We start from the raw sequence: 57671 nt of genomic DNA, 5'->3' as shown, positions 1-57671 counted from the left end.
AAAATTAAGGGTTTTGGTATGTGTTTTTGTTATAAACTGAGACCTTTTAGGTCATGATAAATTAACAGAAAAATAATGAAAAATTAATTTTTAACCTTTAAAAAAACGTTTCAATGCGTTGTATAAAAAATAGAGATGTCGTAATTTTTGAAATAAAAATTTAAAATTTAGTTTAAAATCACGCTGTTTTTTTAAAATAACATAAAATTGATTATCAATTTGATAATTTTGTCTATGTCAACTCTAATTTTTGCTTATATTATTGAAAGCATGTAATACTGCTTTTAAAACTAACTCAAAAAATAAAGTTTATGCAAGAATATGGAGAACTAGCGTTGGCTTTAGCTTTGGAAAATAATTTACATGTAAATGAAGATGTTTTTGCAAAAACTAAAGAAACAAGTTTAAGTAGCTTGAAAACTTCAAACAATGAAGATATAATAATTTGGAAGCGACTTATAAAAGGCGATAAGTTGGCCCTTGGCGAACTCTACGATTTGTATATTGATGTATTGTTTAACTACGGGATGTATCATTCTAAAGATCGTGGCTATGTTATGGATTGTATTCATGATTTGTTTTTAGATTTATATAAATACAGAAAAAATTTATCGATTACCAGCAACGTTAAATATTATTTACTGCAGTCTTTAAGGCGTAAAATCAATAAAAAATATAAGGTAAAAGATAAACCTATAGAAACTGCCGAATTCCAGAGCAAATTAGATAGAACTCCTAAAAATCATGCCGATTCTTGCGAAAAGAAAATAATAAGCGAAGAGCAAACTGCACATAGAAATAGTTCGCTTTCTAAAGCATTAAAAACCTTAACAGAAAAACAACGAAGAGTATTGTATTTAAGGTTTAATGAAGATAAATCTTATGAGGAAATTTCAGAAATTTTAAATATTTCTGTTGAAACCGCTCGTACTTCAATTTATAGAGCAGTAAAAGCACTGCGTAAACTTAATTTTTATTATTAATTTAAAAATTACGAAGAATTTTTGTCTATAAAAATACCCAAACCTACTTATTAAATATGTTATCAAATAATTTAACTAACTGAAAATTAGTTAATTTTTTTAAATTAAAAATGAAAGAAAGAGAATCATCTAAAATAAAAATACTACCTATTACAGAGCTTGAAAAAGTGGTGTTGAGAAATAAAATATTAACCGCTGTTGATAATTTACCTAAACAGAAACGTAAAAAACGAATTAGGTTTGGAGTTTTAGCATTTTGTGTTGTATTAATAAGTTCAAGTTTATACGTTTTGAGTTCTAAATCGGAAACTTCAATAAAAACCGTTGTAAGTGAAGCTAATAATATCGATGTTAATAACTCAAGCGATGTTGTTTTAGTTTTATCCAATGGCGAAACTGTTAATTTAAATGAAGAGTCTTCAGAAATAAATTATTCTAATTCTGGTGAAAAAGTATCTCTAGGTAGTAAAAAAGAGGTAGAACAACAAACCAAAAAAAATAGTAAAACATTATACAATACACTTTTAATTCCTTACGGAAAGCGAAGTAAAATAAAACTGTCCGACGGTAGTGTTGTATGGTTAAACTCTGGATCGAAAATGGTTTATCCCGCAGTGTTTAATGGTAGCCAACGCGAGGTGTATTTAGAAGGTGAAGCCATTTTTGATGTAGCACATAATAAAGATAAGCCTTTTATAGTATTATCAGATAATCAAGAGGTTAAAGTACTCGGGACTGTTTTTTGTGTAACTAGTTATAAAGACGAGAAAATTACCAACACCGTATTAAAAAGCGGTAGTGTAAAAATTAGTTATAAAGCCAACCTTAATGCTACAGACTTTACCGAGAAAATGAAAATTACACCGGGTACAAAAGCAAGCTTTAATAAAAGTACCAAAAGCATTGTATCCGAAAAGGTAAATGTAGACCATTACTTTTCATGGAGAGACGGTATCTTAATATTCAAAAATAATAGTCTAAACTATATTACAAAAAGACTATCAAGATATTATAATATAAATGTTGAGATTTTAAGTAACGACTTAGCAAACGAAACCTTTTCGGGGTATTTAGATTTAAATGAGAATATAGAAAGTGTGCTCCAAAATATAGCTGCGAGTACAGATATGGAATATACTATCAATAACAATAAAATAATCATTAATCAAAAATAAGTAGTAAATGAAGAAAACTAAATTCTAAAAATTAAAAAAGCTAGAAAATGCGGCAACATTTTCCAGCTATTTAAAATTTAACATTGCTACTTACGTAGCAACATTAATTAACTCAATTCAAAAGTATGAAAAAAAAATCAAGTGTAGATATTCTAGCTATTATGAGAATATTTTTATTATTTCTTAGTATAGGGCTTACATCGGTTTATGCTAACACAATTTCAGGCCAGTCGAAAATTGATATAGATGTAAAAAGTATATCAATAGAAGAACTATTCAACAAAATTCAAAATAATAGTGAGTATATCTTTTTTTATAAAGATGATGTTGTAAAAACTAATAAAAAAGTGTCTTTAAAATTTATGAAGGCACCTATAACACGAGTTTTAGATCAAGCGTTTATAAATACAGGACTTACTTATAATATTGATGGCAAACAAGTTGTTGTTAAAAAGAGTAAGGTTGAAAATAACGACGAAGCTAAAGTTAATGCAGTTCAAGAAATTTTAATAACAGGAACTGTAACAGATGAATACGGTATGCCATTGCCTGGTGTAAATATTATTGTAAAAGGTACAAAAACAGGTGTCCAATCTGATTTTGATGGAAAATATAATATTTCTGTACCAAATACAGAGAGTGTTTTAGAATTTACCTATGTAGGTATGGGAACGCAAAGTGTGGTTGTTGGTGCACAAAAAGAAATTAATGTGATCATGAAAGAAAGCGCTGCCGCATTAAGCGAAGTAGTAATTGTTGGTTACGGTAGTCAAACAAAAGAGTCTTTAACAGGTGCTGTTTCTGTAGTGAAAAGTGAAGAGTTACAACAAATGCCAACCTCTACATTCGAACAATCGCTTAGAGGAAGTGTAGCGGGTTTACAGGCATCAGCCGTTGATGGTGCTCCAGGAGCAAATACGCAAATTAGAATTAGGGGTACGGGATCTATCAACGCATCAAGTGAGCCATTATACGTTATTGACGGTATTCCGATTGCAGCTGGTAGCCAATCTACACTTGATAACGACGGTGCAAGTTCTAATGTTATGGCATCAATAAACCCAAATGATATTGAAAACATAAGTATATTAAAAGATGCTGCGTCTACTGCAATTTATGGGTCAAGAGGAGCAAATGGTGTTATATTAATTACTACAAAACAGGGAAAATCTGGTAAGGCAGTTATTGAGTTAAAAACACTAACAGGTTTTAATTCTCAAGCCTCAAATAATATTTTAAAACCACTAAATGCAGCACAATATAAAGAGTTGTTTATTGAGGGTTATGTAAATCAAGGAGATACAGTAGAAGAGGCACAAGCAAGATTAGATGCCAGATTTATTCAACAAACAGATCCTTTAACAGGAGAGCCAACAGATACAAATTGGTTAGACGCCATAACGCAAACAGGAATAACACAAAGTTATGATTTGAGTGTAAGAGGTGGTACAGATAAAGTTAAATACTTTATGTCTGCTGGTTATATGGATCAAGAAAGTTATATAATAGGCTACGGTTTTGATAGATTTAGTACGCGTGCTAATTTAGAATACAAAGTTAACGACTATATAACCTTATCAAATAACATCTCAATTGCAGAGACTAATTCAAGTACTGCCGAAGATGGTGGATCATGGAATAACCCTTTTAAAGTTAGTTTAGAATTATCTCCATTAATTCCTATATATGACGAAAACGGAGACTTTAATGCATTACATGCTGAGACTGGTTATTTTCCAATAGGACCTAATATTGTAGGTAGTTTAAGTGGAGACGATGAATGGGGAACTAACACAAATAGAATTATTGATAACTTTTCAGTATCAATAACGCCATTAGAGAATTTAACATTTAGAAGCCAATGGAATTTTGATATCCTTAATGTTAAAGATTCTCAGTATTATAACAGACGTTATGGTGCTGGATATAATGTTAATGGAAGGGCTTATCAAGGTAGTGTAACTAGTAAAACATGGGTAGGTACACAAACCTTGGATTATAATTTAACTTTAGATGGCGGCCATAATATTAATGTGTTAGCAGGTTATGAAGCGCAAAAAACTAAAGGAGAAACATTTTGGGCTTTAGGAACAGATTTTCCTAATGATGTTGTAACAACATTAAGTGCTGCGGCCTTAATTGATGCTAGTGGATCTACTTCAGAATACACATTTAGTTCTATGTTTTCTAGAGCTAACTACAATTATAATGGGAAATACTATCTATCAGGTAGTATAAGACGAGATGGTTCTTCAAGATTTGGAGCTGACAATAGATATGGAACTTTTTATTCTGTAGGAGCTAGTTGGAATATTAATAAAGAAGGGTTTCTAGAAGATATGTCTTTTATAAATTTACTTAAATTAAGAAGCTCATTTGGTGTAACAGGAAATGCAGGTATTGGTAATTATGCTGCTCAAGGGTATTATACTTATACTAATGATTATGATGGTTCTCCAGGAGGAACTCCTTCTCAAATAGGAAATCCTGACCTAGGATGGGAAACACAGGAGAATTTCAATATTGGTTTAGATTTTGGATTATTTAATAAAATTAATGGTACCGTTGAATATTTTAAAAGAGTATCAGACGATCTTATTCTAGATGTTCCTATTTCTCCAACTACAGGGTTTACAGAATTTACTCAAAATTTTGGTACCATGCAAAATTCCGGTATTGAGATTAGTTTAAATGCAGATGTAATCAATAAGAATGGTTTTATATGGAATCTTGGTTTTAATGCTACATTCCTAAAAAATGAAATAACAGAGCTAGTTGAAGACTATACAGATACTGGTCTTAATGCCTATTTTAGAAGACAAGTAGGGCAAGATTTTAATTCTTTTTACATGTATGGTTGGGCAGGTATAGACGCCGATACAGGTGCGCCTTTACTTTATACTGATGCAACTGAAACTACAACTACAAGCGATGTTAATGAAGCTGTAGAATATTTAACTGGTGACACTGCTACTCCAGATGTTTTTGGTGGTTTTAATACGTCTTTTTCTTATAAAAACTTTAGTTTAAGTGCTAATTTCATGTATTCTTATGGTAATTCAATTTTCGATTCTAGAGCTCGTGGTAGTTTAGGAGATGGAAGGTTAACGCCAAGAAGTACAGCGACTTATTTGTATGAAAACAGGTGGGTGCCAGGAAAAACAGACGCTTTATTTCCTAAATTTGTTTGGGGCGGATATCCAGGAATTAGTAATAATGCAGCTGTTTCAAGATGGATTTACGATGGTAGTTTTGTTCGCCTAAAAGATTTAACAATAGCCTACGATTTCCCAGAAAAAGTAGCGTCTATGTTATACGTTAATTCTATTAGAATGTATGCAAGAGGTACTAATATATTAACATTTACAAAAGAAAAAGATTTATATATAGATCCAGAACAGGCTGTAAATGGATTATACACAGCATTAACTCCAGCAATAAAAACTATTTCGTTCGGACTGGACATTCAATTGTAAATTTAAAATAAAAGACTTATGAAAAAATATAATAAAATAATAGTATTAATTATAATAGGAATTTGCTTTTCATGTTCAGAGTCATTCTTAGAAATTACTCCTGAATTCGCTGTCTCAGATGTTGATGCTATAACCAATGTAGAAGATATAGAAACTTCTATTACTGGTGTATATGATGTGTTGCAAGGAACCAATTTTTATGGTAGAGATGTGTTTTTAGTTGCCGATGCTCTAGCTGATGATTTAAAACAAAATGAACAAGCCAATAGGTATATTGATTTTGCAGCACATGTACAAACTGTTGCTGATGATAATGCAAATGCTATGTGGACTCGTATGTATTATACTAATAATGCATTAAATAATGTCATTAATTCTGATGTAACTGCTACTACTGCCAACCAAGATGAAAAAGATCATCTTATTGGTGAAGCTTATGCTTTAAGAGGGTTAGTGTATTTTAATTTGGTCAATTTTTTTGCACAACATTATAAATTTACTTCAGATGCTAGCCATTTAGGAGTTCCGTTAATTTTAACTTTCGATCCTACTTACGAGCCAGAAAGAAGTACTGTTGCCGAAGTGTACGAACAGATTATTTCTGATATGACTACGGCAATTAGTTTAATGGATACTACATCTAGAACTGGTAACTCTAGCACCTTATCGCCAACCGCAGTAAAAGCTTTATTATCAAGAGTGTATTTATACATGGAAGATTGGGAAAATGCAGAGGCTATGGCTACCGATGTTATTAATTCTTCTAGTTATGCTTTAGTTTCTAATGACAATTATTTAAACTTATGGACTGTTGATAATAGTTCTGAGTCTATTTTTGAAATTTCAAATACAGACGTAGATAATAGTGGACTTATAGCAGGTATTTATGTAATAGACGGTTTTGGTGATTATTTACCTTCGAACGATGTGGTTTCCTTATATGACACTAACGATGCAAGAATGCAGGTGTTTTTAGAAGACACTTTCTTGGTTGGTGACTATGCACCATTTAGAATTAATAAATATCCTGATGTACTAGGTACAGATAATACAAAAATAATTCGTCTAGCGGAAGTATATTTAAACAGAGCAGAAGCAAGAGCACAAATTGGTACAAATATTACTGGAGCACAAGACGATTTAGATATGGTGCGCCAAAGAGGTTTACCAACAGCACCAGATGTTACAGCAACTGGCACAGATTTAATTGACGAAATTTTACTCGAAAGAAGACTAGAATTAGCTTTTGAAGGTCAAAGACTTTGGGATTTAATGCGTTACAAACAAGATATAGTTAGAACGCAATGTACTGCAAGTATTTGTTATATACCTTATGGCGATGACACCAATATTTTACCAATTCCACAAGATGAAACCGATGTAAACCCTAACATCACTCAAAACCCAGGTTGGAATTAATATAAATTAAAAATAACACACATTAATAGTGGCTATTAATGTGTGTTTAATAAACTAAGCTTATTTTATAAATAGGCTAAGGTTTCTGCACCATTATTGCAAAAAAATAACTCTTATAACACCACATTATTTTGGAGAAAAATAGACGAAATTTAGTTAAAATTCTTTCTGCTGGAACCCTTTTTCCTGGACTTGCAGCTAATGCGCTCACTTCTATTTTAGAAACTGTAGACGTAAATTCGAAAGCACCAATAGTTTCAGAATTAACTAAAAATAAAATAGAAAAGCTTTATAAAAATGCAATAGTTAACGATGGTTTAATCATCGCTAGAAATTGGAGCGAAGATTCATTTAAAGCTTTAGCCGAATCTGGTTATACTGGTTTTAACGCTTCAGTCTCTTCTGGAGACTTAACAAAGTGCATCGAGAACCTAAACAATTGGAAAAACAGAATAAAAGAAAATTCTGGCAAACTTTTATTAGGCACAAGTGCCGAAGTTTATATTCAAGCAAAAAAAGAAGGGAAAACAGCGGTTATGCTTGGTTTTCAAAATGCTGCAATGATTGGGAAATCTTTAAAAAACCTAGATAAACTTTATGATGCAGGTTTACGTTGGATGCAATTAACCTATAATTCAAGAAACTTAATTGGCGATGGTAGTACAGAAAGAACTAACTGCGGATTATCAGATTTTGGAATTCAGGTTGTAAACCACATGAACGAGCGTGGTATTATTATAGATTTATCGCATTGTGGTGAGCAGACCACTTACGAAGGTATTGAGTTTAGTAGTGCGCCAGTTTCAATAAACCATTCTATGTGCGAAGCGTTGCATAAAAATCACCCAAGAGCTAAAACCGATGGGCAAATTAAAGCAATGGCAGATAAAGGAGGAATGATGGGAATTATTTCTTTAGGATACATGATCGGGCCTAAATTAGGCGTAGAAACTACTTTAGAAACTTATGTAGACCATATAGAACATGCCATAAATGTTGGAGGAATAGACCATGTAGGCGTATCTTCAGATTTTGCCATTCAAGGTTTACAAGCAACCGGCTCAACTTACGAAAACTGGTTTGTACCACGATTAACCCGATTTAAACCATCGTACAAAGTACAATGGCCACCATGGATTCCTGAACTTGATAAACCAGACAGATTTTTACAAGTAGCCAAAGTTTTAGATAAGCGTGGTTATAGTACTGGTGATATTGAAAAAATATTAGGATTAAATTGGTTACGTTTCTATAAAGAAACTTTAAAACCTTAAGTAAAAACAAGTAAATTTTATTTTTTCATTTTTTATGAAGTATATTTTATCATTAGCTTTTGTGTTTACATGTTTGTTTACGAGTTGTAAGAAGCGTTCTGATTCCGAAAATCAAACAGATACAAAATTATCATACGAAGTTGTTTTTAGAGAAAAAGCAGCTGGCGTTTACGAAAAATGGAGTACAGGCGAAGATAGTTTTGAATATTTTTACGAATACACAGATAGAGGTCGAGGTCCAAAGTTTTCTGAAAAAATAACCCTTCAAAATGGAGTAATAGCTTCTCAAACTATTTCTGGAGTTAATTATAGAAAAGTTAATATTGAAGAAAAATTTTCATCAAACCCTAGCACAGTTTCTTGGTCGAATGCCAAAGGAGATGGCGAGTCTGGTTACAATGCTTCTTCATTATATTTTCGTTTTGATGGTACACCAGCCATTTACGAAATATTAGCCCAAAACCTTCTAGCATCTAATAATCATAAGGTAAAACTTTATCCAGAAGGTGAAGCTTCACTTTTAAAAAAGTACAATTTAACTTTAAAAAACGGAGCGTCAGTAGAATTAATTGCGGTTAAAGGTTTAGATATGAATCCAAAATATATTTGGCTTCAATCTAACGAAATGATAGGGAAAATAGATGGAAACCTGCATGTTATTAGAAGCGATTTCAAATCGGAGCGTTTAAACATGAAAAAGCTTCAGGATAGTATAGAAATAGATTATTTAAAACAAGAAGCGAATAGGTTAACACATAAAATTAGTCAAACCTTAGTTATTCAAAATGTAAATGTATTTACAGAATCTGGAGGTTTACTATTTAATCAAGATGTTGTTGTTGAAAATAATGTTATCAAAAACATTTATCCTTTTAGTAAAAGCAAAACGTTAAATAAAGAAGCCCAAGTTATTGATGGTTCTGGTAAAACTTTATTACCAGGCATGTACGATATGCATACGCATAACAATAATTCCAGAGGGCTTTTACATATTGCTGGCGGAATTACCTCGGTAAGAGATTTAGCAAATAATAAACAACTTAAAAACCTAAGTAATCAATTTAATACTAATGAAATTATTGGCCCAAGAATAGTAACATTTGCGGGTATTATTGATGGTTCTGGGCCTTATGCAAATCAACGAAATGTTGTAAGTTCTTTAGAAGAAGGCTTAAAAGAAGTACAAGTTTATAAAGACCTAGGCTATCAACAAATAAAACTATACAGTTCTATAAAGCCAGAATGGGTAAAACCATTGGCCGATAAATCTCATGATTTAGGTATGCGCGTTAGTGGGCATATTCCTGCTTATATGACAGCTACACAAGCTATAAATCAAGGTTATAATGAGATTCAACATATAAACATGGTGTTTTTGAATTTTTTATCAGACACTATCGATACCAGAACACCATTGCGCCATATTATGCCTGCAGAACATGGAGCTCATTTAGATTTACAATCTAAAGAATACATTGATTTTGTTAATCTTTTAAAAGACAAAAATATAGTAATCGATCCTACAGTGGCACTTTTCGAAAACATGTATATTTCTAAAGTAGGAGAGGTTAGTCCAACTTATAAGCCAATCTATAGTCGTTTACCGGTTATGAATCAACGTGGTTTTTACAGTGGAGGTTTGCCAAAATCGGGATATCAAATAGAGCGATATGCCCAGAGTCTTGATAAAATGTTAGAGGTAATAAACGATTTTTATAAACAAGGCATACAAATAGTTCCGGGTACCGATGGTTTACCAGGATTTTTATATCACAGAGAATTAGAAATGTATGCTAAAGCAGGAATTTCTAATGCCGAGGTATTGCTATTAGCAACTATAAAATCGGCAGAATTAACAGAGACATCTAAAGATTACGGATCGATTAAAGTTGGTAAAAAAGCCGATTTAATTTTAATTGATGGCAATCCTTTAGAAGATATAAGTAACATACGTCGTGTAGAATTAACAATGAAAGATGGTAACCTTTTTTACGCGAAAGAACTTTACGAATCTTTAGGAATTAAACATTTTAAATAATAAAGACATTAAACAAATGAGAATATTAACACTTGTATGCTTTTCGATATTAGTAAGCAATTTGCATGCCCAATCATTAAAATTTTTTAATAGCGGTCGTTTAATTTTAGGAACCTACAAAGAGCGCACAGCCTCTATGGGAATAGGCGATATTGATGCCGATGGCGATATGGATATTTTAGTCGCAAATGGCAGACATTGGCCTGGACAAAACCGTATTTTTATCAACAATGGCCGAGGTGTTTTTACAGTGTCTCAAATTTTAGGAGACGAACAGGAAACCAGTTATTCTACAGAATTAGCAGATTTTGATAACGATGGCGATTTAGATATTGCTGTTGGTAACGATATGGCACCGAATTACATTTTTATAAACGATGGCACAGGGCATTACACAAAAGGAGCAAGCTTTGGTGAAACTTATGCGCCAACCAGAAATATTGTAGTTGCAGATATTGATAGCGATGGCGACTTAGATATTTTAATAACCAACAGAGGTAAAGAAAACGAAATTTGCTTAAACGATGGCACAGGCAAATTTGCTAAAAGCATAGGTTTTGGATCTAAAAAAGATTCTACAATTGATGTTGAAGTAGCCGATATGAATAACGACGGACATTTAGATTTGGTTCTTGCCAATCGCGACGACCAACCAAACTATGTGTATTTAAATGATGGAGAATTAAATTTCAGCAAAAAAATACCTTACGGAACAGGAAACGATATTACCCGATCTGTTGCAATTGTCGATTTAGATAAAGACGGTTACCTAGATATAATTACAGCAAACATTGGCGAGCCAAACGTTATTTATTTTGGTAGTAAAAAAGGAAATTATAAGCGCAGCGTTGTTTTCGATGATAGTAACGATAAATCATATTCATTATCTATAGGCGATTTAGATTTAGATGGAAATATCGATATTATAATAGGTAATGTTGCTGCACCTAATAATGTGTTTGTAAATACTAATAATGCACAAACTTGGAGTAAAGTTCAATTAAATAATGAAGCCTTTAGTACTTACGATATCTTAACTTCGGATTTAAATGCCGATGGTAAGCTAGATATTATTGAAAGTAATTCCGATGAGTTAAATCAATATTACTTCAACAGATTTACACCAAAATTTCCTTAAAGACACATCAAAATATCCAATAAAAAAATATGATAATTAAGTATTCAAAAAAAATAAAGCAATTAAGTAAACTTTCGGTTTTATTAATGTTAACCGGTTGTGCTTCAAAAACAAGTACAAAATGGGAAAATTATACAGACGAAGGTACTTTTCTTGTTTATAGAAGGCAATCTTTAATTGGAGAAGAAAGTTACACGCTTTCAGCAAACAAAGATACTATTACGCTTAGCTCTTTACAAGGTGAAAATGAAAGAGGTCGTATTTCAGGTGTGCAAACCAATTTGCTTTTAACCACTAATTTAACTCCCATATCTTACGAGAATAAACGCATTCGCGGAGAAGATACTATCAGTAATTTAACGGTTGATGTTAAAGCTGATAAAATTATAGTTAAAGAAAAATTTTTCGATACTGTAGAGCATGAAAAGTTAGATGATTTTTTCCCGTTACACAGTAATATTTCGGCAGGAGCAGAAATGATGCTGTATTACTACTGTCTTGAAAAAAACTTAAAAACCGTACCAACTTTACCAAGAAACGAGGTTACAATAACATTTAAAAAGAAGGATACCGCTGTTATAAAAGGCGAAAAAATTCCTTTAAATCGTTATGTTGTTACAGGTATAAATTGGGGAGGACGTACTATTTGGACAGACGAGTCAAATAAACTAATAGCCGTAGTAAAGGCCAATACTCAAATTAGAGAATTAATTAGAAAGGGTTACGAAGATGCTAAGCAATTATTTATTGATGGTAATGTAGAAGAAGAAATTGCGCAATTAAAACAATACACCAAAGAAGTAAATGGCGATTTATCGGCAGTAAAAGCTTTAGTAGGTGCCGATTTAGTTGATGCTGTTACCGATGTTACTCAAAAAAACATGACCGTTATTATTGAAAACGGCAAGATAAAAACCATAGGCAAAAAGGATGAAGTAGAAATTCCTGAGAATGCCAAAGTAATTGATGTTTCTGGTAAAACACTTATTCCTGGTTTATTCGATATGCATGCACACTCCAACCAAGTGCAATGGGGACCGGCTTATTTAGCAGGAGGCGTTACAACCATTAGAGATAACGGTAATGAGTTAGAATTTGCAACCGCATTTAGAGACGAAATTGCTGTTAACGGTGCTGCTGGTCCAGAAATTTTATTGGCAGGAATGACAGATGGTCCAGGAGTTAAGGGAAATGGTATTATAAGAGCCAGATCTGTAGAAGAAGCTAAAGAGGTTGTAGAGCTTTATCATTCAAATGGTTATAAACAAATAAAAATATACACTTCTGTAGCACCAGAAATTGTTGAGGTATTAGCAACCGAAGCTCATAAAAAAGGGATGACGGTAACTGGCCATGTTCCAATACAAGCACGACATGCTAAAAAAGCGGTAGAGTTGGGTATGGACATGCTTAGTCATCGCTCAAGAATATTAACGGTTTTATATTCCGATAAGGTTACTAAAAATTTAAAACGTGCCGTGTATCCAACGTTAAGTTTAAATAGCATTACAGACGAGCGTATTAATGATGCTATTGATTTTTATTTAGAGAATAAAACCGTTCTAGATCCTACGATAGCTTTAGATGTGGTTAGAAGCCTTGAAAGAGGAAATCCATTAGAAACTATTGAGCCAGATGCGTACAGAATTGCACCAGAATTATGGGAAGGAAAACGTTTTAGAGCAGGAGTATCTGCCAAGAAATCTGAAGAAGGTAGAGAAACCTTCTCGAAATCTATGGAAATTTTAGGAAAGTTCTATAAAGCAGGAATTCCTATTGTAGCAGGAACAGATAATGTTGTACCTGTATTCAGTTTGTATTTAGAAATAGAAACTTACCAGAAGTATGGCAATATGTCTCCTTTTGAAGCGATAAAAACAGCAACAATAAATCCAGCAACAGCTATGGGGCTTGGAGAACAAACCGGTAGTTTAGAAGTTGGAAAAGATGCAGATATAGCCATTTTAGATAAAAACCCTTTGGAGGATATTACGAATATTAGAACAGTTTCTGCGGTTGTTTCCGATGGAAGATATTATAATAGCAATCCATTATGGAAAGCAGCAGATTTTAAACCAAAAGAATAAATAATTAACGAGAAGATGCGAGTTTTAGTTAGATTTTATAGTTGTAAATTATATATAAACCATTGAATTTTAGTGTGTATTTCTTCATGAATTAGTCTCCATGGTAAAGTTTATATATATTGAATTAATTTTTTCTTAAGAATAAAAATAATGATTTCAAAACGTCTTATCGGGCAAATTTTAGGCCCATTATCTTTCTTTTCAATTCTTCTCTTTTTTCATCCAGAAGGTCTAAACCAACAAGCAAATGCTGTTTTAGCATCTGTAGCTTGGGTTGCTGTTTGGTGGATTACTGAAGCTGTTTCTATTTCTGTAACAGCACTATTACCTATTGTGCTTTTTCCTTTATCGGGTGGTTTAACTTTAGCACAAACAACGGCGACTTATGGGCATAAATATATTTTTCTATATGTAGGTGGTTTTATTTTAGCTATAGCTATTGAAAAATGGAATTTACATAAACGTATAGCACTTTCAATTATAAAAATAGTGGGTACTAATGTGGTAAATATCATTTTAGGATTTATGATAGCCACGGCATTTTTGTCTATGTGGATTTCTAATACTGCAGCTTCTGTAATGATTTTACCAATGGGTATGGCCATTGTTAGTCAGTTAAAAGACAATCCTAATACAATACAAAACGAAAACGAAATTTTTGGAAAGGCGCTTATGCTTGCTATTGCTTACAGTGCTTCCATTGGTGGTATTGGTACTTTAGTGGGTTCGCCTACTAATTTAGTTTTGGCTGGTGTTGTACAAACAACATTTAATGAAGAAATTTCATTTTCTCAATGGTTTATATTTGGTTTTCCAATTGCAGTAATTTTAATTTTCTTATGCTGGAAATATTTAACATCTATAGCTTTTAAATTTAAACAAAAAGAATTTCCGGGTGGAAGCGAAGAAATAAACAAACAATTAAAAGCTTTAGGTAAATTAACCTATGAAGAAAAAATGGTGTTAATTGTATTTGGTTGTACTGCTTTTGCTTGGATAACACGTTCATTTTTACTTCAAAAGCTTATTCCTGCAATCGATGATACTATAATAAGTGTATCATTCGCAATTATTCTGTTTTTAATACCATCAAGTAAAAAAGATGAAAAAATAATGCATTGGGAAGATGCAGTCAAATTACCTTGGGGTATTGTGTTGCTTTTTGGTGGAGGATTATCTTTAGCTTTAGGTTTCGAAGAAAGTGGTCTTGCCATTTGGCTTGGAGAAAAGCTAATCGCCTTACAAGCATTTCCATTTGTTATTTTGGTAGTTATAGTTATTGCTATGGTTAACTTTTTAACCGAAATCACTTCAAATATTGCAACAACTGCCATGTTGTTACCTGTTCTTATTTCTTTGGCTTCAACTTTAGGTGTGCATCCATATTATTTAATAATTGGTGCTACAATTTCTGCTTCATGTGCATTTATGTTACCAGTTGCTACACCGCCAAATGCTGTTGTATTTGGTTCAGGGTATTTAAATATAGGCGATATGGTTAAAAAAGGAGTTTGGTTAAATATAGTCTCCATTATTTTACTATCCGTTTTTGTGTACTTTTTACTTCCATTAGTATGGGATTTAAGTTAACTATTTTAAAAAAGTTAAACTGCCATTATTAATTATTTAATAGAGGTAGAAACAGAAAAAGCTAATTAAGGAGAGATAAGTTTTAAAAAAAATCCCGAAAAAGGTTTACAGTAAAAATGTCGTTAGTTCTAACACTTTATAATTTTTACTGTAAACACTAATCGAGATATTAGCTTTCTACTAAAAATAAGGTCTAAATTATTTCGTAGCTTTTAATGATACTTTTAATTCAATATCATCATTAATAAATTTATCACCTAAATTATCAAAAATAGATTTTGAACCATATTGTACATTCCATTTCGTTCTATCAATGGTAAATGTTTCACTTTCTAAAGTAACTGTATCTCCTTCATTTATTACCGAAATTGGGAAAGTTACATTGTTAGTAGCTTCCTTCAGTGTTAAGTTTCCAGAAAGAAGCGTTTTACCATCGTTTTCTGTAACACCAGTAATTTCAAAAGTTGCAGTGGGGAACTTTTCAACATCAAAAAAATCCGAATTCGATAAATGTCCAACTAATTTAGCATTGCTTTTTTCCTCGGCAGGAATATCATCAACAACAATCGATCCCATATCAATTATAAAATTACCGGCAGTAATTTTTCCATCTTTTAAATTAATCGAGCCGTTTTTTAAACTTATCGTTCCAAAGTGCTCGCCTGTAGGTTTAAACCCTTTCCATGCAATACTCGAGGCATCTGTATTTACGGTATATTCAATAGCTGCTGCTTCGACCATTGTAACTGCTTCAGCTTCAGAAGTCACCGCTTCTTTTGCTTTATCTTTACAAGAAAAAACACTTAGCGTTAAAATTGAAATACATAAAATGCTTAATAGATTTTTTTTCATCTTTAGTTTTATTTTTGTTAGATAGTAAATTTACCAAACAGTTTATTCATTAAGAAATCTTAAAAATAAAAGTTTTGTTAAAAAATATGATGACATTATGGCATTTTAATAATAATGGCAGTACTTTTGCCAACCTATTTTAGTATAAAAAATAAGTTTAGCAATGAGCAAAAAAGATATAAACGAAGATTTAGAAAATGAAGCTGTAAATACTGCTGAAACCGAAACTGTTGAAAGCGAAGAACAACAAGTTGAAGAATTAACAAACGAAGAAAAACTGCAAGAAGAATTGCAGGAAGAAAAAAATAAGTTTTTACGCTTGTTTGCAGAATTCGAAAATTATAAAAAACGAACATCAAAAGAACGAATCGAGTTGTTTTCTACAGCTAGTGAAGGGGTTATGAAAACCTTATTGCCAATTTTAGATGATTTCGAGCGTGCCTTAACACATATTGAAGAAGATAAAGAAGCTGAGGAGTTAAGAAAAGGGGTGTTATTAATTTATCAAAAAATGGTAAATACACTTGAGCAAAAAGGTTTAAAAGCTATTGCAGTAGAAAAAGGCGAAACTTTTAATGCTGATAATCATGAGGCTGTTACACAAATTCCTGCACCAACAGATGATTTAAAAGGTAAAATAATAGATGTTATTGAAAAGGGTTACAAATTAGGTGAAAAAGTAATTCGTTTCCCAAAAGTGGTCATAGGACAATAAACCAAAAACATGGCGAAGAGAGATTATTACGAAATATTAGGATTAAGTAAAGGTGCATCGGCAGCCGAAATTAAAAAGGCTTACCGTAAAAAAGCAATTGAATTTCATCCCGATAAAAATCCGGACAATAAAGAAGCAGAAGCTAAATTTAAAGAAGCGGCCGAAGCGTATGAAGTGTTAAGCGATGCCGATAAAAAAGCGCGCTACGACCAATTTGGACACCAAGCTTTCGAAGGCGGATTCGGCGGTGGAGGCGGCGGTGGCATGAATATGGATGACATATTCAGTCAATTTGGCGATATTTTTGGCGGCGGTGGTTTTGGCGGTTTTTCTGGTTTTGGCGGTGGCGGTGGTCAACGTCGTGTAAAAGGCAGTAATTTACGCATTCGTGTTAAGCTTACTTTAGAAGAAATAGCCAATGGTGTTGAGAAAAAAATTAAGGTAAAACGCAAAATCCAAGCACCAGGGGTAAGCTACAAAACATGTTCTACTTGTAATGGAACTGGACAGGTAACTAGAATTGCAAATACTATTTTAGGTAGAATGCAAACCGCATCTCCTTGTAATGTTTGTGGTGGTTCTGGACAAACTATAGATAAAAAACCAGCCGATGCAGATGCACAAGGCTTAAAAGTAGCCGAAGAAACAGTATCTATTAAAATACCTGCAGGTGTAGTAGATGGAATGCAGCTTAAAGTTTCAGGTAAAGGAAATGAAGCACCAGGAAATGGTATTTCTGGAGATTTAATTGTAGTAATTGAAGAAGAAACTCATGATAAGTTACAACGTGAAGGTGATAATTTACACTACGATTTATATATTAGTTTTCCAGAAGCTGTTTTAGGAACTTCAAAAGAAATAAATACCGTAACAGGTAAAGTACGTATACCAATTGATGCAGGTGTGCAATCGGGTAAGATTTTACGCTTACGCGGAAAAGGAATTCCAAGTATAAATGGTTACGGATCAGGTGATTTACTAGTACATGTAAATGTATGGACACCAAAAACACTTAATAAAAAACAAAAAGAGTTTTTTGAAGGTATGATGGCAGATGAGCATTTCGAACCAAAACCGGAAAGTTCAGACAAGTCTTTCTTTGAGAAAGTAAAAGATATGTTTTCTTAATTAAATAGGACATTTTTATTTAATAAAAACCGCAAAAATATTGCGGTTTTTTTATTCTCAATGTTAAAAGTTATATACAAATTTTAACTTTCGTACAAAAAAAATAGGTATATTTGACTATCACTAATTAATTTAGTGATAATTTTTCTTTTTCATAGCAATTTTTTTCCCATCCTTAATTTATTAAGGGTGGGTTTTGTTTTTTTATTACAAATAGCTAACATCTTTTATGTTTTACTTAGCTATGTGCTATTAACATTTAATATATTTACATTCTTTTAAGTAAATAAAATAACTAAATGACTAACTTATTAGAAGTTAATAATGTTTCAAAAAAGTTTGGAACGTTTACTGCATTAAATAATGTTTCGTTGGCGGTGCCTAATGGGAGTATTTTTGGCTTGTTAGGACCAAATGGTGCTGGAAAAACCACTTTAATTCGTGTAATTAATCAAATTACAATGCCTGATACTGGCGAGGTGTTTTTGGATGGTGAAACACTGCAAGAAAAGCACATAAGAGATATTGGCTATTTACCTGAAGAACGTGGTTTATACAAATCTATGAAAGTTGGAGAACAAGCATTATATTTAGCTCAATTAAAGGGATTAAGTAAGACTGAAGCAAGACAACGACTTAAATATTGGTTTGATAGACTAGAAATTGGAGATTGGTGGAACAAGAAAATACAGGAATTATCAAAAGGAATGGCGCAAAAGGTACAATTCGTGGTTACCGTTTTACATGAGCCAAAATTGTTGATTTTTGACGAACCCTTTTCTGGGTTCGATCCTATAAATGCCAATTTAATAAAAGATGAAATTTTACATCTTAGAGAAAAAGGAGCAACCGTTATTTTTTCTACCCATAGAATGGAATCAGTTGAAGAATTGTGCGATGATATTGCCTTAATTAACAAATCAAATAAAATTCTTGACGGCAAGCTCACAGAAGTAAAACGACAATATAAAAGTAATACGTTTGAGGTAGGTTTACGAACAGAAGATAATGTTAAATTGGAACAAGAATTAGCCGAAAAGTTTTCTATTTCAAAAGCTTATTTTAAAACTTTAGATAATGAGTTAAAACTAAATATTAAGCTTAAAGATATGGATAAACCTAATGATTTATTAAGCTATTTAACTACAAAATCTGAAGTATCTCATTTTGTAGAATTAATTCCTAGTGTAAACGATATTTTTATTCAAACTGTAAAGAATAATAACTAAAACATGAACCATTTACCGCTTATTATAAAACGCGAATATTTAAATAAAGTTCGAAATAAGGCTTTTATTATCATGACTGTGTTAAGCCCTGTAATTATGATAATATTAGTGTCTGTAGTGGCTTATTTATCGCAACTTAATAATGATAAAGTAAGAGTTATAACAGTGCTTGACGAATCTGGTTTTTTAGAAAACGCGTTTGAAAATTCAGATAAAACAAGTTATAATGTGTTGTCTGGCATGCATTTAACTGATGCCCAAACCTTAACCAAGGAGGCAAAATCATATGGTTTACTTCATATAGAATCTTTTAGTAATTTGGAAGAAGCTTCAAATCATGTGAAATTTTATTCTGAAGAGTCTCCATCACTTAGTTTGATTTCAGATATAGAAGAAAAATTAGAAAAGGCTTTTACCTCAAGAAATTTAAAAAATAAGGGTGTAAATGTCGACACAATAAATGCGGCTAGGGTAAAAATAAATATGGCTCAAGAAAGTTTTGAGGGAGAAAAAACATCAAAAATAGATAGCGTTGTAAAACTTATTTTTGGCGGTGCTGCAGGCTATTTGCTGTTTATGTTTATTATAATTTATGGTAACATGATAATGCGAAGTGTTATTGAAGAGAAAACAAGCCGTATTATAGAGGTTATTATATCATCAGTAAAACCTGTTCAGCTTATGTTGGGAAAGATAATTGGCACGTCATTAGCTGGTATAACCCAATTTGTAATTTGGCTTATTTTAGGAAGTATTTTGATAACAGTAGTATCGTTTGTGTTTGGTATTGAGGTACAAACACCGCAGCAACAAATGGTAGTGCAATCTGTGGCCTCTTCAGAGATCAATACCCAAGTGCAAAACGTAATGGAGGCCTTTTATAATTTACCTATTACAAATTTAATAGTTGCTTTTGTTTTATTTTTTGTGGGAGGTTATTTGCTATACAGTTCACTTTATGCAGCTATTGGTGCTGCCGTAGATAACGAAACCGATACGCAACAGTTTATGTTGCCAATTATTATGCCTTTAATATTGGCTGTATATATTGGTGTGTTTACAGTTATAGAGGACCCTCATGGTACCGTATCCACAATTTTTTCATATATTCCTTTAACATCTCCCGTAGTGATGCTTATGCGTATTCCTTTTGGTGTGCCTATTTGGCAGCAATTAATTTCTTTAGTAATATTATTGGCATCGTTTACGTTTACTGTTTGGTTTGCTGCAAAAATATATCGTGTAGGCATTTTAATGTATGGCAAAAAACCAAGTTATAAAGAACTTATAAAGTGGATTAAATATTAATATGATTCAAGATTTATATAAAATAGAAGAAACTATAACCGAAAGTAGTATTTGGGAAAAATTTGTAAGCTTTTTAGAGTTTAAAATTTTAGATTTTACCTATGGATCTGGTGAAGATGCGCATGCTATCGTCTTAAGGGTAAAATATGTTTTACTAGTTTCTTTAGTTCTTATTGCTACAACTTATTTTTTAAGAGTTTTTAAAAAGCTTGTAACTCGAAAAATGCCGAATGAAGATAAGGTAAAGTTTAATACGGTATTCTCGTTTGCACGCTGGATAATTTACATTATAGTATTATTGGTAGTTTTAGATTCTATAGGCTTTAATGTTACAGCAATTTTTGCAGCGTCAGCAGCCTTACTAATAGGTATTGGTTTGGCGTTGCAAACCTTATTTCAAGACATCATTTCGGGTATTTTTATATTAATTGATCAAAGTGTTCATGTAGGCGATATTATTGAAATTGATGGTAAAATTGGCCGTGTAGAAGAGATTAAATTACGAACAACGAGAGCGGTTACCATAGATAATAAGGTACTTATTATACCAAATCATTTATATTTAGAAAATAGCTTATTTAACTGGACTCAGAACGGATCAATTACTCGCGAGTTTGTTGCTGTTGGTGTTGCTTACGGTAGCGATGTGCAATTAGTAAAAAGATTATTGATACAAGCTGCAAGTACTCATCCTAGTGTGTTAAGTGAACCCGAACCAACGGTTGTTTTTACCGATTTTGGAGAGAGCTCCTTAGATTTTAAAATTGTTTTTACTATTAACGATAGTTTCAAGGCAAGTTTTCCGAAAAGTGATATTAGATTCGAAATAGATAGACTTTTTAGAGAACACAATATTAGTATACCATTTCCGCAAAGAGATATTTATATTAAAAAATTATAAAAACTTAAATTTATTCACTTAAAATAATTCATTTTATATGCTAAATAAATCAGTGATTGTTTTACTTTTCATATATTTAATAACAGCTTCAGCGAACGCCCAGTTAACAGATTTATTTAGACTAGAATATTCATTTATACCCAAATCTAAATCTCAAGATCAATACACTAGGTTGCGAGCGTTGTTTAATTACCCGATACAAATAAAGGACAGCGATTATTTGGTTTTTGGAGCAGAGTATAACCGTGTTATTTTAAACTTGGAAGAAACTTATCCGTTTGAAACGTCAGGATTAAATACTATACATATTATCGATTTTAATTTAGGTTATACATTTAAATGGAATAAAAAATGGCGTATTGGTTTTAAAGTTAATCCTAGAGTAGCTTCCACATTAACAAGAAGCATTACAAAAGATGATATTTTTATTAACGGTGGTGTATATTTTGTAACAGACAGAATGGACGATACAAGTTTAAAACATCCTTATCGTTTAGTTCTAGGCTTAACATATAATGCGACTACAGGCTTACCATTTCCGTTGCCATTTATAAGTTACACGAGGAAAATAAACGAACATTGGGAATATAATTTAGGAGTGCCTAAATCTAGTTTAAAATATAATATTAACGATAAACATGTTTTATTATCATTTATAGGTCTCGATGGTTATTTGGCACATTTGCAAAGGCCAACAGTAGTTAATGGGCAAGAGGTAGACCATATCTCACTATCCGTTGTGGTTGGAGGCGCTGGTTATCAGTACTTTTTTACTAAACATATTATGGGTTATATGTATTCAGGATATTCGTTTAGGTTAAATAATGTGTTAAGAAACGATAATAGAGATGAAATTTATAAATTAGATGATAGAAATGCATTCTATTTAAGAACAGGAATAAAATATAAGTTTTAAAATGCCAAAAATATTAGTAATTGAAGATGAAGCTGCAATACGTAGAGTATTGGTTAAAATTCTTTCTGAAGAAAACGACACGTATAAAGTAGAAGAAGCCGAAGATGGTCTTTTAGGTATCGATAAGATAAAAAATGACGATTTCGATTTGGTTTTATGCGATATAAAAATGCCAAAAATGGATGGTGTTGAGGTGCTCGAAGCTACAAAAAAAATAAAACCTGAAATTCCCTTTGTCATGATTTCGGGTCATGGCGATCTTGATACAGCTGTTAATACCATGCGCTTAGGAGCTTTCGATTATATTTCGAAACCACCAGATTTAAATCGTTTATTAAATACAGTTCGCAATGCTTTGGATAAAAAGGAATTGGTTTTAGAAAATAAAATCTTAAAGAAAAAAGTAAGTAAGAAGTACGAGATGATAGGAGAAAGTCCTGCTATTGTGCAAATTAAGGACATGATTGATAAAGTTGCGCCAACTGACGCTCGTGTTTTAGTAACAGGACCTAACGGAACTGGTAAAGAATTAGTAGCGCATTGGTTGCACGAAAAAAGTGAACGAGCCAAAGGAGCTATGATTGAGGTGAATTGTGCTGCAATTCCTTCGGAATTAATTGAAAGTGAGTTATTTGGGCATGTAAAAGGCGCATTTACAAGTGCCAATAAAGATCGTGCTGGTAAATTTGAAGCAGCCAATGGCGGTACGATTTTTTTAGATGAAATTGGCGATATGAGTCTGTCGGCTCAAGCTAAAGTATTAAGGGCTTTACAAGAAAGCCGTATTCAACGTGTTGGTAGTGATAAAGATATAAAAGTTAATGTTCGTGTGGTTGCTGCCACCAACAAAAATCTTAAAAAGGAAATAGAAGAAGGTAAATTTCGTGAAGATTTATACCACCGTTTAGCAGTTATTTTAATAAAAGTTCCAGCCTTAAACGATAGACGTGAAGATATTCCTTTATTGGTAAATCATTTTTCTGCTAAAATAGCTTTAGAACAAGGAACTGCTAAAAAAACTTTTTCCGACAAGGCTATTAAATTACTTCAAGATTACGATTGGACAGGAAATATACGCGAATTACGAAATGTTGTAGAACGATTAATAATTTTAGGTGGTACGGAAGTAAGTGAGCAAGATGTAAAGGCTTTTGCTAGTAAATAATAAAAATTTTTAAAAATGGAACAGAATGATTATAAGGTTACTAAAAGTATAAACTTAAAGGAGCTTACATCAAAAGTTGTTATTCCAGATGCGAAGAAAGAACTGAAAAAGGTACGTAAAGATCTTGGCGATTGGCAAAATACCATGTATGCTCATAATAAATATGCGGTTTTAGTATGTTTACAAGGTATGGATACGGCTGGAAAAGATAGTTTAATTCGTGAAGTTTTTAAAGATTTTAATGTACGTGGTGTAGAGGTTCAAAGTTTTAAAGTACCAACCGATTTAGAACGCGACCACGATTACTTGTGGAGGCATTATATTGCATTACCACCGCGCGGTAAGTTTGGTGTATTTAACCGCACACATTACGAAAATGTATTAGTAACACGAGTGCATCGAGAATATATTTTAGGCGAGAATTTACCCGATGTAAATTCGGTAGACGATGTTAACGATGCTTTTTGGGACAAGCGATTCGAGCAAATAAATAATTTCGAAAAGCATATTACTCAAAACGGTACCATCATCTTTAAATTCTTTTTAAACTTATCAAAAGGAGAGCAAAAAAACCGACTTATACGTCGCTTAGAAAAGCAGGAAAAAAACTGGAAATTTTCACCAAGCGATTTAAAAGAGCGCAAACTTTGGAATGCTTATCAAGATTGTTATCAAGATGCTATAAACAAAACCTCGAAACCTCACGCGCCGTGGTATGTTGTTCCAGCAGACGATAAACCTTCTGCCCGTTACATAGTGGCAAAAACCATTTACGACGAGCTCATGAAATATACCGATATTGTTGAGCCAGAACTAGACGACGATATAAAAGAAAACCTGGAAGCTTACAAAAACCAACTTAGTAGCGAGTAGTTTTTTGGCGCTTAAACACGCTTTCCGCTATATCTTTAGGTAAAACTTAGGTTCTAAATGTAAAAATCGGTTATCAGAAGCAGAACGTTTTGGTTTAATTTATGGTTCGTTATATTGCAGTTTTACATAAAGGATGCCGCTGCAATCGTTAGCGCAAGTTCGCGTTACAGAAATAAACTGTTAACACAATTTTATGTGTAGAGCGGTTTTTAAAATTTTACAGAAATACTATTTTTAAAGTCTTAACATGTTACAATGAAAAAAATCACCCTTTTAACAGCATTATTGGCATCGATTATTGGTTTTTCGCAAACCGCAGACGAGGCCGCATTACGAACTATATTTACACAATCGTTAACTAACGGTAAAAGTTACGATTGGTTAAACCATCTATCCAACCAAATAGGCAGTCGTTTATCGGGTTCTTTAGGAGCAGAAAAAGCAGTAGATTATACAAAAGAAGAACTAGAAAAATTAGGCTTAGATAAGGTTTGGTTGCAACCCGTGATGGTACCGCGCTGGATTCGAGGTGCAAAAGAATTTGCATTTATAGAAAGTGAACCAGGAAAAACAAATAATGTAAATATTTGTGCGCTAGGTGGCTCGGTAGCAACACCAGCCTTGGGGTTAAAAGCTAATGTAGTCGAAGTTCAGAATTTTGAAGAATTAAAAGCTTTAGGAAAAAAGAACGTAGAAGGCAAAATTGTATTTTACAATCGTCCAATGGAAGCCGAACTTATACAAACCTTTCAAGCCTACGGTGGTTGTGTTAACCAACGTTACAAAGGAGCGCTCGAAGCTTCAAAATATGGAGCTATTGGTGTCATTGTACGTTCTATGAATTTAAGGCTAGACGATTTACCACACACGGGTAGCATGACTTATGGCGATTTGCCTGTAGATAAACGCATACCTTCTGCAGCCATTAGTACAAACGATGCCGAATTATTAAGTGCGATGCTTAAACTTAATAAGGATGTTAAATTTTACTTTAAACAAAGCTGTAAACAGTTGGCCGATGTGCAATCTTATAATGTTATTGGCCAAATTACAGGAAGCGAATTTCCTAACGAATATATGATTGTTGGTGGGCATTTAGATTCTTGGGATTTAGGTGATGGTTCTCACGATGATGGTGCAGGCGTTGTACAATCAATGGATGTGTTGCGTTTATTAAAAGAATCGGGAATAAAACCAAAACGTAGCATTCGTGTAGTTTTATTTATGAATGAGGAAAATGGATTACGTGGTGGTAAAAAATATGCAGAAGTAGCTAAACAAAAAGGAGAAAATCACATTTTTGCATTAGAAAGCGATGCCGGAGGTTTTACACCTCGAGGATTTAGTTTCGATTGTACCGATGCGGCATTCGAGCAAGTATTAAGTTGGCAAAAACTGTTTAAACCATACTTAATTCACTTTTTTGAAAAAGGTGGAAGTGGTGCCGATGTTGGCCCATTAAAAACAGATAGCAATGTGCTTTGTGGTTTACGCCCAGATTCGCAACGTTATTTCGATCATCATCATGCAAGTAATGATACTTTCGATGCTATTAACAAACGCGAATTAGAACTTGGTGCTGCTACCATGACAGCTTTGGTGTATTTGTTCGATAAATATGGGGTAAATCCAATTTCGAAAACATCAGAGCTTAAAGATTAATTTTCTGATAATTAAATAGTTATTATGAAGAAAATTTTGGTTTCTTTAACGTTAATGTGTACAATGTTTAGTATGGCTCAAGAAAAATTACCGTATTACGAAATTCCAGAACCTTCAAAAATCTACACTGCTGGAAGTGTAGCAGCTCGAATGGTAGATGGTTTAGGGTTTCGATATTTTTGGGCAAGCGAAGGTTTACGCCCTGAGGATTTAGCTTATAAAGCCTCTGAAAGTGCACGTACCAGCGATGAAACAATAGATCACATTTTGAGTTTAACTACCTCTATTTTAAAGTACTTATCTGCCGAGGAGGTTGTTAATTCAAAACAAATGGCAAGTTTCGATGATAAACGTAAACAAACTCTATTAAACTTAAAAAAGGCGTCTGATATTTTAAATAAAACTAAAGATATTGCTCTTTTCGATAATAATAAGTATCCGTTTTGGAATCTTATAAATGGGCCAATTGCCGATGCTATTTGGCATTGTGGGCAATTGGTAACCTTGCGCCGTGCCTCTGGAAATCCGTTTACCACAAAGGTAAATTTATTTTCAGGAAAGGTTAAAAGCTGAAAATTGTTTTAACTAATTAAGTTAGTTTCTACAAATAGCTTAGCCACCATTTATCTTTGTTTTTCGCTTTATAAAGCATGTATTTTTTACTTGGGAAGTAGAGTAGTGCTATAACACCAACCCAAACGCAATACACTACAAAAAGGGAATACCCGTAATTGGCAAGTTTGGCGTTCATAAATACATCCGAAGTTAATATCATGTGTTGCCAATTTCCACCAAAAATAAGCATACCAAAAATGGCCAAAACATGAATTAACAGGATATGTAAAAAATAATAAAACAAAGGTACACGTCCAAAAACTAAAAAGAAGTTGGTTATTTTATTTTTAAACGATTCAATACCATATAAAAATAAAAGTGCAGGCCCTAATGTTATTAATAAATAGCATAAAGATGGCGGATATTTAGTGACTTTAAAAAATGCCATCATGGTTTTTGATGTTGTATCTTGTACTTCCCAAGGCACCAAATCACCATAAATATTTAATCCGCGAATTATAAAAAACGCAATTATTGAAGCAGAACCAAGTATTAGTAAATACTTTTTTCTAGTGCTTTTATTAAAATCTCTTTTATATAATTGACCAAAACAATACCCCAAACAAATAACGCCAAACCAAGGAATAATTGGGTAGACAAATGCAAAATAAGTGTTGCCTATTTGAAGGAATTGCTGTTGATGTAAAATGTACCATAAAATAGATTTAAAACTATTTCCTTGCACGGTAATGCCATCTAAAGCATTATGGCCGGCAACTAAAATACAGCCTAAAACTAAAATGTATTTTATTGGTAAATAAATGGTAAACGATAACAAAATCATACACAAGCCAATGGCCCAAATAACTTGTAATATGATGAAACTATAAGTAACATCGAATTTCCAAAGAAAATTATTAATTATTACCGAGAGTAAAATTAACCATATTCCTCGTGTAATTAAGAATTTAAAAAGCTTCCGTTTTGCTTTTTTACTGCCGTATAAATATGCCGATGTGCCGGCTAAAAATATAAATACAGGAGCGCAATAATGCGTAATAAACCTGGTGAAAAAAAGAATAGGAGTTGTGGTTTCTAAATTTGTAGGATCGGAAAAAAACGAACCAAAATGAAAATAATCTCTAACATGATCCAATGCCATAATCACCATAACGACTCCTCTTAATATGTCTATTGACTCTATACGGCTTGGTTTTGTAATACTCATGCAGTTTTAATTAGTGCTTATTATCAATTAAAGGTAGTAAAAAGAATTTTTTTGTTTTACAGGTATGGGTTTTAATTATTTGGCTAATTTTAAAATATAAGCATAAAAAACAGCAGCTTTTTTTAAAACTGCTGTTTTTTTTAATGTGTTTTATTTTGCTGAAAGCAAAGCACTACTGTAATACGAACTCATGGTGGTGATTTTACCATCAGCGTCAAAATTATTACTTAAATGCATGAATAGCTCAATTTTTTTATCGTCCGATTTTCGAATTAAGTTAAATTTCCACCATGACAATACATCACGACCTTCTCCCATTTCGTATTCTAAATAATCAGGATAACCTACCATATCAATTCCAACGACAGTAAATTTATCTATAAAATTTTCCCAATTGGTTTTGGTTTCTGCTTTTGTAAACTTTTTGTCGTATGCCGTATTTATGTCGTAAAAATTAGCATCATCTGTAAAATACGATAACGATTTATCGAGGTCTAGTTTTTCGAATGCATAAACCATTTTTCTAACCGTATTAATGTTTTCATGATGGTTGTAAATTTTACCGTTAGTTCGGTTAACAAAACTAGATCCAATCTCGTCGAATATACTTTCGTTAAAATAAGTTATTTCGGTTTGTATTTTATTGTCTTTGTTAACAACAAATAGCCTATGCGTAAACATATCAATTTTTACACCGGTTTTTTTGTGAATTCCTCGAAAGTCTTCCCAAGTTTGTACCCATACAACGTCTTGGTTATTGTTTTCTTTGTATTCAATGGCATCTGGATAGGCTCCTTCTGTACGCGTAATTGTAAAATAATCTAATGCGTTGTGCCAAAACGAAACCATTTTTAAGTACGTTGTTTTGTCATCACCTTCTGGATTTGTAGAGGTGTCTAAGCCGTTGTACGATTTAAAATCGTCTGCCAAATAACGCGCAACTTTTGCGGTGTCTCCTGTAACGAAAGCAGCTGTCATTTCTTCCACTATATTTATAGCAGGATGTTTAATATAAACGGTTCCGTTCGATTTTTTTTGGGCAAACGTAAGTTGTATACTTACCATTGCCAGTACGAATAATAATGATAGTTTTTTCATTGTAATAGAATTTATAGTTATTAATTATTTAAAGTTGTTTTTACAGGTTGAAATGATACTCCAAGAGATTTTATGGCGCGATGGTTTTTGTAAATTAATTTAGGGGCTTTTAATGGGGCTTTGTTATTAAGCATTAGAGAGACATCAGAAACTGTATAACTTTCACTACTTATTAAAAAGTTTTGGCCATGCAAATTCGAAATATTTGTAGCGTTAAGTACACTTTGTGCAACATCTAAAACGTTAACTATTGCCAAATCAATGTTTTGGCTAAAAAGCATTTTCATAAACGCGTTTGGGGCTATTTTGTTTTTAATTTGAAATTGGATGTTGGTTGAGGTAGAATCGCTTCTATTGGATAACGATTTTCCCATTACCATTACCGGGGAAAGGCTTATAATGTCTACCTCTAAATCGGGGTTGCTTTTAACAAAATCTGTAACCAATTTATTCGCTAAATATTTTGATTGTGCATAAGGATGATGGTTGGGGTTTATGGTCGCAATATCGTTTTCAGAATAGGTGTCGTTAGCTTTTTTATGTGTTGCAGGTAACGGAAAATTTAAATTATAAACAGCCACCGAAGCCATAAATACTACTTTTTCAAGATGAGGTGTTTGTTTTATTACTTCAAGCAGGTTTTGGGTACCGTTTAGTGTTGGCTGCAATAGCGAATTTTCGGCATTTTGTACATCTAATTGAAACGGTGTGCCACAGTGAACTACAATATCGCAATCTTCAATAAATGTTTGCAGTTGTTTTTTATTTTCAATATCAAGTTCACTAATATGTAAATGATTTGAATGCTTAAGCTGAGTTAAATGCGTAAATTTTTCGTGGTTTGAAATATTTGTAGTGGAGACTTTTACTTCAAACTTATGTTCTAAAAATAGTTTGGTTATATGGCTTCCTATAAAACCAGCACCGCCTATAATACCTAGTTTTTTCATCTTTTGTTATTTTAGAAAAACAGGTAATCCACTTTTTTAAGTGACTAACTCAAATAAACAATTGTATACTAAAATTGATTACCTGTTTTAATATTTTTTTCTAATAACATAACTTGGGAGCGTTTTAATTTTTAACTAAGTAATTAATTTTGAGTGGTTAATAAAAGTGAGTTAGGATGAAGTATGGGTTTTGTTGTCCGAAGGAATGGTTTGGTTTATCGAATTAAATTTTTAGAAGTAAGTTTAAATTGTTTGTAAACGATTTAGCAACTCTTCTTTTAAAGCTTTACTTACCGGAATGGCTTTTTTTGCAATTACAATGTAACTAGTAGCGATTTCAACAATTTGAGATAAATTAACTATAAACGATCGATGTACTCTTATAAAGTGTCTATTTGGTAATTTCTCGTCGAGGTCTTTTAGGGTCATTACGAGCAAGTATTCTTTGGTTTTGGAGTGTATTCTACAATAATTTCGTTCGGCTTCAATGTATAAAATATCTTCAATGTTAACACGTACCATTTTTTCAAGGTGCTTTACAAAAATGCTATCGCTTAAAATAAAGGGTGTTATTTTTTCTGTAGTTTCAAGTTTTATTTCACTTTTATTGGCCTTTATGCGATTTAGCGTTAATTCTATGGCGTGTTGTAAATCTAAATTTTTATATGGTTTTGATATAAAAGCAAATGGGTTTGTTGATTTTGCACGATTAAAATGCGCTTCGTCTGTATTGGCTGTTAAATATATTATGGGAATGTTTTGGGTTTCTTGCATTTTTGTTACCAAGTCTATACCGTCTAACTTTCCTTTTAAATTTATATCTATTATAGCAATTTCGGGTTTGTTATTTTGAAATTGTAACAGTGCATCGTTGGCACTAGATATTAGTGCCGTAACCTGGTATCCTAAATTTGTTAGCTGTAACGAAATATTGGCGGCAATAATCATATCATCTTCTACAATTAATATTTTGGTTTTGTTTGGCATTTAAGTAATTGTGTTTAGTTTAAATTGGAATAAAACGGAGGTGCCGTTTTTAATGGTTTCAACCATTTTGCCGTTAAGTTGTTGGGTTAATAAATTAATAAGTTGCGAGCCAAAGCCCGTGCCTTTTGGTGTGGTGTTTGGTGCTTTGCCTATGCCGTTATCTTTTACTTCTAGGGTTAAAGTAGCCGCAGTGGGTTGTAATAAACTAATTAAAATTTTTCCGTTGGTTTGGTTCGGAAAAGCATATTTTAAGGCATTTGTAAGCAGTTCGTTTACAATAAGTCCAATAGGAATTGCGGTGTCTATATCGAGTTCTAAAGCATCCATGTTACAAATTATTTTAATCTTATAATCTGCGTTATAAGTGTCTAAAATGCCTGCACTTAAATTTACAAAATAGTCTTTCATTTCTATATACTTTAAGTTTTCACCTTGATACAGTTTTTGATGAATAATTCCCATAGATTGAACTCTGTTTTGGCTTGCAAGTAAGGCATCTTTTGTTTTAGAGTCGGTTAACCTTGCGGTTTGTAATGCCATTAAGCTTTTTACTAACTCTAAATTGTTTTTTACCCGATGATGAATCTCTTTAAGTAGTAATTCGTTTTGTTGATTTTTTAAGGCCAGTAGTTTGTTGCTTTTGGTTCTGGCTTTATAACTTCGGTATCCAAAAAATAAAAACCCTAATAGCAAAATAGCAAAACCAATACCTACCCATGTTAAAAATTTTTGTTGCTTTAGTTGTAATTGTTGTGTTGCTATGGTGTGTACTTTTTTTTCGGTTTCGTATTGGGTTAACAAGGCAGACATTGCTTTATCGCTTGCTATACTGGCTGTGCTATCTCTCATTTTCCTTGCTTTTTTTTGATATTTTAAAGCTAAAGGATAATTGCCTAATTTTTCATAAATGGTGCTTACATGTTCGTAGTTTTCGGTTAAGTTGGTGACATCTTGGTCTTCTTCCTGAAATTTAACGGTTTGAAGTTGGTATTTTAAGGCGTCGTTATAATTTCCTGTTAATAAATTTATTTCTCCTAAATTGGCAATTAAAACTACAATGGCATTACGGTAATTTAATTGTTTTGCAATAGATAGGGCATGATTATAGTTTTTAAGGGCCGCGTTGTAATTGCCAAGCCTTTTAAGTGCATTTGCCTTATTATTAATTAAGTCGCACAAATTCATGTTGGAGTAATTTAGTGCTTTGGCTAAGTTTAATGCTTTATCGTAATAATAAAATGCAGAATCGGGCTTATGTATGGCTATGCTTGAATTTCCGGCATTGGTATAGGCATAAACAAGTTCGTCATGAATACTATTTTCTAGGCAAAACGCAATATTGTCTTTGGCATAAATTAGGGCGTCGGTATAACGTTCTTGTCGGTTTAAGTCTTCTGTAATTCTTGTTTTGGCACCTGCAATTCCTGCTTTGTCGTTTATTTTTTCCATTAAATCTAAAGCCATTAAATCGCATTTCATGGCGTTTTCTATATCGCCTTTTTTCTTATAAACCCAACCTATTTTAAATAGGGTTGTAGCTTGTCCCTTTTTATTGTTTATGGTTTTGTAGGCTTTTAATGCTTTATTAAAATGATGTGAGGCAGAATCTAATTCTAATAAATTTGCATGAATTCTACCTTTCATCTCGTTAAAAATAGGTTGCCATTGTTTGTTTTTATAATGGTTGGCTAGATTTAGAGCTTTACGGGCGTGTTGTTTTGCGTTTTGTAAGTTGCTATTTGAAGTTATTGTAATAAGCTCTTGAAAAAGAACATACTTTTTTGACTCAGATTTTTCTAAGCGAATGGATTGATTTAAATTATCAATTTTTTGATTTTGACTGCCAACAGTAGGATTACAAATACAAAGTAGTAAACTGTAAATTACCGTAAATGCCAAAAACACTTTACGGTTATATGTTGAGAGGGTCATACATGTCTTTTTAGAATAATTGCTATTATTAAAAAGACTCAGGGAATTGTATAATATTACTAATTATATTGATTATTAGCAAATTATATTACTGTTTATAACGAAATGGTAAAAAATTTATTTATTATTCAAGTTTTACAACAGCCAATACGTATACTTGCTATTTTATTTAGGCTTTTAATTATATCCTAAAAATAATTTTTAAACGAGCTAATATAGTCCAGTGGAATCCTAGTTAAATTGATTTCGAATAATAAGGTTTATTAAAAATTACGCGTTTACTTGTTTAGTTAACAATTTACGTTGCTGTTTAATGGTAAGTGTGCTGCCATCGTGACTCCAACCTGGTGCTGCAAAAGCGTACATGAACTTATGGTACCAGTTTTTAGACTTTTTCATGTCGTTCCAGATATCTTTATATTCATGGGTTAAAATAACTAACGGGTTATAGGAATTTGGCGGATGTGTGACGCCATATTTTATATCGATATTTTCGTCGAGCTCTTTCCAAGTACCAAATATTTTATCGAAAATATTTAAAAATCCGCCATGATTTTTATCCATATACTCAAAGTTTTGGGCATGGTGAACTTGGTGCATGGTGTGGGTGTTAAATATTTTTTCTAAAAAACCCAGTTTAGGAATAAATACAGAATGTAATTGAAATTGCCATAAAGATTCTATACCTAAACAAACAACTACCATTTCTGGAGGGAAACCAATAGCGGGCATCCACATATAGAAAAATGGTTTGTAAAGTACAGTAAACCAGCCGTTTCTTACCGCAGTTCCTAAATTAAAATTATCGGAGGAATGGTGTACAATATGTGCGGCCCAAAGTACTCGAACATTGTGGTTTTGGCGATGAAACCAATAATAGCTAAAGTCGTCGGCCAATTGACAAAGTAACCAAACATACCAAACATAGCCGAAGGATTGGTACCCCATTATATTGGTACGGATACCATTAATTTCAGGGTTAAAAATGTTGTAAATAAAATTAAATAGTACAATAGCTGCAATGGTTTTGGTTAGAGGAGCAATAATTGCAGAACCAATACCCATGGTTAAGCTTGCGCCTAAATCTTTATAGTTATATAAATCTTTTTTTTCTTTGTGGTGCTTGCTGTAGGATAACTCTAGAAGAATAAGACCAAGAAAACAAGGAACGCCGTAAACCAGCGGGTTTGTAAAATCCATTAAAAATTGTGTTTAGCCCAAAAATAGGATGATTTTATTATTAAACAGACTAAATTTAGATTTATTTTAAATAAAAAGACCGCTTTTAACGTTAGGACGTATAAAAGAGGTCTTTAATAAATAGATTATATGTTTGCTAGCTTATTTAGCTAATGTTTTTTCTGCTTTTGGAGTAAAATTTACTTCTACTTGATTTCTTGTTAAATCTTCAAAAGTTTCACGCTCTCTAATTAAATGTAATTGGTTGTTATACCAAAGTACCTCGGCTGGTCTAAACCTAGAGTTATAGTTACTTGCCATAGAAAAACAATAAGCACCTGCGTTTTTAAAACATAAAATGTCGCCTTCGTTAATTTCGTTTATTCTGCGGTTGCTACCAAAAGTATCGGTTTCACAAATGTAACCTACTACGGTATAAAAACGCTCTTTACCATCTGGGTTTGATATGTTAATAATATCGTGATGCGACCCATAAAACATCGGGCGTATTAAATGGTTTAAACCAGAATCTACCTGTGCAAAAACGGTGGATGTAGTCTGTTTTACAGCATTTGCTTTTACTAAAAAGTGACCTGCTTCACTAACTAAAAATTTACCAGGTTCGAAAGCTAAGGTTAAATCTTTACCATATTCTTTACAGAAATCGTTAAATCTTTTAGATAGTTTTTTACCTAATTCTTCAATATTGGTTTCAATATCACCTGCTTTATAAGGGACTTTAAATCCAGAACCAAAATCTATGAAATCTAAATTTTTAAATTGTTTTGCGGTTTCGAATAGAATTTCGCTAGCGTATAAAAATACTTCAATATCTAAAATATCACTTCCAGTATGCATATGTATACCGTTAATGGTCATTTTAGTATTTTCTACAATACGTAAAATATGAGGTATTTGGTGTATTGAAATACCAAATTTAGAATCGATATGACCTACAGAAATTTTACTGTTTCCACCAGCCATAACATGAGGGTTTATACGAATACAAACCGGTGTTTTCGGATATTTAGTACCAAATTGCTCTAAAATAGCAAGATTATCTATATTAATTTTTACCCCAAGTTTTGCAGCTTCTTCAATTTCGCTTAACGAAACGCCGTTTGGTGTAAAAATAATTTGTTCTGGTTTAAAACCAGCAGCTAATCCCAATTGTACTTCTTGAATAGAAACGGTATCTATACCAGAACCTAAACTATTTAAAAGCTTTAAAATGGATATGTTTGATAAAGCCTTTACCGCATAACTTATTTTTAAGTGTTTTACACTTTTAAAGGCATTGGTAAGTCTTTTGTATTGAAATTCAATTTTTTCGGCGTCGTAAACATATACAGGACTGCCAAATTCTTCAACAGCTTTTAGTAATTGAGTATTGGTCATAACTTTAATTTTGCGCAAATATATTCCTTTAAGTGGTATTTAAAATAAAAAACATTGAAAATTTTTAAAATTAAACAAAAAGTTAATTATTTAACAAATTAAAATTATAGAATATTTTTAAACATTAAAATTGGGTAAGTAAAGCCTATTATTTACATTTGCTATACTTTAACTATATAATGTCATTATGAATTTACACGAGTATCAAGGAAAAGATATACTAGCAGGTTTTGGCGTGAGAGTACAACGCGGTATTGTAGCCCAAAACGCAGACGAAGCAGTAGAAGCTGCAAAAAAATTAACAGAAGAAACCGGAACAGGTTGGCACGTAATTAAAGCACAAGTACATGCTGGTGGTCGTGGTAAAGGTGGCGGTGTAAAACTTGCTAAAAATTTAGAGGAAGTTAAAACAGTTGCTGGACAAATTATAGGAATGGACTTAGTTACACCTCAAACTTCTGCCGAAGGTAAGCGTGTGCACCAAGTATTAGTTGCCGAAGATGTATATTATCCAGGTGATAGCGAACCAGACGAATTTTACATGTCTGTGTTATTAAATCGAGGTACAGGTCGTAACATGATTATGTATTCTACAGAAGGTGGTATGGACATCGAAACTGTTGCCGAAGAAACACCACATTTAATTTTTACTGAAGAAGTAGATCCTGCTGTTGGTTTATTACCATTTCAAGCAAGACGTGTAGCCTTTAACTTAGGTTTATCTGGTTTAGCATTTAAAGAAATGACTAAATTCGTGATGTCTTTATACACAGCTTACGTAAAGTCTGATTCTTCTTTATTCGAAATTAACCCAGTTTTAAAAACTAGTGATGATAAAATTTTAGCTGTTGATGCTAAAGTAACTATAGATGATAACGCTTTATATCGTCATAAAGATTATGAAGCATTAAGAGATTTACGTGAAGAAAACCCAATTGAAGTTGAAGCTAAAGAAGTAGGATTAAACTACGTAGATTTAGATGGAAATGTTGGTTGTATGGTAAACGGAGCTGGTTTAGCAATGGGAACCATGGATTTAATTAAGCAAGCAGGTGGAGAGCCAGCAAACTTTTTAGATGTTGGTGGTACTGCTGATGCTGCTCGTGTTGAAGCTGCTTTTAAAATTATATTAAAAGACCCTGCGGTAAAAGCTATTTTAATTAACATTTTTGGTGGTATTGTACGTTGCGATCGTGTGGCACAAGGTGTTATTGATGCTTATAAAAACATGGGGAATATTGAAGTGCCAATTATTGTACGTTTACAAGGTACAAATGCAGATATCGCAAAAGAATTAATTGACAATTCTGGATTAGCGGTATTAAGTGCTACAGAATTCCAAGAAGCTGCAGATAAAGTACAAGAGGTTTTATCGTAAAACATACTTCTTAGTTATATAATAAAAAAAGAGCAACTTAATTGTTGCTCTTTTTTTGTGGTTTATTTTGAGATTGGGGTTTTGGTTTATCACTTTTTTTAGGCATTGGGCCTCTTAAATGTATAACCAAACCATTTAAAAAATTACGTAATATTTGATCGCCACATTCCATGTATTTTGGGTGATCTTCACGTCTAAAAAAGGCGCCTAATTCACTTTTAGAAATTCTAAAATCTACTAAAGCGAGAATATTAACAATATCATCATCTCTTAACTTTAAAGCAACTCTTAATTTTTTTAATATATCGTTGTTCGTCATAATTTTTAATGAGCTATTTAGCTCATGCATTTCATCGATTTTGTAATTAGTGAATGCCCAAATTAGCGTTTTTTTAAATTAATAATCTAATGTTAATAATAAAAATATGTTTTTAGATGTTTTTAGTTTTGTAATTTATTGTTATTCAGTTATTTAAAATGTTTTTTTGTATTTTCATTGAATAGGATGATAAGACGAAAAGCATATTTTTTAGTTAATTTTACTAAAGGTATTGACGAACTTAATGATAATTACGATTAACTACAAAGTGGTTTTCGATGAGATGCTTTTTATGCGGGATTAATTTATGGCCTTTCTGCTTAAATTTATATTGTAATTAAAGAATCCCCATATTATGGTAAATAGAATAGAGAAATTAAGTCTTTTATCTGAAATGATAGCCTTTGCACAACATGATAAAGATATACAAAATATCGAATATAACTTTTTATTAGGAGTAGCAAAACAACTTGGAATTTCTAGAGAGGATTTCGATTATTTAATTGAATATCCTATTACTTATACGCATTTAAAATCACATAGCGAACGTATTGTACAATTTCATAGATTAGTATTATTGATGAATATCGAGCAGGAACATAGTGATATTGAAAATAATAAAAGTGTAGCAAAATTATACAACTTTGGCTTAAGAATGGGACTAAGTCATGAGTCTATTACAAAAGTTTTGTACTTAATGGAGAGTTTTCCGAATAAAATAGTACCACCAGATGTATTAATAGATATATTTAAAACGCAATATAACTAACCAAATAATGCGTTGTCTCTCACATATATCTTATAGGGTTGAATTTAAGTGTTAATTTTAAATTTAGCAATAATCATTATGTAAAAGCTAAAGGTTTATACCTTTAGCTTTTCTATTTTATCTTGGTATACTTTTATTTCGTCGCGCAATTTGGCAGCTACCATAAAATCTAGTGCTTTTGCTGCTGCTTCCATAGCTTTGCGCTTTTCTTTAATTTTCTTTTCAAGTTGTGGTTTACTTAAATATTCACTTTCGGGTTCGGCAGCTTTTGCGGCTTCTAATTCATAATGATAAGTGCTAACCGAATTTTTAGTAAGTGCATTATCTAAACTTTTATTTAAAGCTTTTGGTTTTAAGTTATGTCTAGTGTTATAATTTATTTGCTTTTCACGACGATAATTAGTTTCATCAATGGTTTGTTGCATGCTTTTAGTAATTTTATCGGCATACATTATAGCTTTACCATTTAGGTTTCTTGCAGCGCGACCAACCGTTTGAGTAAGCGATCGCGTAGAACGTAAAAAACCTTCTTTATCGGCATCTAAAATGGCAACTAATGATACTTCGGGTAAATCTAAACCTTCACGAAGTAGGTTTACACCCACTAAAACATCAAACAAACCTTTACGCAAATCTTGCATAATTTCTACCCGCTCCAAGGTGTCTACATCACTATGAATATAGCGACAACGAATTTGAATTCTATCTAAATACTTGGTCAATTCCTCTGCCATGCGTTTCGTAAGTGTAGTGACTAACGTACGTTCGTCTTTTTCTACACGAATTTGTATTTCTTCAATTAAATCGTCTATTTGATTTAAACTCGGGCGCACTTCAATAATGGGATCTAATAAACCAGTTGGTCTAATAATTTGTTCTACGTAAACCCCATCGGTTTTTTGTAACTCATAATCTGCAGGAGTAGCACTTACATAAATAACTTGGTTTTGTAAAGCTTCAAACTCTTCAAATTTTAATGGACGGTTATCCATGGCGGCAGGTAACCTAAAACCATATTCTACTAAGTTTTCTTTTCTGCTTCGGTCACCGCCGTACATGGCGTGTACTTGCGAAATAGTAACGTGACTTTCGTCTACAACCATTAAATAATCGTCTGGAAAATAATCTAGTAAGCAGAAAGGGCGTGTTCCTGGTTGTCTGCCATCAAGGTAGCGCGAATAATTTTCTATACCAGAGCAATACCCGAGTTCACGAATCATTTCTAAGTCAAATTCAGTGCGTTCTTTTAGGCGTTTTGCTTCAAGGTGTTTACCAATATCTTTAAAATAATCATGTTGCTTAACTAAATCGTCTTGTATATCTTTAATAGCATTTTGTAACACATCGGGTGAGGTTACAAACATGTTGGCAGGATATATGTTTAAACGATCGTATTTTTCAATAACCTCGTTAGTTTGTATGTTAAAGGCTTCAATGTCTTCAATTTCATCACCAAAAAAATGAATACGAAAAGCATCATCAGCATAACTCGGGAAAATATCTACAGTGTCACCTTTTATTCTGAAGTTTCCGTGGTTAAACTCTGCTTCGGTTCTAGAATATAAACTTTGTACAAGTTTATGTAACAATTTAGTTCTAGAGATTTCTTGATCTCGTTTAAGGGTAATAACGTTTTTTTGAAATTCAATGGGGTTACCAATACCATATAAACAGGATACCGAGGCTACAACCAACACATCTCGCCTTCCAGAAAGTAGTGAGGATGTGGTGCTAAGTCGCATTTTTTCAATTTCTTCGTTTATAGATAAATCTTTTTCTATATAAACGCCAGAAACAGGAATATAAGCTTCGGGTTGATAATAATCGTAGTACGATACGAAATACTCTACTGCATTATTTGGAAAAAACTGCTTAAACTCAGAATATAACTGTGCTGCAAGGGTTTTGTTATGCGCTAAAACTAGAGTAGGACGTTGTACGTCTTGTATAACGTTAGCTACGGTAAAGGTTTTACCAGAACCTGTAACACCAAGAAGTGTTTGAAATTTTTCGTCTTGATTTATGCCATTAACTAATTGCTTTATGGCTTGTGGCTGATCTCCTGTTGGGCTAAACTCTGATTCTATCTTAAATTGCATATTGCAAAATTAAGGAAAATAAGTGTTTAATGTTTTAAACTAAAGTGTCCTTTATAGGTTTTACCATCTGGAAGTTGTATGTAAAACCAATAATCGTCGTTTGGTAAAATCTGGCCTTGATATAAACCATCCCATCCTGCTGATAAGGGATTAATTTGTTTTAGAAGTTTGCCATAACGATTAAATATTTGAATATAAATATTAGCGTTTATTTCGGTTGATAGCCCAATAACATTCCAAGTATCATTAATACCATCGTTATTAGGTGTGAAAAAATTGGGGAAACCAAATACAGAAACCTCTGTTTCTATAGATTCGCAACCATTGGTGTCGTAAATAGAAATAGTATGTAAACCCGCTTGTACATTTGTAAAGGTATTATTTTGCTGTGGCGAAGTATTATTTAAAACGTATTCGTAATTGCCAGCTCCTGATACTATAACACTAATGGTATTGTTTGTAGAACCTTCGGTAACAATAACATCTTTAATTATAGCAGTGCTTGATGTATTTACAGTAATACTATTACTGGCAGAACAACCATTTAAAAAAGTAGCTATTATTGTATAAGTTCCGGCTTCATTAATTTGAATTGAAGCGGTATTTTGAGAAATTTCAGTGTTATTTAAAAACCATTGGTAACTCGTCGTATTATCATCTGCATTGATAATGCCAGAATCAATAGTTATGGTGTCAGGATAAGTATTAATGCAATAGGTATACGTTTCCGTATTTAGAAACTGAGGGACTTCTAAAGCTTGTAGCGTAATTGGAGAAAGCTCATAACAATCGATGTCATTCTTAATTTTCACATAAATAGTTTGTGAGTTGGCTTGGGTATTTTGATAATTTCCAGAGATTTCATCGGATTCATTGGTATCTGTATAAAAATTAATATTTGGCGGTTCTTGGAAATTAGATAGAATGGTTGCTTTTAAATCATCTAAATTAAATATCGTATGGCCATCAGAATCATCATCACAAACTGTTAAGTTGAGATTGTTTATGGTAAAAGGTGTAAAATATTCTATAGTAATTTCGCCGTAAGAAGTACATTGTCCTTGTAATTCAACTTCAACATTATAAGTGCCAGCTTCTTCAACGGTAAATGTTTCATTAATAGCTCCAATAATTTCTGCACTATCTTTAAACCATTTATAGGTATTATTACCAAGTTGAGAGGCATCTAGTGTTAAAGTGTCATTTTCGCAAAGTGGGTTATTGGTATCTATTAATCGATCTTCTCCTAGGTCTGTACTTAATTTAAAACTACCAGCTTCTAAAAACACAGCAGAATCGTACCTGTAGTTTTGTTCATCGGCAATTACAAGTTTAACATGGTAAGTTTCGTTAGGAATGGTATTAGCTATGGCTGTAAGTACAGCGGTTTGCCCATTAAAATTAATAGGGGCAGAGGCGTCGTTCCAGCTACCAAAATAACTTTCGTTTTCTGCGCTGCAAGAGTTTGGTATTTCTGGATGAACGGTAGTTACTTTTACAGGAGTTTGTGTGTTTGGTACTAAAGCAATATTCGTAAAATTGGTAGCGTTTTTTTCTTTTATTAGAAACCCAAATAAATCGGAATATTGGCAAGTACTACTATTATTTTCTTGGTATTCTTCTGAAGCAAAAACGTAATTAAAACTAATTTGTGAGGCAACAGATTTAAATTCGAACTCAATAATAGTAGCGTTTAACGTATTGGTTTCGTTTAAAATAGTTTCTAAGTCACTATCTCCAGTCCAATTTGTAGCATCGTCGTCGCTTAACGTAGTATTAGGACCTTGAACGTTTGTTAATTTTCCAGTGCTTAAAACAATACCATTTGTAAAAGGAAATGAGGAGTTGTTGGCATCGAAGTAGCCAAAGCTTTGGTCTGTGCCGCCAAAATTTCCGCCCACAACATTAGTTACCACAACATCTGTAATACAATTGCTGTCTATTAAAATATCTTCGATAAGTTGTTGTGCGGTGTAAGTAGCACTTTCTACTTGAACATTTTGCGCAAAAGAAAAAGCGCTTATAAAAAGGATGTTAAATAAAAGATGTTTCATGTTAATTTAAAACGCTTGGGTAAATATAAGCACTTAAATATTATATTTAGCGTTTTAAGGTGAAGTGGCCATTGAACGTTCTACCATCGTTTAAACTTATTTTATACCAATAGTCTCCTGTAGGCATTAGTATCCCTCTAGATGTGCCATCCCACCCCTCGTTTAAAGAAGAGGCTTGTTTTAGTAATTTACCATATCTATCGAAAATAAAAATGGTTTTAACATCTGTAGAGTTATTTAAACCTATAATTTGCCATGTATCGTTATAACCATCATTATTTGGGGTGAAAAATTTCATAATTCCCATAACTGAAAGTTCTAAACTTGTTAGTCCGCAACCTTTTTTGTCATTAACATAAAGGGTATAAAGCCCGGGGGTGACATTGTAGAATTCAGGACTATTTTGGTATGAAATATTTAAGCTTCCCGTTTCTGCCAAAGCGAATTCGTAATCTCCTAAACCTAAATTTGAAGTATTTACGGTTACGCTATTATTCTTTTTAGTAAAATCTACAATAGTAATATCATCGGTTGTTAGTGTGGCGAGTTCGGAAGCATTTACAAAAACTTCTTTAGTTTCAGAGCAATTGGTTCCATTAGTAGTTGTAAGGGTAACAAAATACGTTCCGGGTTCTGATACGGTTAATGTTGAAGTGGTCTCGCTTAAAAGTTGATATGCAATACTGCCATCTAAATTAGTAAAATGCCATTCGTAACTGTAAGTTTTATTAATGTTTGTTTCAACCGGATCTAAAACAATAGTAAATTCTGGATTAGAGCTGCAAACAATTTGTTCTGTTTCTATGCTAAAATCGGGTAATGGCTCTACAATTAAAAGGTTGGTGAGTTCTTTTAAGCCCAAACAATTATTTCCTAAATCACTTTTTACACGTACCCAAATACTTTGTGTGTTAGGTGAATTAGTGTTGCTGTGGTTTGTAATATCTAGAATTTCGTTTATTTCTAAAGTTGCATCTTCTTCCGATTCGTAAAAGTGAGTTGTTACATTTAAATTGGAGAAAATAGAATTCTCAATATCATCTTTTACTGAAGAAAAATTAAAAGTTGCAATGCCATCGTAGTTATCTGTGCCATCATCGCATTGGTAAATGGAGTCTGGATTATATGAATTTAAAGCGACGCTCGATGGACTAACAACTATTGATAAAGCTACGGCACGATAACAGCCGTTTGCATTTTCAACCCGTATCCAAATAGTTTCAGGAGTAAAACCAGGTGAATCTTGATAGTTTTCTGGTGATGAAATAGCATTTGTATTTGCTTTTGCCTCGGTTTCGGTTTCAAAATATGAAAAGGATAAGCCTTCGGAAACGTAATTAGGATTAATATCTTCTTTTATACTATTTAATGTTAAATTGAAGAATGCTTGTCCATCGTTTGAAGCGTCGTCGCATTGCGTATACGTGTTTGGTGTATTGGCTGTTGGTAAAGCATTAATAAATAAAGTAGCTTCGTTTGAATATAAACCACAAGTGTTACCCGACCGATTTAACAAAACTCTAAACTTATAATTGTTGAAACTATTAGGTGCGTTATTTACGGTTAAACTTTGGGTTGTTGATCCAGAAAAATTAATATTGTCTGTTAGGGTTTGCCAAGTAGAGCCATCGGTACTCAATTCCCATTGATAGTTTTCTGCATCTGGCGAGCTAACACTAAACATTCCAGAACTTAGCTCACATACTGTTAAATCTTCAGGTTGGGTTGTTATACTTATAGGCGCATAGTTTAAATAATTACTGTCTGGTAGGGTATAACCATCAACCGCATTTGTAACAAGTCCGTTAGCATTAACCGTAACCCTGTTGTTTCCTACATAAGTATCTAGATTTTTGTCGGTAAAACCGGCTTCAATAACATCGCTACAGCCATCACCATCGCTATCGTAATCTATGTAAGAGAATACAAGATCGCTATCTAAATCGTTTAAAACATAACCTAGGGTGTTGCTGTCTGCAGAAGTTTCGGCAGCGTCTGTCCATCCGTTTGTGCCGTAATTTGGACCGTCTTCAATACCATCTAAATTGGTGTCGGATAATGTTCCTAATTGGCCAGTTTCAATTAAATCGAAAATACCATCGTTATCGCTATCTAAATCATAAAAATCGAAAATACCATCGTTGTCAGTATCAATTGGGATTGTAAAGCCATCATAAACATCATCTAAACCATCAAAATTATTATCAATTCCGGATAACGCAATTATTTGTCCAGCGCCTTCAATGTTATCTGGAATCCCATCGTTGTCGCTATCAAGATCTAATTCATCTTTTATACCATCGTTATCTAAATCTTTTTTGAAACAGGTTAATGATATATTTCCAGAAAAGGTTGATGGTGTTACTTGATCTGAGAGATAATGATGAAACGAAAAGCTTTCTATGGCATTAGCTAAAAATTGATAAGGTGTGCTTCCTGTTGAAGCTGTATTTATTTTAAAATGAATTTCGGAACCTGATATTTGAGTAATACCAGTTTCAAAAACACCATCAAAATTTGAATCAACTAAAAGTTTATCGTCGGGATCTACGAGTGTAATATTTTTGTTTGATGGTGTTATGTTCACTACAAAGTATTCATTGTTATTTACTGCAGACTCAATAGCAGCTTCGGTGAACTTAATATTAACCGCTTCTGTGAAATTTAAAGTATATTCACTTTCTGCTGAAGTGTCATTTCCTAAAATACTAACAAAATCGCCTAAATTATCACCAAAAAAGGTGTTTAAACTACCTGAACTACTGGTTTCGGTATAAGAAGCATTTACAATTGAGGTATTTGTTGAGTTGTCTTGATAAATTAATTCAGGATTGGTAACGTCGCTTAAATTTATAGTAACATCGCCTTTAGATTCTGTACAGTTTAAAATACCATCATTATCGTTATCAACATCTAAATTGTCGATTATACCATCGTTATCGATATCGTCTGGACATAAACTTACGGGTACTTCGGTCGATTCTAAAGTTTCCCCTGTACATGTAATCGTACCAATTAGCTTGTATTTACCAGGAATTGTTGGTGTTATTGAGGGTACATTTGTGCTTATTAATTGGTAGCCCGAACCATCATCGAAATACCATTCGTAGGTGTCAAAACTACTAGCATTTGCAGCTTCTAAAGTGATATTTGGAATACAATTTCCTAAAGAAGAGAATTGGGTGTCGAAACCAATTTCTGGAGCTGTTGGAAATCCTGAATAATAACCACCAGAACTAGCAGAACCATTTACGTTAAAATAGGCTACATAGAGTTCGTCATCACCTTGCACAGAAACGTTATTTGTTAAGCCTGTAACTTTGTAGGTAACGTAATCGTTATTACCAGAAACGATGCTTGGACCAATAACATTATAGTTTGAAAGCGCTAAATTATTGATGGTAATGTTTGCACCTGCTTTTGTTACAATTGAAACGCCTCCATTGTAAGTGGTGTTTCCAATATTGTCGATATCGGCTATGTTATCAATATTTCCTTTAGTTTCACAACTTAACGGAGGAACAAAAAATAAACCTTGATTTGCTTCACTACTCGAACCTATACCTTGATACGCAAAAACATTCTCAGATGTTTCTACATACATATTTCCAAATGTATTATAATTATTACCTTCTATAACATAATATTCTCCGGCATTTATTGTCGCTATTGGGGCATTTCCATTAATGCTAATGGATGTATTATTGGTATGAGCAACAATTAAGGCATTTTCCCAATTATTATTTCCATCGCCTTTAACAAATATGTATTCCCTTCCAATTTTTGATAGTCCAGCGATTTGATCTAACCCATAATCTCTGCCAGTGCCACCACCAAAACTCCCGTTTGCAGAACCACAGTTTACAACAATTGGCTTTGTTGATGAAACCAAACAGCCTATTAATCCATCGGTTAAATTGTTAGATATATTTTCTTCCAGGTTTGCGGCAATAGTATAACTTTCTCCTTTATTTAAAGTTACAGAAAAAGGAAAACCACCTGCGTAATTTTTTAAAATAAGATTGTTAGGTATATCACTAAAAGTTACCACAGTATTATCTTCGGTTGCCATAGCAGATGCAAAACTTAAGTAATTATCCTGCGGATTTTCACTTGTAAACATACCTATTCTAAAAGTAGTATCTAATGCAGATAAACCTTTGCTAACTAAAGCACCAGCTTGAGCGCTATTGCCGGCTTCCATCCTTATGGATACATAAACAGGAGCATCGGCCTCTATAATATAGCCTTTATCTCCGGTTATTGTTGAGGTTGTGTTAGAGTTAACGAATAACTGGCCATTACCTGTGCCTAAGTATTGAATAAGCGGTGTGTTGTTATCTACAAACCCTGTAAGGTAACTAGTAGCGGGTTGCCCAACTGGTATAATGGTATATGGTACTGGTGTATTGGACGGCGTAGATATATAAAGATATTGATTTTCTGGATTGGCATTTCCAAATGCCGAACTTGTTAGTGGAGGGATATAGTGTGTGGTACTTAATTGTGCATAACCTTTAATGGAAAATACAACTAAAAGTACTAGAAAAAATAAATGTTGGTTAAGCTGCATTAATGGAATTAATTAAAACCTTTATAGGAACAAATTATGTATGAAAATATGTTTTTTAATTTACTTTAGACTTTTTTAACTTTAAAAGGTTTAACTATTAGTTGTAACGTTTTTCAATGAAGTGTAATTCGGTCAAAAACACGCAAAAGATTGGTTAACGTTTTAAGGTGAAATGGCCTTTTAATTTAAAGGTTTCTCCATTTTGAATTATATCTGCCACATACCAATAATCGTCTGCGGGCATGTTATAACCATTAAATGTACCATCCCAACCATGCGATGTGTCCATAAGTGTTTTTAAAAGTTTACCATAACGGCTATATACATAAACAATGGTTCCTGGTATTTCTTCTATACCTACAATATGCCAAGTATCATTATAGCTATCGTTGTTTGGGGTGAAATATTTTGGAATATCAATAACCATAACTTCGGTAGTTACATCATCGCAACCAAAAATATCTCTTATTGTAATTGTATGCAGTCCATAAGTTACATTTTGAAAAACATTAGACGTTTGGGGTTCTCCATCATCTAAAATAAAAACATAATTTCCAATGCCATTTACACTTACCGTAATACTATTTGGATCTTCAAAATCTACTTTTGTGGTAAATTCTATATCTGCCGATTGCGATTCAACTACAGTAAACGATTTAGTAAAAGTACAGCTGTTAGAATTTGTGTGAGTTGTGGTTGCTGTAACCCAATAATCGCCAACTTGACTGGCATCGGACAGTTCTATTTGTGGTGTAGTTTCACCAGTAGACCACAAAAAGGTATCGTTAGGATTACCGGTTGAAGCATCTAAAATTAAAGGTAAATCGTTAACACATAAAGGTTCTATATCTTCTATAGAAACTTGTGGCAAGGCATCAATATAGATGTTAAATTGCGTTGTACCATAACAATTAGTTTGATTGTTTTCTAAACGAACATAAATAATTTCGTCGTTAAAAGCTTCATAATTATTGGTTAAGGCATTGGTAGCATTATTGGCATCGTCTAAATTGCTATAATATGAGATAGTATATTCTGAGGAGTTTAAACCGTTTAAAATACTTGTGTTTTGGCTAGTTAAATCGAAGACTAACAAGCCATCAAAATCGTCATCACAAGCTATTAAATTGTTTGGTGTGTTGGGAATAGGGTTTTCATTAATTTGTAATGTAATTGGTATCGAAATATGGCATCCTGTCTCCGGATTGGTTATTCGATAAAATATGTCATGACTATTAGCTGTATAATTGTAGGTGCTGTTAATTGGGTTTTGGTTATTTTCGGCATCATCAAGAGTATCGTGATAACTTATTGTTACCGCAGTAGCATCGTTAACAAGCATATTGTTTACTAAGGATAAATCGTAAGTATTTGTGTCGTTATCGCAAATTTGAACCGTTGAAATGCTATTTGTTGCAGGTGGTAAATTTACCAACAATTCTACTGTATTAATACTATAACAACCAGTAACCTCATTAGCTACTTTTATGTAAACCGTTTTAGCAACCGAACTAAAAGCCGTAGGATTTGTAATTTCTTGAGAGTTATCTAATCCATCATCTGGATTAATATCTTCAAAATTTTCGAAGTAGTTTATAATTAGATTGTCTTGAAGACGATCTAAAATTTCGTAATCTGCGGTGGTTAAATCAAATATGGTTTCACCATCGTAATCTGCATCACATGCAACCAGTGGCGCTGTAACAGGTGTAATATCTGGTGTTGAAATAATGTTGATGCCTAATTCTTCAATCACAAAACATAAAGAATCTTCACTTTCTATTCGCACATATAAACTTTGTGGATTAGAAGTATTCGTAAAATCGAGCGGTAACTGATTTTGGTTATTTTGAGCATCAACGCGATTGGAATGAAATGAAATATTTAATACATCGGGAGAGCCTTGGGATATTTCAGTAACTTTTGTACTTAGATCAAAGTTATGAATACCATCATTACTGTCGTCATCACAAATTAAGTAATCAATAATTTGATTGTAAATAGGGTCGGGAGAAACTTGCAGTATAAAAGAGCTTGTACCGTAACAATATGGATCTGTAATATTTTCTACTTTTACGTAAATGGTTTGTGGACTTGTACGATTTCTATATACCGCATTTTTATCTATCTGATTGGTCAATGCGGCATCTTCAAAGTATAATACTTCTTTTCCTGTTTGTCCATTTAAAATTTCTTCATCTTTTTCCACTAATAAAAAATCGGCAAAGGCATCGCCATCATCTTCACATATTTGATAGTTACTAATAGTTGGAAAATCAGGAAGCGTATTCACAATTATTTCAAAAGGAACAATAGAGTAGCAGTTGGTGTCCGTTACAATATCCTCAACTCTAACATAAATTGTTTGGGTGCCAGTATTGTAGGCATTTCGTTGTGTTTCGGGTATAGTGTTTTGGTTTAAATCGGCATCTTCAAAACTAGTAAAAAAATCTATTTTTAAACCAGTAGTGTTACTTACAATTTCAGGAATTTTATCGTTTAAATTTACTAGTGTTTCACCATCAAGGTCGTTATCACAAACAACAATATTATCGGGTTGATTTGTTGTTGGGGCGGTGTAAACTTCAATTCTAAATGGGTTTACAGTAAAACATCCAGAATTTATAGCTTCAATTCGGGCGTAAAGCGTTTCAATTGGGCCGGTGTTATTATAAAAAGGAGGAAGTTGATTAATGTCAATTTGTGCATCGATATCGCTTTCAAAATAGGTCACTCTAAAATTTGGATTATTACTAGAAATAATACCATCAAGTGAATGTAAATCTATACTAGCAATGCCGTCGTCGTCGTCATCACAATAGGGTATAACCGCGTTTTCAAATAGTAATATTGGGTTTATTAGTAAAGTAATTTGGGACTTTTCGGAACATTCTCCGTTACTTAATCTAATGTATAAAACGTCTGGACTTGTAGCCGAGTATAGTTGTGATTTATCAAGGGCGTTAACATTATTATCACGATCCTCTTCGGTTTCATAAAAGGTAACGGTAACTGGTAGTGGTAAATCGTTAGAAATGTATGCTTCAACAGTAAGTAAATTAAAGTTTAGGGTATCATTTTCATCATCGTTATCATCACAAAGAGCGTAATCTCCCGTATTTGTTCCTGTTAAAAGCAGATTGGTATGAATTTCAAAAGGAACAATACTATGACATCCTGAGGCATCATCTACTATTCTTAAATAAATACTTGCCGAACCAGGTTCAGCGATGGCATTGGTAAATTGATAATTTGTTTCGTCTGCAATAGGATTATCGCCAGTTTCTGCATCGTCTCTAGAAATATGAAATGTAGTTGAAACACCGGTTAATCCATTAAGAATTTCGTCAATTACTTCCGTTAAATCGAAGGTAGCAGAACCATCTAAATCGGTATCACAAGCGTCAAGATATTGCGTGTCTCTATTTACAATCGGGCTTACTGTAATATTTACATTAAGCGTAGTTGTATTAACGCAACCAGTGGTTGTATCGACAATACGAACATAAACCGTTTCGTTAGGAGTAGAACTGTTTATATATGGTATTGAAATTGGATTGTCACCTGTAGAAACATCTAAAGAATTATAATGATAACTAACGCTGTAATTGGTATTTCCTCCTGTAATCTCATCATCTTTTTCAGAAAGATATATTATTGTAAATCCGTCTGCATTATCATCGCCATCACAAATATTTAAATCGCTAGGTGGTGTAATCTGGGGTAAAGGATTTACAATTAAATTGAAGGTTGTATAAGCAAAACAATCGCTATCTAAATCATCAATTCTAACATAAATTAGTTGCGGATTTGATGCATTGGAAATTGGAGTTAAAATAGGATTAATATTATTTCTAGCATTTAAATCGGAATAGTGGTATGAAAAATCATAATTCGTAAACGGAATGTTAGCAATGAGTTCGTCGTTTTTTGTGGTTAAGTCGAATACTTCAATGCCGTCTTCACTCGGGTCATCGCATAATTCATAATCAGAAATAGAATCTATAGGTTCTTCTGAGTTTAGGGTAATTATAATTTCATCTTCTTCCATGCAATCGGCACCATTTACAGGAACTGTCACTTCTACGTTATAAGTGCCGCTTTCTGTAGCATTATAGGTTGGTGAAATTGCACCGGAAATTAAATTTCCATCTAAATACCAGGTATATGTAGCAAGTGGGTTGTTTATGTTAGCATCTAATAAAGTTGAGGCTGCACAGGTTTCAATATCATCTCCTAAATCTAGTATATTAAAACTATCACCCTCTATAAATACAGCCGAATCGAATGTGCCGTCGGTGATGTCAGCAATGATTAATTTAATATGATAAGTAACATTTGGTTGTATATTTCCAGAAGCATTCAATATAGTTGTACGCCCATTGTAATTAGTGTCTCCCACATTATAACCATCAAAATACTGATCGTTTTGGGCGGCACAAACACCAAAAATTTCTGGATGAACAGAGTTTGTGCTTACTGGCGTAGTTGTAGATGGAACTAGTGCAATGTTTTGATATGGATTTGTGGTTCCAGCTTCTTTAATTAAGAATACAAAACCTTCAGTTAATCGACAGGGGTTATATTCAAAATACTCTTCTGAAGCAAATAAATAATTAAAATTAAATTGATTCGAAATTGAAATAAAATCAAATTCAATTGAAGTGGCATTAACGGTATTAGTTATACCTAAAGCAGTTTCAATATCTGGGTCGGTTCCCCATGTTGAAGAGCCTTCACTAAGTGTTGGAGTTCGTTCTGAATTACCACCCGATTCTGCACTTCCAGTAGATAATACAATACCGTGCGAAAACGGAAAATTAGAACTACCTCTTTCAAAATAACCGTAACTCGGAAAACCATAAGAGCTTCCATTTACGCTTGAGTTTATGTTTGATATATCCACACAACCATCTACTAAGTTATTTTGTATTAATGGCTCTAACCCTATGGAACTGTCAATAGTTATTTTTTGAGAAAAGCTAAATTTACTAAAGCTTAAAAGAAAAAATAGGATATAGTAAAAATATCGCATAGCTATTGTAGGGTTATTTCTAGATTTTTAGGGATTGTATTTTATAATTGTAAATTACAAAATATATTTTTCTGAAAAATAAATTATTTAAATTAAACCCCCAAATAAAATAGTAGAATGGTAATTTATCTTGTTAAGGTAATTAATTTTTTAACGAAAAGTGGTTTTTAAAAACCCGACCATCTTGTAGTGTTACCGCAAACCAATAATCGTCTGCCGGCAATGGTTTGCCTTTGTATTTTCCATTCCAACCTTCGCCTGTAGGATTTAACTCTGTTAATAGTTTTCCATATCTATCAAAAATTAAAATTTTGGTATTGGGTTGAAACATGTTATTTACCCCTGCAATTTGCCAGGTATCGTTAATACCATCGTTGTTTGGAGTAAAATATTTAGGAAATCCTATTACCGAAACCAAATCGCTAACTTCACCACAGTTGTTTTTAGTGTCTTGAACATAAACGGTGTATATTCCAGGAGAAACATTTTCGAAAACTGGGCTTGCTTGATAAGGTTTAATAAGGCTGTTTTCACTATCGATTAATTGATACTCGTACTCGCCATTTCCTGTAACAAAAACAGTTATAGTGTTATTTTTTGAGACATCTTGTACTTCTATTTTTTCAAATTGAGCCACGTTTGAAGGTGACACAGTTACCGTTCTTGATTTCGAGCAGCCATTTGCGTTAGTTACCGTAACAGTGTAATTTTGAGCTTGATTGATATTAATTTCAAAAGTATTTTCTCCAGTGGACCAATTATAGGTGTATTCATTTGGTGTTCCTTCTAAAATACCGGCGTTAATTGGTATGGTATCTGGATGAAAATTTAGGCAATAATTTGTTATGTCTTCGGTATCTATTTCGGGAAGTTTATGAACAGTAAGTTGTACTTCGCTTATGCCATAACAATTGTTATTGTTTTCTACACGAGCGTATATAACTTGGGAATAAGGTGTGGTATTAACGTAATTTGTGTTTAGAGCGTTTTCCTCTAAAAGCGCATCGTCATAAGTTTCGTAATAACTAAGATTTAAATTTTGTTGATGACCTACGAGTACAAGACTGTCGGCTTCATTTAAGTTAAAGCGGTGAAAACCGTCTTCAGAGCCATCGTCGTCGCAAGCCGCAGGGAAATTAACATCATTAACATCGGTAACGCTTACACTAAGGGTTAATTCACAATAACTTGAACAGCCCGTGTCATCATTAAAGACTTCAACATAAATAGTTTGAGGATTGGACGTGTTATTAAAAGATTCTGGTGTAATTTCTACAGTTCTTGAAGCATCGCTATAAAATATAGCACTTCGGTCTGGCTCGTTATTTACTAAGTTATTGTAAGCTTCGTTTAAATTAAATGTTGTTAAACCATCAGGGTTGCCGTCCTCATCACATTGTAATAGTGTTGTATTTACTGCCGTTGGATTTGGTAAAAATGAAACAAAAGCATGACCCTCAATAGCACATTCACCATTGTTAGGTTCGATATACACTTGGTATTTTCCAGGTTGTGAAATATCTAAATCAAAATCGGTCTCTGGTATTAGAGTTTCATCCTGATACCATTGGTAAGTTGCTCCTGGAATTTTTAGCGATTCCAGTTTGTAATTTTCGCCATCACAAAGTGTTAAGCTACTCGATGAATCACCATTTTTTATAATATCGATTTGCGTGTTAAAAAATGATGAAACGAATGGCGGTAATCCTTGCGATGAATTAGCAGGAGATAAATCAATCGCGTTATGAATATAGTTACATAATAATCCTTGTACATTAGGGTTTTCAATTACGCCTAAAAAAGGTAAGCCTTGATCGTAAGTTGCACTTAATGCTCTATAAATTTTTCCGTTCGGACCTAGCTGTAAACCTCCACGGTATAGTTGTCGGTTGTCTAAAATAACTTCCGAATCACGAATAATAGGTGCTTTTAAATAATATTGAGCTAGTATTGAGGTATGGTTTTCAGGGTTTTCGCTACCAGCTCCAAAATAGTCATTGGAATAGGTTATGTACAGCATCTCACTATTTGGTGAAAATTCTATACCATAAGGGTTAAAATTTCCCGATGAATTTTTTAGTAATATATCGTTTGTAAATTTCCCTGTGGTCGTATCAAAATCGAACAAATGCAAATTTTCAGAGGCATTAGCACATGCCATTTTAGTACCATCCGGAGAGAGCTTTAAGTAACCTCGACCATCATTCGTGTTTAAGGTGGTAAACGTTGATTTTACGGGTGTGTTATTAATGCCATTAATATCCACCTCGAAAGCATAAAACGTGTTAAACGGGAAGCCTGTACCGTTTTGGTTTGCAAAAGTAACTACCCAAAATGTTTCGTCTACACAATCTTTTAAAACAGCTGTAACCTTTTCGGAGCACTCATTAACTAGGTTAATATTTTTATTTGTAATAGCACCCAAACCACCATCTAAACTCATATCTACCTCGGAATAGTTTAAACCGCGGTTTACCGGATTATTTTGGGTAATTTGTTCATCTACAGTAAAAATGTAATAAATAGTTGGATTTTGAGGTTTTGGAACAATAATGGCCGATTGTGTACTAGAAAAATCACCAATTAATCCTGTACCATTAACCATGACGTCATGGTTTCTGTTAAATACAGTAGAGCCATCGGTGTAGAATAATAAATTACCGTTTTCGTCTGATATTGATGTACAACCTTCGCGAGTATATAAATTACCGTCGGTTAAAGGCGTAACTTCACCGGTTAGGGTATTAAAATTAATTCCAGCATTTTCTCCGAAGTACCAGTTGGCAGCTTGGTTTTGAGAGTGCCCATAAACAACAGTAAATAAAATAAAGACTATGTATAATTTTTTCATCTTTTAAATAGCGATTGCTACCAAAGATATTACAAATCTCGTTTTTTTAATAATCTATATGATAAAAAGACGAATAAAGCCGACCAGCCTAAAACTATAATCAATTCGTTCCAATGTACTGCATAGTCGTAAACCAATTCACTTTTTTCGGGAAACTTACTCATTGCAATACGTTGAAAAGGCTGATCGATAAGTTTATACATGGCCTTAAGCGGAAAAAAATTTTGAATTTTTTCGGCAAATTGATGGTCGGATTGCCAAGTAATTAACCCAAAAGTAATCCATTCTACAATAAAAAGAATAAATAAAAAGGCGAGTGCAAATGCCGATCGTTTTACAAGCATGCCAAAAAATAAGCACAAGCTAAAAAAGCCAATGAGCTTAACAAAATAGGCCAACAAAAAATTGGTTTGCTGTATAATTATTGAAAATTCGTTATAACTGGAATAATACAAGCCAATACAAAGCGATATTAAGGCAATTAAAACGGTTGAAATTAATGAAAAGAATACAATGGTATAAAATTTAGAAAGTATAAATTCTTTTTTACTTAAACCATCTATTAGGTTTTGTTTTAGGGTTTTATTGCTGTATTCGTTACCAATCATACTTACAACAACTATGGCAAAAAAGAACTTGAATTGCGATGCAAAAAAGGTGGTTAAATGCCAGATTATTGGAAAGTTAAATACGCCTAATTCTCCTAATTCTAATGTGAAAAACCCAAATACATTGATTTTTAACGAGGACAAAAGAATAACAAAAAAGGGAAGTATAAATGATACAAAAATTAATATTTTACTAGTGCGATTTAACAGTAGTTTTTGTAGTTCTAGATTTAAAAGTCTAAACATGCTGCGGTTAGTTTTTTTGATTGTCGGTTAATTTTAAAAATTGTTCTTCTAGACTTTCTTTGCGTTGAACCAGATGCGTTAATATAATATTGTTTTCAAACAATAATTTGTTGAGGTCGTCCGATTTCATAGGTTCGTTTAAAAATGCCGTAACGAGCTGATCTTCAATTTTTATTTTTCCAAATTTAGAGTTGTTTTCAAGTAATTGAATTAATGTGTTTTGATTATCGCACCTTAATTCGAAAAAACCATGGCTAGAAATCATTTCATCAACACGACCAGAATATAATTTTACACCTTTGCGAAGTACAACAACGTGCGAGCATACTTTTTCAACTTCATCAAGCAAGTGCGATGCTAATAAAATTGTGGTGCCTTGGGCTGCAATTTGTTTTATAATTTCTCTAATTTGATGAATACCTTGAGGGTCTAAACCATTTGTTGGTTCATCTAAAATCAAAATTTCTGGATCGTTTAATAGGGCAGAAGCAATGGCTAAACGTTGTTTCATTCCTAACGAATAGGTTTTAAACTTACTTTCTTTACGATCTAAAAGACCAACAATTTCTAGTTTTTCGTCAATTTTACTTTCATTAACACCCTTAATTTTGCAAACCAATTTTAAGTTTTGTTCAGCAGTCATGTATGGGTAAAAGTTCGGGCGTTCAATAATGGCGCCTACTTTTTTTAAAGCATCATGCGTAGTAATGTTGCCATCAAACCAATGAAAATTTCCTTCGGTTTTATTTACAACATTTAAAACAATTCCAAGGGTTGTAGATTTTCCGCTTCCATTTGGTCCCAAAATACCATAAACATTGCCTTTGTTTATTGTGAACGAGAGGTTATTTACGGCGGTTAAACTGCCAAATTTTTTGGTGAGATTATTAATTGTAAGAATCGAATCCAAGCTATTTTAGGTTTTAATTACCAAGGTAACTGGTAAGTGTTAGTTAGAAGTAAGACGACAGCAGTTTAATTTTGTTACATATAAAATAAAGTGCTTTGTTATTTTTTAAATAACTTTACGCTATGCAAGACTTAAAAATTTCTAAAAAGAAACCGTCGTTTCCTATAAATGCGCAATTAAATAATTATTTAACCGAATACAATCGTAATATTAAAATTCCTATTTTTTATGATGATTTGCTTCGTTTTCAAGGTTCGATTGTGGTTTACGATAAAGATGATAACGATACTTTATGGATTCGTGTTTACTATAACGAATTTGAACGTGAAGAAATTGATTTATCGTTAAAAAAGGTATATACCATTTTACATTCGGATGGAAATGAAGAAACTATTCCGTTTTTAAGTGTTGATGCTATTGATTATTGCACCTTTGGTAACTCGAAACCGTTCCGAATAAAAGTTAGAAACATTTTAAACGATAATTACACCTATTTTTATGTGAAGACGGCTGATGCTTCTCGTGTTTATGGACTAGAATTAGAGCATATGTTATCGCCTTATAATTTGAATTTTTTGGTGTACAATAATACTTTAATTGAAGAACACATTGCAGGAATTCCGGGTGATGAATTTATAAAAAACCATTTGGATAAATGTGATAAATCTGAAAAATCTCAAATAGCCAAGGAGTTTGTAAAGTTTAACGAGCGTTGTATGATACGACTTTTAGGCGATATGCGTTCGTATAATTATGTTATTGTGCCAACACACGATTTCGACCATGTGGTTTATAAAATTAGGGCTATAGATTTCGATCAACAATCTTACGAGGGTAAGTTCAATATTTACAGACCACAGTTTTTTAAAGAAAATTTAAAAATGGTGGAATTGGTTTCAAGCAGCATGCAAAAATTATCCATAGGACAGTACAAAACCGAAGAACGATCTATTTTAGTAAAACGACTTAAAAGTTACCATAACCGCATTGGCGAGTTGTTAAGTTGTATGGAAGGCGACAGAATTTCGAACGATGACAATATAAAATTACTAACCGAGAAAATATTTGATTACACCCAAGATATCAATTTTAAAAACTGTAAAGGAATGGGCGAAATATTAAAATACTCGTTGGAGTTTTTAACCAGAAATTACGAAAATGTAAGTTTAGATAAATTGAAGTAGTTTTTCAACTTAATTCCAATGTTCGTCGAAGTCTAGGTTGTCGTAATCGTCTACATCAAGACCATCTTCAAACTCATCGTTAAAACTATCATCTAAATCGGCTTCAAATTGTTTCTCTGGTGCGTTGTCTGGTACTTGGCCTTGTACAAACATTAGGTTAGGGTAGTCGTGACCTTCAGATTCATCAACAATTTCAGCTAATTCTACATAAAAAGTCCACATACTTAAAAAGTCGTAAACGTAAATAAGTTTAGTTTGGGCTTCGTGAACCACGCTATCAAGCGAAGTTTCGTTCATTAAACGTGCAGAGCCATCATCGCTTAAATCGAACAACGAAATTTCTTCACCTTGTTCCCATGCATCATTACTAAGGTAAAACGATGCCATTT

39 protein-coding genes (1 of these 39 only partly in view) are annotated in these 57671 nt (G+C 32.9%); 22 read left to right on the top strand and 17 right to left on the bottom strand.

Translation table 11 applies throughout. The features are described from left to right. Positions 1-311: 311 nt before the first annotated feature. The 9 genes from PW52_RS12820 to PW52_RS12780 all read left to right on the top strand — a co-directional run bounded on the left by PW52_RS12820 (position 312) and on the right by PW52_RS12780 (position 15180). Positions 312-983 (top strand): RNA polymerase sigma factor, encoded by a 672-nt coding sequence (locus PW52_RS12820; RefSeq protein ID WP_044633355.1) that lies wholly within the window; start codon positions 312-314, stop codon positions 981-983. 110 nt (positions 984-1093) lie between these two features. Beyond that, positions 1094-2158 (top strand): FecR family protein, encoded by a 1065-nt coding sequence (locus tag PW52_RS12815; RefSeq protein WP_052823501.1) that lies wholly within the window; start codon positions 1094-1096, stop codon positions 2156-2158. Positions 2159-2283: 125 nt separating this feature from the next. After that, positions 2284-5634, top strand: coding sequence for a TonB-dependent receptor (locus tag PW52_RS12810; RefSeq protein WP_052823500.1), 3351 nt, complete (start codon positions 2284-2286; stop codon positions 5632-5634). An 18-nt stretch (positions 5635-5652) separates the two neighbouring features. Continuing rightward, complete coding sequence (locus PW52_RS12805) at positions 5653-7053, top strand: RagB/SusD family nutrient uptake outer membrane protein (RefSeq protein WP_044633354.1); 1401 nt, start codon at positions 5653-5655, stop codon at positions 7051-7053. 131 nt (positions 7054-7184) lie between these two features. Beyond that, a complete protein-coding gene (locus PW52_RS12800; RefSeq protein WP_052823499.1) occupies positions 7185-8327 on the top strand; it encodes a dipeptidase in 1143 nt (380 codons plus the stop codon). Between the two features lie 34 nt (positions 8328-8361). Continuing rightward, positions 8362-10365: an amidohydrolase family protein gene (locus PW52_RS12795; RefSeq protein ID WP_052823498.1), complete on the top strand. Its 2004-nt coding sequence runs from the start codon at positions 8362-8364 to the stop codon at positions 10363-10365. Positions 10366-10381: 16 nt separating this feature from the next. After that, positions 10382-11503, top strand: coding sequence for an FG-GAP repeat domain-containing protein (locus tag PW52_RS12790; RefSeq protein ID WP_082050913.1), 1122 nt, complete (start codon positions 10382-10384; stop codon positions 11501-11503). A gap of 29 nt (positions 11504-11532) precedes the next feature. After that, entirely contained in the window at positions 11533-13590 is a 2058-nt protein-coding gene (locus PW52_RS12785) for an amidohydrolase family protein (RefSeq protein WP_044633353.1), read from the top strand. A 150-nt stretch (positions 13591-13740) separates the two neighbouring features. Beyond that, positions 13741-15180 (top strand): SLC13 family permease, encoded by a 1440-nt coding sequence (locus PW52_RS12780; RefSeq protein WP_044633352.1) that lies wholly within the window; start codon positions 13741-13743, stop codon positions 15178-15180. 198 nt (positions 15181-15378) lie between these two features. Here the strand turns inward: PW52_RS12780 and PW52_RS12775 are convergent, their stop codons facing one another. After that, on the bottom strand, positions 15379-16032 hold the full coding sequence (locus PW52_RS12775) for a YceI family protein (RefSeq protein ID WP_044633351.1): 654 nt from the start codon (positions 16030-16032) through the stop codon (positions 15379-15381). A gap of 163 nt (positions 16033-16195) precedes the next feature. Between PW52_RS12775 and PW52_RS12770 the strand changes: the two genes are divergently transcribed. From PW52_RS12770 to PW52_RS12725, 10 genes are all read left to right on the top strand, one after another. Beyond that, a complete protein-coding gene (locus tag PW52_RS12770) occupies positions 16196-16747 on the top strand; it encodes a nucleotide exchange factor GrpE (protein ID WP_044633350.1) in 552 nt (183 codons plus the stop codon). 9 nt (positions 16748-16756) lie between these two features. Beyond that, positions 16757-17875, top strand: coding sequence for a molecular chaperone DnaJ (dnaJ, locus tag PW52_RS12765; RefSeq protein ID WP_044633349.1), 1119 nt, complete (start codon positions 16757-16759; stop codon positions 17873-17875). Positions 17876-18174: 299 nt separating this feature from the next. Further along, on the top strand, positions 18175-19104 hold the full coding sequence (locus PW52_RS12760) for an ABC transporter ATP-binding protein (RefSeq protein ID WP_044633348.1): 930 nt from the start codon (positions 18175-18177) through the stop codon (positions 19102-19104). 3 nt (positions 19105-19107) lie between these two features. Continuing rightward, the gene (locus PW52_RS12755) at positions 19108-20412 is read left to right on the top strand and encodes an ABC transporter permease (RefSeq protein ID WP_044633347.1); all 1305 of its coding nucleotides are present in this window, start codon (positions 19108-19110) and stop codon (positions 20410-20412) included. A gap of 1 nt (position 20413) precedes the next feature. Next, on the top strand, positions 20414-21313 hold the full coding sequence (locus tag PW52_RS12750) for a mechanosensitive ion channel family protein (protein ID WP_082050911.1): 900 nt from the start codon (positions 20414-20416) through the stop codon (positions 21311-21313). A 37-nt stretch (positions 21314-21350) separates the two neighbouring features. Then, positions 21351-22229, top strand: a complete 879-nt coding sequence (locus tag PW52_RS12745; RefSeq protein ID WP_044633346.1) for a DUF6268 family outer membrane beta-barrel protein — start codon at positions 21351-21353, stop codon at positions 22227-22229. Between the two features lies 1 nt (position 22230). Then, positions 22231-23394 (top strand): sigma-54-dependent transcriptional regulator, encoded by a 1164-nt coding sequence (locus tag PW52_RS12740; protein WP_044633345.1) that lies wholly within the window; start codon positions 22231-22233, stop codon positions 23392-23394. Between the two features lie 15 nt (positions 23395-23409). Further along, on the top strand, positions 23410-24267 hold the full coding sequence (locus tag PW52_RS12735) for a PPK2 family polyphosphate kinase (RefSeq protein ID WP_044633344.1): 858 nt from the start codon (positions 23410-23412) through the stop codon (positions 24265-24267). Positions 24268-24522: 255 nt separating this feature from the next. Beyond that, complete coding sequence (locus PW52_RS12730) at positions 24523-25929, top strand: M20/M25/M40 family metallo-hydrolase (protein WP_044633343.1); 1407 nt, start codon at positions 24523-24525, stop codon at positions 25927-25929. A 24-nt stretch (positions 25930-25953) separates the two neighbouring features. Next, positions 25954-26502: a hypothetical protein gene (locus PW52_RS12725; protein ID WP_044633342.1), complete on the top strand. Its 549-nt coding sequence runs from the start codon at positions 25954-25956 to the stop codon at positions 26500-26502. 28 nt (positions 26503-26530) lie between these two features. Here PW52_RS12725 and PW52_RS12720 read toward each other — a convergent pair whose 3' ends face one another. The 7 genes from PW52_RS12720 to lysA all read right to left on the bottom strand — a co-directional run bounded on the left by PW52_RS12720 (position 26531) and on the right by lysA (position 35256). Further along, entirely contained in the window at positions 26531-27712 is a 1182-nt protein-coding gene (locus tag PW52_RS12720) for a DUF1624 domain-containing protein (protein WP_044633341.1), read from the bottom strand. Positions 27713-27862: 150 nt separating this feature from the next. Beyond that, positions 27863-28810 carry a nuclear transport factor 2-like protein gene (locus tag PW52_RS12715; protein ID WP_044633340.1) on the bottom strand — a complete coding sequence of 316 codons (948 nt, stop codon included), beginning with the start codon at positions 28808-28810 and terminating at the stop codon, positions 27863-27865. A 20-nt stretch (positions 28811-28830) separates the two neighbouring features. After that, a complete protein-coding gene (locus PW52_RS12710) occupies positions 28831-29760 on the bottom strand; it encodes an NAD-dependent epimerase/dehydratase family protein (protein WP_044633339.1) in 930 nt (309 codons plus the stop codon). Positions 29761-30003: 243 nt separating this feature from the next. Continuing rightward, positions 30004-30747 (bottom strand): LytR/AlgR family response regulator transcription factor, encoded by a 744-nt coding sequence (locus tag PW52_RS12705; protein ID WP_044633338.1) that lies wholly within the window; start codon positions 30745-30747, stop codon positions 30004-30006. After that, positions 30748-32679, bottom strand: coding sequence for a tetratricopeptide repeat-containing sensor histidine kinase (locus PW52_RS12700; protein ID WP_052823497.1), 1932 nt, complete (start codon positions 32677-32679; stop codon positions 30748-30750). It lies immediately after the preceding gene. A 270-nt stretch (positions 32680-32949) separates the two neighbouring features. Continuing rightward, complete coding sequence (locus tag PW52_RS12695) at positions 32950-33879, bottom strand: sterol desaturase family protein (RefSeq protein ID WP_044633337.1); 930 nt, start codon at positions 33877-33879, stop codon at positions 32950-32952. Positions 33880-34020: 141 nt separating this feature from the next. Beyond that, positions 34021-35256: a diaminopimelate decarboxylase gene (gene lysA / locus PW52_RS12690; RefSeq protein ID WP_044633336.1), complete on the bottom strand. Its 1236-nt coding sequence runs from the start codon at positions 35254-35256 to the stop codon at positions 34021-34023. A 187-nt stretch (positions 35257-35443) separates the two neighbouring features. Here lysA and sucC point away from each other — a divergent pair, with 187 nt between their 5' ends. After that, entirely contained in the window at positions 35444-36634 is a 1191-nt protein-coding gene (gene sucC, locus PW52_RS12685; protein ID WP_044633335.1) for an ADP-forming succinate--CoA ligase subunit beta, read from the top strand. Between the two features lie 37 nt (positions 36635-36671). Here sucC and PW52_RS12680 read toward each other — a convergent pair whose 3' ends face one another. Further along, the gene (locus PW52_RS12680; protein ID WP_240475184.1) at positions 36672-36983 is read right to left on the bottom strand and encodes a DUF1456 family protein; all 312 of its coding nucleotides are present in this window, start codon (positions 36981-36983) and stop codon (positions 36672-36674) included. Between the two features lie 325 nt (positions 36984-37308). Between PW52_RS12680 and PW52_RS12675 the strand changes: the two genes are divergently transcribed. Further along, on the top strand, positions 37309-37722 hold the full coding sequence (locus PW52_RS12675) for a hypothetical protein (RefSeq protein WP_044633334.1): 414 nt from the start codon (positions 37309-37311) through the stop codon (positions 37720-37722). Positions 37723-37817: 95 nt separating this feature from the next. Here the strand turns inward: PW52_RS12675 and uvrB are convergent, their stop codons facing one another. From uvrB to PW52_RS12640, 7 genes are all read right to left on the bottom strand, one after another. Beyond that, entirely contained in the window at positions 37818-39821 is a 2004-nt protein-coding gene (gene uvrB / locus PW52_RS12670) for an excinuclease ABC subunit UvrB (RefSeq protein ID WP_044633333.1), read from the bottom strand. Positions 39822-39847: 26 nt separating this feature from the next. Beyond that, positions 39848-41875: a T9SS type B sorting domain-containing protein gene (locus PW52_RS12665; RefSeq protein WP_044633332.1), complete on the bottom strand. Its 2028-nt coding sequence runs from the start codon at positions 41873-41875 to the stop codon at positions 39848-39850. Between the two features lie 46 nt (positions 41876-41921). Continuing rightward, positions 41922-46448 carry a T9SS type B sorting domain-containing protein gene (locus tag PW52_RS17875; RefSeq protein ID WP_044633331.1) on the bottom strand — a complete coding sequence of 1509 codons (4527 nt, stop codon included), beginning with the start codon at positions 46446-46448 and terminating at the stop codon, positions 41922-41924. A 154-nt stretch (positions 46449-46602) separates the two neighbouring features. Beyond that, a complete protein-coding gene (locus PW52_RS12655; protein WP_044633330.1) occupies positions 46603-51483 on the bottom strand; it encodes a T9SS type B sorting domain-containing protein in 4881 nt (1626 codons plus the stop codon). 142 nt (positions 51484-51625) lie between these two features. Beyond that, positions 51626-54334 carry a T9SS type B sorting domain-containing protein gene (locus tag PW52_RS12650; protein ID WP_044633329.1) on the bottom strand — a complete coding sequence of 903 codons (2709 nt, stop codon included), beginning with the start codon at positions 54332-54334 and terminating at the stop codon, positions 51626-51628. Positions 54335-54363: 29 nt separating this feature from the next. Further along, positions 54364-55188: an ABC transporter permease gene (locus PW52_RS12645; RefSeq protein ID WP_044633328.1), complete on the bottom strand. Its 825-nt coding sequence runs from the start codon at positions 55186-55188 to the stop codon at positions 54364-54366. A 7-nt stretch (positions 55189-55195) separates the two neighbouring features. Next, complete coding sequence (locus tag PW52_RS12640; RefSeq protein ID WP_044633327.1) at positions 55196-56098, bottom strand: ABC transporter ATP-binding protein; 903 nt, start codon at positions 56096-56098, stop codon at positions 55196-55198. 122 nt (positions 56099-56220) lie between these two features. Between PW52_RS12640 and PW52_RS12635 the strand changes: the two genes are divergently transcribed. Beyond that, the gene (locus PW52_RS12635; protein WP_044633326.1) at positions 56221-57282 is read left to right on the top strand and encodes a hypothetical protein; all 1062 of its coding nucleotides are present in this window, start codon (positions 56221-56223) and stop codon (positions 57280-57282) included. 9 nt (positions 57283-57291) lie between these two features. Here the strand turns inward: PW52_RS12635 and PW52_RS12630 are convergent, their stop codons facing one another. Then, positions 57292-57671 carry the 3' portion of an IS1096 element passenger TnpR family protein gene (locus tag PW52_RS12630; RefSeq protein WP_044633325.1) on the bottom strand. 139 nt of this gene lie beyond the right edge of the window, so only the last 380 of its 519 coding nucleotides appear in the window; the start codon falls outside the window, past its right edge; its stop codon occupies positions 57292-57294.

It is taken from the genome of Neotamlana sedimentorum (genome assembly GCF_000943565.1).
GTDB lineage: Bacteria > Bacteroidota > Bacteroidia > Flavobacteriales > Flavobacteriaceae > Neotamlana > Neotamlana sedimentorum.
The sequence above is the reverse complement of the archived record's forward strand: the minus strand, read 5'-3'. Positions and strand labels throughout refer to the sequence as shown.

Bases quoted from the DNA above. Each gene is read 5' to 3' on its own strand.
- PW52_RS12820 (WP_044633355.1), top strand. From the start codon at position 312: ATGCAAGAATATGGAGAACTAGCGTTGGCTTTAGCTTTGGAAAATAAT.
- PW52_RS12815 (WP_052823501.1), top strand. From the start codon at position 1,094: ATGAAAGAAAGAGAATCATCTAAAATAAAAATACTACCTATTACAGAG.
- PW52_RS12810 (WP_052823500.1), top strand. From the start codon at position 2,284: ATGAAAAAAAAATCAAGTGTAGATATTCTAGCTATTATGAGAATATTT.
- PW52_RS12805 (WP_044633354.1), top strand. From the start codon at position 5,653: ATGAAAAAATATAATAAAATAATAGTATTAATTATAATAGGAATTTGC.
- PW52_RS12795 (WP_052823498.1), top strand. From the start codon at position 8,362: ATGAAGTATATTTTATCATTAGCTTTTGTGTTTACATGTTTGTTTACG.
- PW52_RS12790 (WP_082050913.1), top strand. From the start codon at position 10,382: ATGAGAATATTAACACTTGTATGCTTTTCGATATTAGTAAGCAATTTG.
- PW52_RS12785 (WP_044633353.1), top strand. From the start codon at position 11,533: ATGATAATTAAGTATTCAAAAAAAATAAAGCAATTAAGTAAACTTTCG.
- PW52_RS12780 (WP_044633352.1), top strand. From the start codon at position 13,741: ATGATTTCAAAACGTCTTATCGGGCAAATTTTAGGCCCATTATCTTTC.
- PW52_RS12775 (WP_044633351.1), bottom strand. From the start codon at position 16,032: ATGAAAAAAAATCTATTAAGCATTTTATGTATTTCAATTTTAACGCTA.
- PW52_RS12770 (WP_044633350.1), top strand. From the start codon at position 16,196: ATGAGCAAAAAAGATATAAACGAAGATTTAGAAAATGAAGCTGTAAAT.
- dnaJ (WP_044633349.1), top strand. From the start codon at position 16,757: ATGGCGAAGAGAGATTATTACGAAATATTAGGATTAAGTAAAGGTGCA.
- PW52_RS12760 (WP_044633348.1), top strand. From the start codon at position 18,175: ATGACTAACTTATTAGAAGTTAATAATGTTTCAAAAAAGTTTGGAACG.
- PW52_RS12755 (WP_044633347.1), top strand. From the start codon at position 19,108: ATGAACCATTTACCGCTTATTATAAAACGCGAATATTTAAATAAAGTT.
- PW52_RS12750 (WP_082050911.1), top strand. From the start codon at position 20,414: ATGATTCAAGATTTATATAAAATAGAAGAAACTATAACCGAAAGTAGT.
- PW52_RS12745 (WP_044633346.1), top strand. From the start codon at position 21,351: ATGCTAAATAAATCAGTGATTGTTTTACTTTTCATATATTTAATAACA.
- PW52_RS12740 (WP_044633345.1), top strand. From the start codon at position 22,231: ATGCCAAAAATATTAGTAATTGAAGATGAAGCTGCAATACGTAGAGTA.
- PW52_RS12735 (WP_044633344.1), top strand. From the start codon at position 23,410: ATGGAACAGAATGATTATAAGGTTACTAAAAGTATAAACTTAAAGGAG.
- PW52_RS12730 (WP_044633343.1), top strand. From the start codon at position 24,523: ATGAAAAAAATCACCCTTTTAACAGCATTATTGGCATCGATTATTGGT.
- PW52_RS12725 (WP_044633342.1), top strand. From the start codon at position 25,954: ATGAAGAAAATTTTGGTTTCTTTAACGTTAATGTGTACAATGTTTAGT.
- PW52_RS12720 (WP_044633341.1), bottom strand. From the start codon at position 27,712: ATGAGTATTACAAAACCAAGCCGTATAGAGTCAATAGACATATTAAGA.
- PW52_RS12715 (WP_044633340.1), bottom strand. From the start codon at position 28,810: ATGAAAAAACTATCATTATTATTCGTACTGGCAATGGTAAGTATACAA.
- PW52_RS12710 (WP_044633339.1), bottom strand. From the start codon at position 29,760: ATGAAAAAACTAGGTATTATAGGCGGTGCTGGTTTTATAGGAAGCCAT.
- PW52_RS12705 (WP_044633338.1), bottom strand. From the start codon at position 30,747: ATGCCAAACAAAACCAAAATATTAATTGTAGAAGATGATATGATTATT.
- PW52_RS12700 (WP_052823497.1), bottom strand. From the start codon at position 32,679: ATGACCCTCTCAACATATAACCGTAAAGTGTTTTTGGCATTTACGGTA.
- PW52_RS12695 (WP_044633337.1), bottom strand. From the start codon at position 33,879: ATGGATTTTACAAACCCGCTGGTTTACGGCGTTCCTTGTTTTCTTGGT.
- lysA (WP_044633336.1), bottom strand. From the start codon at position 35,256: ATGACCAATACTCAATTACTAAAAGCTGTTGAAGAATTTGGCAGTCCT.
- sucC (WP_044633335.1), top strand. From the start codon at position 35,444: ATGAATTTACACGAGTATCAAGGAAAAGATATACTAGCAGGTTTTGGC.
- PW52_RS12680 (WP_240475184.1), bottom strand. From the start codon at position 36,983: ATGCATGAGCTAAATAGCTCATTAAAAATTATGACGAACAACGATATA.
- PW52_RS12675 (WP_044633334.1), top strand. From the start codon at position 37,309: ATGGTAAATAGAATAGAGAAATTAAGTCTTTTATCTGAAATGATAGCC.
- uvrB (WP_044633333.1), bottom strand. From the start codon at position 39,821: ATGCAATTTAAGATAGAATCAGAGTTTAGCCCAACAGGAGATCAGCCA.
- PW52_RS12665 (WP_044633332.1), bottom strand. From the start codon at position 41,875: ATGAAACATCTTTTATTTAACATCCTTTTTATAAGCGCTTTTTCTTTT.
- PW52_RS17875 (WP_044633331.1), bottom strand. From the start codon at position 46,448: ATGCAGCTTAACCAACATTTATTTTTTCTAGTACTTTTAGTTGTATTT.
- PW52_RS12655 (WP_044633330.1), bottom strand. From the start codon at position 51,483: ATGCGATATTTTTACTATATCCTATTTTTTCTTTTAAGCTTTAGTAAA.
- PW52_RS12650 (WP_044633329.1), bottom strand. From the start codon at position 54,334: ATGAAAAAATTATACATAGTCTTTATTTTATTTACTGTTGTTTATGGG.
- PW52_RS12645 (WP_044633328.1), bottom strand. From the start codon at position 55,188: ATGTTTAGACTTTTAAATCTAGAACTACAAAAACTACTGTTAAATCGC.
- PW52_RS12635 (WP_044633326.1), top strand. From the start codon at position 56,221: ATGCAAGACTTAAAAATTTCTAAAAAGAAACCGTCGTTTCCTATAAAT.